Genomic DNA, 55,961 nt, shown 5'->3' with positions numbered 1-55,961 from the left:
CGTGGCGGCGCGCCACCCCAAGGAGCCGCGGCGCCAGATCGTCGCCGCCTGCACCTGCTATTACCGCTTCGCCGCCGACCATCCGGCCTATGCCCACCTGATGTTCGGCACCGACCGCGCGCTGTGGGACAAGGCCGAGCCGCTGCCGTCGCTGGAGCGCACGCGCGCGATCCTGCTGCGCATCGTCCATGCCTGCCAGCTGTCCGGCGACGTGCCGCGGGGGATCGACGAAAAGAAGCTGCTGGGCCTGTTATGGGCCCACGTCCACGGCTTCACGCTGCTGGCGGCCAACCGGGTGCTGACCGAGCACGAGACCGGCGCGCCGGAGGCCTTCATCGAGGCCGGGGTCAGGGTGATCCTGGCGGGGCTGGGGGAGCTGGGCGCCGGCCCGTCCTGACGCGGCCCCGTCACGCGCCGCCGGACGCGCGCGGGCGTTCGGCGGCGCACGCTTTCCCGGGCCGGCGCGGCGTTGCGCTCAGGCGAGCCGGAACGCGTACTTGTCCTCGATGACCGTGATCGGCCCCACCGGCAGCTTCGCCGGTTGCGGATCGCCCAGCTTGCCGAAGCGTACGCCGGCCGCGTGCACCTTGCGCAGGAAGTCCTGGACGAAGCCGATCGTGAACAGCTCGCCCGGGCAGCGGCGGTAGCCGAAGCCGAACGGCGCGTAGCCCGGCGTGTCCGGCACCGGATAGGTGACGCCGTCCACGGTGGCATACACGGCGCCGTAGGCGCTGTTCTCGACCTGGCCGTCGCGGCCGTCGCGCAGCGGGCGCGCCGTCTTCGCGAACGGGCAGCCGCCCAGGCCCGCGCGGCGCGCGGCGTCTTCGTCGTGCTGGGACGTCAGCGGCGCATCCAGGTAGCGGTCGGGGTTGAAGGCGTCCGGATCGCGCCAGTGCAGCGGGTTGCGGTTGGACGTCGGGTGCAGGGTCAGCACGCCGTTGTAGCCCTGGCCGCTGATGCTCTGGCGCGCGTTCGACACCGAATAGCTGCCGCCGTTGGGCGAGATGACGCGAAACAGTTCCATCGCGAAGCGGTCGAGCGGCGTGAACGGCGCGCCGTCGCGGCGGTCGGGGTCGCGCATCGTGCGCGCGAACCAGTCCTTGACGGCGGCGTCGCCATCGTCGTCGGACAGCTTGGCCACGATGTTGAACAGGGTATTGCCCCACTGGCTGAAGGCGAGGAAGTTGTGGAAGCACTCGAACACGATGTCCTTGCGCCGGAAGTTCTCCTGCAGTTCGCCGTTGCGGATCCAGCTGTACACGATGGTCTTGTCGTGGCCCGGCGTGCGGCCCTGGAGGATGTCCTCGACGCGCGCGTCGACCCAGTCGCGCAGGAAGGGACGCAGCTTGCGCACGGTCATGTAGCTGCGGTAGACCAGGTCGTTGGTCGGGAACCAGAAGCCGATCACGGTGTTGAAGGCCTTGCCGATCTCGCGGATCTCGTCCGGGATGTCCTTGCCGGAGACGCCCAGGTGCAGGTCCCAGTACAGGTCGAAATAGCTGGCGTAGTAGGCCTGCATCAGCGGCTTGCCCGCGTGCGCGGGCGCGAACAGCTTGTCCATGAAGGCGGCGAACTTGGGCTGGTAGTGCGTCGGATACAGGTCGGGCGTGAACGCCGAGTAGTAGATGCGCTTGCGTTCGTTGTCGGGGCCGCGATTCTCGTAGCCCTGCAGGAACACCGACAGGCCTTCCTCTTCCATGTTCGGCGTCCAGTTTTCGTACAGCATCCCGAAGATGTGGGGCGGGATCGCCTTTTCCTTGCTCAGCTCGACATCGATCAGCGGCAGCAGCGGCTTCTCGCCGGTGATGATCGAGCCGGCCATGAAGGGTTTGACCGCGTGTTCGACGTAGTCGGGGTCGAAATAGGGCGGCAGGAAATTGATGGCATGCTCGTCGGTCCTGGGTACAAACATGGTCGTACGCTCCTCGTGAAGTGACAGGAAGGGGTGGAGGCGCCGCGCCGGGCGTCCTGGCGGACGGCGACGCGGCGGCTGTTACAAGAGTAACAGCGAGCGTTACAAGCGTAAATTGAGTGAGGGTATCGTGCGCTGCCTCGCGTCAGCACCGCATATGCATGCGGAAACATGTATTCCCCGCGTTACTGCATGAAACAATTTCGAAGCGTGCTCATGCATTGCTGGCGTTAGCATCGCTGCATGAACTTTACATTCTCGTCACCACAGCATGGGGTGTGCACCGTGAAGCTCTGGGCCACGGGGCGCTACGGCTTTTCGCTGCCCAAGCGCGTCGACATCGCGACGCCCGGCGGTTCCCTCCACACCTACCTGTATTTCAACCGCAAGGTGCAGTTGAAGGCGGAGCTGGCCAATCGCGCCATCGTGCGCATCGCCGTGGCGCGCTTCCTGGGCGGCACCGACGACGGCATCGTCGAGATCGACGCGGACATGGCCGCCTGGGACGGCGCATTGACGCCGACGCGCACGAACGCGCCGCGCGCCCCGCTGCGGGTGCGGCCGGGCAGGTCGCATGGCAGGATCAAGCCGGCGCTCGGCGTGGGCGAACTGGACTGCGAGCCGGCCTGAGTCGCGCCACGCCGGGCGCGCCTCAATCCTGGCGCGCCAGCGCCGCCACGATGCGGTCGGCCACGCGCCGCAGTTGCGCGATGTCGGCCGGCTGCGCCGCGTGCGGCGCGAGCGCCTCGCCCGCGCGCCGCGGCACCACGTGGAAGTGCACGTGCGGCACGGTCTGGCCGGCCGCGCTGCCGTTGAACTGGGCGACCATGACGCCCGGCGCGTCGAAGGCGTTCCTGACGGCGATCGCGATGCGGCGCACGGTGCGGATGCAGGCGGCGGCGCCGTCGTCGGACAGTTCCATCAGCTCGACCGCCGCCTCCTTCGGGATGACCAGCACGTGCCCCTCGGCCTGCGGCATGATGTCCATGATGGCGATGGTGTGCGCGTCCTCGTGCACGCGGATGGAGGGCAGTTCGTCGCGCAGGATCCTGGCGAAGGCGTTCTGGGTATCGTAGCTCATGGTGTCGGCGGGTCGTGGTGGATCGGGTGGAATTCAGGGTGTACTATTTCCATTTTGCCAGCGATGAAAAAAAGCTGCCGGCGTTGTCACACGGCGTGCCGCGGCACCGTCTGATGGACATGGATACCGATAATTCGCCCACCGCGGCCCCCACCGCCGACCCCACCGCCATCTTCCAGCGCCTGCGCCCGCGCCTGTTCGGCATCGCCTACCGCATGCTCGGCATCCGCGCCGACGCCGAGGACATCGTGCAGGAGGCCTGGCTGCGCTGGCACCACGGCGGCAGCGCCGATGCGCGCACGCCCGAGGCCTGGCTCGTCACCGTCGTCACGCGCCTGTCGATCGACCGCCTGCGCGGCGCCATCGCCGAGCGCGAACGCTACGTCGGGTCCTGGTTGCCCGAGCCGCTGGTGGAGGAAGCGGCCGCGTCGCCGGAGAGCGCGCTGGAAGCGGCCGGCGACCTCTCGACCGCGTTCCTGCTGATGCTGGAGCGGCTGGCGCCCGAGGAGCGCGCGGTGTTCCTGCTGCACCAGGTGTTCGAATTCGACTACGCCGAAGTGGCGGCGATGGTGGGCAAGACCGAAGCGGCCTGCCGCAAGATGCTGCAGCGCGCGCGCGAGCGGGTACGGGCCGAGCGCCCGCGCTTCGCGGTCGACCGCGAGGCGCACCTGGAACTGCTGGGGCGCTTCGTGCGCGCGTCCCGTTCGGGCGACCCGGCCCAGGTGCAGGCGCTGCTGGCGCCGGAGGCCACCTTCACCGGCGACGGCGGCGGGAAGGTCACCACCGTCGTGCGCGTGGTGCGCGGGGCCGACCGGGTGGCGCGCCTGGTCGCCGGCATCCAGCGCAAGTGGGGAAGCCAGGTGCGCTACGACATCGTCCAGGTCAACGGCGAGCCGGGCCTGCTGACCTGGCGCGACGGCGTGCCCGACATGATCACCACCTTCCTCGTCGAGGACGGCCGCATCGCCGCCCTGTACGCCGTGCGCAATCCGGACAAGCTGGGCTCGCTGCGCGCACGCGCGGCGCCGGGCTGACCGGCGTCGCCGGGCCCGCTGAAGGCGCCAGTGCGGCGCAGCGCTGCGCCAGCAGCGCGTGCAGCTGGCGCACGGCCGGCGAGAACTGGCGCCGGTGCGGGCACACCATCTGCAGGGGCGCCGGCTCGCCCGGCTGCTCCGGCAGCAGCACGCGCAGGCGCCCGGCGCGCACGTCGGCCCCCACGTCCAGCCAGGAGCGGTAGGCGATGCCTTCGCCGGCCAGCGCCCAGCGCCGCACCACGTCGGCGTCGTCGCAGGCCAGCGCGCCCTTGACGTGCACGATGCGGCGCGCGCGGCCCAGCGGGAACACCCATTTGTCGTAGACGCGGCCCTGCAACTGCCACAGCAGGCAGGCGTGGTGCTGCAGCTCGTCCAGCGAGCGCGGCGTGCCGCACCGCGCCAGGTAGTCGGGCGCGGCGACCAGCACGCGACGGTTGTGCGGCGCCAGCGGCAGCGCGACGAAGCTGGCGTCCGGCGCCTGGCCGTAGCGCAGCGCGATGTCGACCGGGTCGCGGAACACGTCGGTCACGTTGTCGGACAGCTGCAGGCGCACTTCCAGGCGCGGGTGGTGGCGGCGGAATTCGGCCAGCCAGGGCAGCAGCAGGTTGCGCCCGAAGTCCGACGGCGCCGCCAGCAGCAGGGTGCCGGACAGTTCAGCGTCGTCGCGCCGCAGCGTCTCGCGCCCGGCGTGCAGCAGCTCGATCACTTCGCGCGCGTACGGCAGGTAGCGCTCGCCCTCGTCGGTCAGGCGCAGGCTGCGCGTGGAGCGTGCGAACAGGCGCAGCTCCAGGTCGCGCTCCAGCCGCAGGATGGCGGCGCTGACCTGGCCGGGCAGCAGGTCGGCCTCGCGCGCCGCCTTCGAAAAGCTGCCGCAGGCGGCCGTGCGCACGAACAGCGCGAGATCCTCGAAGCGGACCATTTTCACTCCGCGAGTGAAAGTGCTATCCGATTACCCCGGTTTTTCCAGAGGTCGACTCTTTCTATCATTGACACATCCTCCCAGCAATAAGGCGCACGGCGACAAGCCGGCAGTCTACCGCAGGGACCATGCATTGACAGAACAACCTGTCTCAACCGACATGACATCGATGGAGTCCGCCATGAAACGACTGATGATTTCCACCCTGGTAGCGGGCGCCGCGTTCGCGCTCGCCGGCACCGGCGCGGCCGCCACCGCCACCCCCGCGCCGGCCTCGGCAACCGCGCCCGCGCCCGGGCTCGCCGCCATCGAGCGCGTGGCCGAGTTCGACGGCGCCATGCCCACCGGCGTCACCGTCAGCGAGGATGGCCGCATCTTCGTCAACTTCCCGCGCTGGGGCGACGACGTGCGCTACAGCGTCGCCGAGGTCCGCGACGGCAGGACCGTGCCGTATCCGGACGCCGCCTTCAACCGCGAGCACGCCGATCCGGCCAGGGGCCTGATCAGCGTCCAGAGCGTCGTCGCGGACGGGCGCGGCCGGCTGTGGATCCTCGACACCGCGGCGCCCGGCTTCGCGGCGCCGAAGGCCGGCGGCGCCAAGCTGGTGGCGGTCGACCTGAAGACCGACAAGGTGGTCAAGACCGTCGTGTTCCCGCCCGAGGTGATCCTGCCCACGACCTACGTGAACGACATGCGTTTCGATTTTCGCGTCGGCGCCGCGGGCGTGGCCTACGTGACCGATTCCTCGCTCACCGGGCCGGGCGCCATCATCGTGATCGATCTCGCCACCGGCAAGGCCAGCCGCCGGCTGTCGGGCCACCCGAGCACCGCGCCCGACCCGGCGTTCGCCGCGCGCGTCGACGACAAGGCGCTGGCCGGCACCGGCGCGGACGGCAAGCCGCAGCCGTTCACGGTGGCCTCGGACGGCATCGCGCTGTCGCCGGACGGCGAGACGCTGTACTTCTGCGCGCTGTCCAGCCGCGCGCTGTATGCGGTGCCGACGCGCCTGCTGCGCGACCCCGGCGCCAGCGACGCCGACGTCGCGCGGGCGGTGCGCTACCTGGGCGAGAAGGGCGCCTCGGACGGCCTCGAGGCCGATGCGGCCGGCAACGTGTACGGCGGCGACTACGAGCACGACGCCATCCGCCGGCTGGCGCCGGACGGCGGCTGGAGCACCATCGCCCAGGGGCCGGACCTGTCCTGGCCGGACACGCTGTCGGTCGGTCCCGACGGTTACCTGTACGTGATGGCGAACCAGCTGCACCGCCAGGCCGGCTTCAACGGCGGCGTCGACGCGCGCCGCAAGCCGTACCGCCTGCTGCGCGTGAAGATCGGTACGGCGCCCGCCTACGCCGGCCAGTGAACCGACCCGGGAGGACACCATGGACATCAACCAGGCGGCCCGCCGCCGCCATGCCGTCAAGGCGTTCGATCCGGCGCGCCGCATCCCCGCCGGCATCGTCGAGCGCCTGCGCGAACTGCTGCGCCTCGCACCGTCGTCGGTGAACGCGCAGCCCTGGCACTTCGTCGTCGCCGCGACGCCGCAGGCGCGCGAGCGCATTGCCCGCGCCGCCGACGCCGGCCACCCGTACAACGCGCCGAAGATCCGCGACGCCTCCCACGTGATCGTGCTGGCCACGCGCACGGCGGCCGATCCCGCCCACCTGGACGCGGTACTCGAGCAGGAACGGCGCGACGGGCGCTTCGTCAACGCGGCGGCGCAGGCGGCGCAGCAGGCGGCGCGCGCGGCGTTCACCGACCTGCACCGCCTCGAACGCCAGGACCTGCAGCACTGGTACGAGAAGCAGACCTACTTGGCGCTGGGCACGCTGCTGCTGGGCGCGGCCGTCCTGGACGTGGGCGCGACGCCGATGGAGGGATTCGACGCGGCGCTGCTGGACCGCGCGCTGGGGCTGCGCGAAAAGGGCTTCCGCAGCACGGTGGTGGTGGCGCTGGGCTACGGCGCGGCGGACGACGTCAATGCGCGGCTGCCGAAGTCGCGGCTGGAGGCCGCGGCCGTGTTCACCGACCTCTGACCGGCCGCGCGTCAGGCCCCGAACGATCCGGCCAGCGCCAGCAGCGCCAGCGCAGCCGCCGTCCAGCCGAGCCGCGCCACGGCGCGCGCGGCATAGGCCAGCGCCAGCGCCAGCGTGAGCGCCGCCGCCGTCAGCATGCCGGCCCAGGCCACCCAGCCCTGGGCGGCGCCGCGCAGCGCGATGCAGGCCAGCAGGGAGGCCAGCAGGCCCACTGTGCCGGCGTGGCGCAGGCGCCGGCGCGCGGACGGCGCCGGTCCGGTGCCGCGGCCGTGCAGTTGTTCCCAGTGGCGGTCCATCGCCAGGCCCAGCGCCGCCAGGCCGGCCAGCGCGGCGCCCAGCGCCACCAGCGCCAGGCAGGTCGCGTGCAGGCCGCTCATGCGGCGTGCTCCGCCAGGCGCGGCGCGGCCGCGGTACGGGCGCCCAGGCGCAGCGACGCCAGCAGCAGCGCGGCCCCGAGCAGCAGGCCGACCAGGTCGAAGCCGGCGACCGCCCACAGGCCGTGCGCGATGCTGGTGGCCAGGCCGGCGCCGCCGGTGGCGGCGTTCAGCACCGGCAGCAGGGCGAACAGCGCCCCGCCGATGGCCAGCTGCAGGCGCCACATCCAGCGCCGCGGGAATGCCAGGGCCGCCAGCGCGGCGATGCCCCAGGCCGCGAAGAACCAGGCGATCTCCAGGTCCGGGCGGCCGGCGCCGCCGACCGGCAGCAGGCGGTTGGCCCAGAAGAACACCGGCATCGCCAGCAGCAGGCCGGCGATGCCGCCCAGGTTCAGGCCGTCCACCAGGCGCAGGCCGACGCCGACGGTACCGTCCTTGCGCGCCTTCAGGTGCCTGGGCCGCTCCTTGACGGCCCACATCAGCAGGCCCGTGGCGACCATCGCGCAGCCGGCCAGCCCGGACAGGAAGAACAGCGCGCGCAGCAGCGGATCGGCGAAGCGGCCGACGTGCAGGCCGTACATCACGCCGCGCGTGCGCACGGCGCCGCCATCGTGCGCGGGCGCGGCGGTCATCCTGCCGGTCACGCCGTCGAAGGTCACGTTGGGCAGGTTCTGCGTCATGTCGCGCCCTTCCTGCAGCACCATGTTGACGGTGGCGTTGGCGTGGCCCGCATTGGTCACCGTGATGCGACCGACGGGCGCGCCGTTCCAGGCGCGGCTGGCCTGCGCCACCATCGGTCCGAGCGGCGCCAGCGCGGCCGGCGCGGGCGCCGGCCTGGCGCCGCCGGCCGGGCCGCCGTTCAGGTCGGCGTAGAAGGCGTCCGGCTTGCCGGGGTAGACCGCCTGCACGCCGGACGGCAGGTACATGAACATCAGCGTCACCAGCCCCGTGTACGTGATCATCAGGTGGTAGGGCAGGGCCAGCACGGCGCTGGCGTTGTGGGCGTCGAGCCAGGAGCGCTGGCCCCTGCCCGGGCGGAAGGTGAAGATGTCCTTGAAGATGCGCTTGTGCGTGACGATGCCCGAGAGGATCGCCACCAGCATGCACATCGCGCACGCGCCGACGATCCAGCGCCCCCACAGGGCCGACATGTAGTGCAGGTCGAAATGCAGGCGGAAGAAGAAGTCGCCGCCGCGGGTGGCGCGCGCCTTGCCCAGTTCCCGCCCGGTCGACGGGTCCAGCGTCACGCTGGCGAATGCGCGCCGCTTCGGACGCGCGGCCGGGTCGGCGCCGGCGGGCGGCGCCGGGATCCAGCTGGCCTCCAGCGCGGGGTTGCGGCTGGTGGGCATGGTGATGAACCAGCGGCGGCTGGCGCCGGCCTTGTCCTGCAGCGTCTTCTGGGCCAGGTCGATGGCGACGGCCTGCGCGGTGGCGGACGGCGCCGCCGCGTGCAGCTCGGGCTTCATCCACAGCGTGATCTCGTCGCGGAAATAGCTGGCCGTGCCGGCCGCGAACACCATGAACAGCACCCAGCCCACCAGCAGGCCGGACCAGGTGTGCAGCCACGCCATCGACTGGCGCAAGCCTTCCTTCATGCCTGTCCTCCCAGCGCGCGCAGCACGAGGATCGCGAGCTGGAACAGCGCGCAGGCCCCGCCCAGGCCGAGCCAGGCGCGCGTCGGCGTCGCCGCGGCGAACACCCACATCACGGCGCACGGATAGACGGCCAGCCCGACCAGGGTGGCGGCGACGACGTTGTCGACCGGGTCCATCGGCAGGCCGAGCGCCAGGGCGCGCACGGCCAGCCACGACAGCAGGTAGCCGCCGCCGATGGCCGCCCCGGCGCGCGATGCCACGGCCGCGCGGTAGCCCGGCGTGGGTCCGGAGGCGGGAAGGGGACGCGCGGCTGGCGCGCCGCCGGGAGAGAGTGAACGCATGGGTCCTCGGTGGATGGCCGGCGCGGCGGACGCGCACGGCGTGGATACGCGGCGACAGTGAGACGCCGCATTAACAAGAATGAGAATGATTCGCATTATCGCATGGCGTTCCGCCTTTTGGAAGTGGGTGGGCGCGGCAGGGGAGATCATGGACAAACGGCAACCTTGCCGCTATTATTGAGAACTATTCTCATTTGCCAATGATTCTCATTCCGGCAAGTCCTTTCCACCGTTCGATGAGGTTTGTATGATGTTCCGCCCGCACGCCGAGGCCACGCCTTCCCAGTTCCTTCCCTTCCCGCTGCGCCGCACGGCGCAGGCGGCAATGCTGTGCGCGATGCTGTGCGCGGCGCTGGTCGCGCCGCACGCGGCCCGGGCGGGCGAGGCGGCGCCGGGGCCGGACGACGCGGACGCCATCCCGGTGCACACCGTCACCATCACGGGCACGCACCAGGCCGAGCAGGGCTTCGCGGCCAGGAAGGCATCGGTGTTCAAGGGCATCGACGACATCCGCGACGTGCCGCAACCGGTCACCGTGCTGACCCGCGCCTTCCTCGACGACCGCGTGCTGCCCGACCTGCAGGACGTGCTGCGCAACACCCCGGGGGTCACGGTCGACTACACCGACAGCGAGCGCGTCACGTATTTCTCGCGCGGCTACCAGATCGATGCGCTGCAGGTCGACGGCATGACGATCAACCAGGCCGGCTCGATGTTCGCCCAGCCCGACACCGCAGTGCTCGACCACGTGGAGATCCTGCGCGGCGCCTCCGGCATGCTGCGCGGCGCGGGCAACCCGTCCGCGGCCGTCAACCTGGTGCGCAAGCGTCCGACCGGCACGCTGCAGGCGCAGGCTGCCGCCACCCTCGGCAGCTGGGACCGCCGCCGCATCGAGGCCGACGTCTCGGGTCCGCTGAATGCGTCCGGGTCGCTGCGCGGCCGGGTCGTCGCCGTCAAGGACAAGCGCGACTTCTTCCAGGACGTGCGCAAGGAAGACCGCGAAGTGCTGTACGCGGTGCTGGAAGCCGACCTGGCGCCGGCCACGTTGCTGACGGCCAGTCTGCAGCACACCGACCTGGACGCCACCGGGGCCTGGGGCAATCTGCCGTCGGCGCTCGACGGCGGCCCCCTGCACCTGCCGCGTTCGACCTACCTGGGCGCCGCCTGGAACCGCTGGAACCGCTACAACGACCAGGCCATGCTGGCGCTGGAGCACGGCTTCGCCAACGGCTGGAAGCTCAAGGCCAGCGCCGCGTACACCGGCCTGAAGATGAAGCCGTGGGGCTTCCTGCAGTCCTACTTCACGCGCCCGGCCGGCGCCACCAACCCATACCTGTTCAACGTCAGCACCTCGGCCTACACGGGCGACACCAGCAACCAGCGCGTCCTGTCGTTCACCGCCGACGGCCCGTTCCAGGCCTTCGGCCGCAGGCACACGCTGGTGGTCGGCGCCGAACGCCAGGACGTCGACACCATCGGCACCAGCGGTTACTTCAACCTGGGGCCGATGACCAACGTCGACATCCGCACCTGGAACCCGTACGCGGTGGCGCGGCCGGCCATTGCCCCGGGCACCGCCTACGCCGCCAACGGCAACAAGACCAGCCAGGAGGGCGTGTACGCGACCACGCGCCTGTCGCTCACCGATCCGCTGGCCGTGCTGCTGGGCACGCGCCTGAGCTGGTGGGACTACGACGTGCCGGCCGCGCCGTCCGGCAACTACAGGATCGCGCGCCAGACCACCCCGTATGCCGGCATCACCTACGCCGTTAACCGCAACGTCAGCGCCTACGCCAGCTACACCGAGATCTTCACGCCGCAGAACTTCAAGGACCGCAGCGGCGCCATCCTCGCGCCGGTCACCGGCAAGGACGTCGAGGCCGGCCTGAAGGGCGAGTTCTACGGCGGCCGTGTGACCGCCACCCTGGGCCTGTTCCGCATCGATAACGAGGGCAAGGCCGCCCAGGACACCGCGGCCGGCACCCCGTGCCTGCCGTGGTACCCGACCGGTTACTGCTACATCGACGGCGGCAGGCAGCGCAGCGAAGGCTGGGAGCTGGAAGTCAACGGCGAGGTGCTGCCGGGCCTGCAACTGACGGGCGGCTACACCCATACCCGCACCAGTTACCTGGCCGACAGCACGGCGTCGAACGTCGGCCAGCCGCTGCGCAGCATCGATCCGAAGCACCTGCTGCGCGTGTTCGCGACCTGGCGCCCGACCGGCGGCGCGCTCGACGGCTGGACCGTCGGCGGCGGCGTGCAGGCGCAGAGCGAGACCTACGTGCGCTCGGGCGCCGTCAGCGCCACCCAGGGCAGCTACGCGGTGTGGAACGCGATGGTCGGCTACCGCTTCGGCCCGACCTGGGCGCTGCAGGCGAACGTCAACAACGTGTTCGACAAGGTCTACTACGCGAAGTACGCGCCGACCGGCATCGGCAACTACTACGGCGATCCGCGCAACGTGCTGGTGACGCTGCGCGCGAACTTCTGAGTGTCCTGGCCGGCGCGGCCCGCGCCGCGGGCGGACGGCCGCGGCGTCAGGCGGGCGCGCCGTCCTGCCCGGCCGGCGTCGTCGACAGGGCCACGATCGCGGCGCCGGCGGCGACGATCAGCGCATCCTCGACCAGGCCGCTGCGCGTCTGGCCGATGCGCGCCATCGCGCGCTTGCGGCCGGCCAGCGTCAGGTAGGCCAGCGGCACGGCGGTGGCGACGGCGACCGCCGCGCCCTCGCGCTCGCGGCCGTGGGGCGCCAGCGCGGCGCCGGCGATCCCGGCGCTCATCACGCGCGCCAGCAGGCCGAGGAACACGGTGCGGTCGGGCGCGGACTTCATCTTGTCGCCGAACAATTCGCCGACGCCCATCGCCATCGCGCCGTACTTGAAGGCCGGGCGGTCCAGCAGGAACAGCTGGCCCGGCGTGTGGCGGTCGGCCAGGCGGGCGGTGGCCAGCGTGGCCATCGGCGTCATCGAACGGGCGCTGGCGACGGCGCCGATCAGGACGGAGGAAAGCAGGTTGCGGATACTCATGTGGACTCCTTGGTCGGTGAAATCGTTGCCGGGCGCCGTCCGTCAGCGCGCCTTGCGGTCGTCCGGCGCATCGTCCAGCGCATAGGCCAGCACGTGGTCGCCGCTGCGCGTGCCCAGGCCGCCGTGGCCGCCGGCGGCGATGACGACGTACTGCTTGCCGTCGACCGCGTACGACATCGGCGTGGCCTGGCCGCCGGCCGGCAGGCGCGCCTGCCACAGCAGGTCGCCGGTGCGCTCGTCGTAGGCGCGCAGGTAGTCGTCGGCGGTGGCGCCCATGAAGACCAGGCCGCCCTTGGTGACGATGTTCCCGCCGATGTTAAAGATCCCGGTCTTCAGGGGCAGGTTGACGTGGGTGCCGAACGGTCCCGTGTCGCGCGTGGTGCCGACCGGATGCTGCCAGACGATGGCGCGCGACTTGAGGTCGATCGCCGTCAGCGTGCCCCACGGCGGCGCGTTGCAGGGCACGCCCAGCGGGTTGAGCCATGGGTGCACGCTGCCGATGTAGGGCGTGCCGTATTGCGGCGCGTACGGCGCCGACGTCAGCGGCTGGTCGCCCTGGCCGTTCCAGGGCGGGATCACGCCCTGCCGTTCGGGTTGCTCGCGCGGGATCAGCTGGACCACGAACGGGATGTAGTTGGCGTTGGCGAACACCACCTTGCGGTTCGGGTCGACCGAGGCGCCCATCCAGTCGATGACGCCGTCGAACGCCGGGTAGACGATGGTCTTCTTCAGGCCCGGCGGCGTGAACTGGCCGCGGTAATTGAAGGACTTGAACTGGATGCGGCAGATCAGCTGGTCGAACGGCGTGGCGCCCCACAGCCGGCTTTCCTGCAGGTCGGCCGGCGTCAGCGACGGCAGGCCGGTCGAGAAGGGCTGGGTCCTGCTGACGAAGTCGCCCGGCGCCGCGCCCTGCGGCACCGGCTTTTCCTCGACCCTGGCCAGCGGCGTGCCGGTGCGCCGGTCGAGCATGAAGAATTCGCCGCGCTTGGTGGTCTGGACCAGCGCCGGCACCAGTTGGCCGGGCCGCGCCGGATCGGGCACGTCGACCAGCGACGGGCCGATCGGCAGGTCCATGTCCCACAGGTCGTGGTGCGTGGTCTGGAAGTGCCAGCGCTCCGCGCCGGTCGCGATGTCGAGGGCCACGATGGCGCTCGAGTAGGTTTCGTCGAACGGCCGGCGGTGGCCGCCGAAGTAGTCCGGCGTGGCATTCCCCAGCGGCAGGTAGACCAGGCCCAGGTCGGGGTCGGCCGTGTACACGCCCCAGGCGTTCGGGGTGCCGCGCGTCAGCACGTCGTTCGCGCCCGGCTTCCAGTGGTGCGGGGTGTGGCCGACGTCCCAGGCCCAGGCGAGTTCGCCGGTCAGCGGGTCGAAGCCGCGCACGGCGCCCGACCGCTCGTGCTCGGCCTGGTTGTCCCAGACCCAGCCGCCGAGGATCAGGCGGTCGTGCAGCACCAGCGGCGGCGACGTCACGAAGTGGAAGCCCTTCTGCACGTGGCCCAGGTACTTGGCCAGCGAGATGAAGCCGTGCTCGCCGAAGTCCTCGCAGGGCTTGCCGGTGTCCGCGTTCAGCGCCATCACCCGCGCGTCCAGCACGGGGGCGATGATGCGCGCCGGGCAGCCGGTGCGGGTGCCGGGCGGCGCCTGGTAGTAGGCGACGCCGCGGCAGGCCAGGTAGACGTCGGCGTCGGTGTCGGCGTGCGGGTCGAACGTCCATTTCTTCCTGCCGGTCCTGGCGTCGAACGCCACCACCCAGCTGTGGCCGGTGCACACGTAGAGGGTGTCGCCGATCTTGGTGGGCGTGTCCTCGAAGTTGAATTCGTGGCCGGCGTCGGTGCCGCCGACGTCCTCGCCCTTGCGCATGGTGTCGCCGGTGCGGGCCTGCCACGCCAGCTTCAGGTGCCCTACATTGTCCGGCGTGATCTGGCCCAGCGGCGAAAAGCGGTCGCCCCGGGCGCTGCGGCCGTAGAACTGCCAGTCGGCGTCCGGGACCGAGCGGTCGTGGGCGTCGGCCAGGTGGTCGGCGGGCGGCAGCTGGCCGGCGATGCCGGGCGCATGGAACAGCGACGCGGCGCCGGCGGCCACGGCCAGCAGCACCGAGGCCAGCAGGGGCAGCTGGGCGCGGCCGTAGCGCCCCGCGCCGCCGCTACCCTCGGCATTGCCCAGGCGCGGCGCCACCCAGGGCAGCAGCAGGTAGATGCCCACCAGCGTGGGGCCCAGCAGGCGCGGCTCCAGTTCCCAGCCGCGCAGGCCGACTTCGGCCAGGGCCCAGGCCACGGTGCCGGCCAGCACCAGCGCGTACAGGTGCAGCGCCCAGCGCCGGCTGGCGTACAGGCCGGCGCCGGTCAGCACGACGCCGATGCCGGCGACGAGGTAGTACCAGGAACCGCCGAGGATGGCGAGATAGAGGCCGCCGCCGGCCAGGAACAGGCCGGCGAGCACGAACAACCCTCCCGTGATGCGCGGCTTGCGCCGCGCGGGTGAGGCGGACAGATCGGACATGGTGACGCTCCAGGGGCAAGTTGGCCCGTCGACGGGACGAACGGCCGGCCGCTGGCGGCCGGCAACGGATTCGAACGATTGTTGGCAAACTAATTGTTCGAAAGCTAAGGGTTTTATAGCACGACTCGGTTCGCGCGCGGCACACGGTTCGGTTCGGCCCCCTGCGCCGGCGCCGTCGCGGTGCAGGCGCCGCGCGGTGCTGGTGCATGCCCGCGCCCCGGTGGCGCATGCCGCGCATTCACAAAAATATGCATGGGAAATTGGAAACGATTCATGTATCTTGTGGCCTCCACAGGCCGGCCGATGCCGGCCGTCCATCCGGTCCGGAGGCTTCCGGCCATTATTTCGCAAGGAATCGATGACGATGAACGAGTTGGTCGCGACGCTGAACGGCTGGATCTGGAGTCCGGCGCTGATTGCCCTGTGCCTCGGCGTGGGCTTGTATTTCTCGGTGCGTTCGCGCTTCCTGCAGGTCAGGCACGTGCGCGAGATGACGCGCCTGATGATGGAAGGGAAGAGTTCGGACCAGGGCGTGTCCTCGTTCCAGGCGCTGGCGATGACCCTCGCCGGACGCGTAGGAACCGGCAACATCGCCGGCGTGGCGACCGCGATCACCTTCGGCGGACCCGGCTCGGTGTTCTGGATGTGGGCGGTCGCCTTCCTGGGCGCCAGTTCGGCCTTCGTCGAATCGACGCTGGGCCAGGTCTACAAGGAGCAGATCGGCAAGGAGTACCGCGGCGGGCCGGCGTTCTACATCGAGAAGGGCCTGGGCATGAAGTGGTATGCCTGGACCTTCGCCATCGCGACCATCGTCGCGACCGGCGTGCTGCTGCCCGGCGTGCAGGCCAACTCGATCGCCGAGAGCCTGCGCACGGCGACCGGCATCGACCCCAACGTCACCGCGGCGCTGCTGGCCATCGCGCTCGGCTTCATCATCTTCGGCGGCGTCAAGCGCATCGCCCATTTCGCCGAGATCGTCGTGCCTTTCATGGCGCTGGCCTACATCATCGTCGCCTGCGTGATCGTGTTCATGCACATCCACCGGCTGCCCGGCGTGCTGGCGCTGATCTTTTCCTCGGCCTTCGGCGCCGACGCGGCCTTCGGCGCCATCCTCGGCATGGCGATCCAGTGGGGCGTCAAGCGCGGCGTGTATTCCAACGAGGCGGGCCAGGGCACCGGTCCGCACGCATCGTCGGCGGCCGAGGTGAGCCATCCGGCCAAGCAGGGCCTGGTCCAGGGCTTCTCGGTCTACATCGATACCCTGTTCGTGTGCTCGGCGACGGCGTTCATGCTCCTGATCACCGGCCAGTACAACGTCGAGCGCGCCGACGGCTCGCCGATCTACACGGGCGTGCACGGCGTAGCCGCCGGGCCGGGCTATGTCCAAACCGCGCTGGAGAACGTGATGCCCGGGTTCGGCGCGCTGTTCGTGGCGCTGGCGCTGCTGTTCTTCGCCTTCACGACCATCGTGGCCTACTATTACATCGCCGAGACGAATATCGCCTACATCAACCGCGCCGCGCACCGGCCGTGGATGAGCCTCGTGCTCAAGCTGTGCATGATGGGCGCGACGGTGTACGGGGCGATCAAGACGGCGGACCTGGCCTGGGCGCTGGGCGACATCGGCGTCGGCCTGATGGCCTGGCTGAACATCGTCGCCATCGTCCTGCTGCACAAGGTGGCCTTCGCCTGCCTGCGCGACTACGAGGCGCAGAAGCGGGCCGGCAAGGATCCGGAATTCGACCCGGCGGCGCTGGGCATCGCCAACGCCCACTACTGGGAGCGGCGCGCGGCGGCCAGGTCGGCGGCGGCGGACGCGGCGGCGGCGGCGGCGGTCGATGCACCCTGACGGGGTCGTGCCCATGCAGCGGACATGACGCTGTCATCTTGGCGCCGTATCCTGTTGCGCCAGGACGATTGGCAGGCGGCCTGGCGTGTGATCGATCTACAGCATCCGATACGGAAATATTTTCTGCGAAGCAGTAAAAATCTGTATTCTTGTGCAAGTTGACTAAACAAGCCCGGAAACACCTGACATGGACATTGGCGAGACATGAAGAGCGACACACCGTTGTATAAAAATCATGTACTGATGCTGTCGCAGAGTTTCTTCATCAAGGACAACCGGGCGGAACTCCAGCTGCACGCGCACAAGTACGACTTCGACATCCGCTTCTTCCACGAAGGCCGGGCCTTCGTGGACGCGGTGGAGGCCGACCGCGGCAACAGCCTGTTCGTGATCGACCTGGACGCGCTGCACAATATGCAGGCGGACCTGGGCGACGGGCGCCGCCTGATGATGCTGGGCGAGCTGCTGCAGAGCCTGCCGGCCGACCACGACTACATCTACCTGCAGAGCGCGCGCCAGGGCGGCAGGTTCCTGCTGCAGCAGCGCCTGGTGGACTGCCACTGCCTGGCCTATGCCGAGAAGCCGATCGCCAACGACGTGCTGGTCGACAAGCTGTTCAACCTGTTCGTGCAAAAGAAGCGCGGCGACCTGGTGCGCGCCGTGCTGCTCGGGGCGCCGCCGGCGTGGGACGAGCAGGCGCTGCGCGACAGCCGCGTCGACGTGATGCACCACGCGGACGCGCTGACCCTGCATCTGCTGGTCAAGGAGCAGCAGCCGGACGTGGTCCTGATCACGGATACCGAATACGCCCGCACCGAAGGCCTGGTGCCGGTGCTCAAGAAGAACATGGAAGCCGACCCGGTGCGCGAGATCATCCTGCTGCAGGGCGGCTGCGACGACGGGGCGCTGGCGGTGCGCGCGCTCGACAGCGGCTTCGACGCCATCCTGTCCGGGCAGGACGGCGGACTGCTGGCGGCGCAGCTGGTCAAGCGCGCCGACAAGATCCGCATCAACCGCGACCTGATCGGCAAGGACCGCGCCACCGGCCTGCTCAACAAGGTGGGGCTGCAGAAGAAGACCCAGGCGCTGATCAAGCAGGCCGCGCGCGAAGGCGGTCCGCTGGCCTACGGCGTGATCGACATCGACAAGTTCAAGACCATCAACGACACCTGGGGCCACAGCTTCGGCGACATCGTCATCAAGCGCCTGTCGCTGGTGCTGCAGGCGCACCTGGGCGAGGGCGACCTGCTGAGCCGCTTCGGCGGCGAGGAATTCGTGCTGGTGCTGCGCGACTGCACCCCGGAAGAGGGCTGGCGCCGCATCGACGCCCTGCGCCAGGCCTTCGGCGCCATCCCGTTCGAGGTGCGCCCGGGCGACGTGCGCCATTTCTCGTTCAGCGCCGGCGTCGCCTCCTACCCGGAACAGAAGAGCGAGAACGAGCTGTTCCTGCGCGCCGACGCCATGCTGTACAAGGCCAAGCAGGAAGGGCGCAACCAGGTGTGCGCGGGGGCCGTGGTGCAGCGCCGGGTGGCCGGCTGAGACGCGCGACCCGGCGCACCGGCCGGCGCCGGCATCACGGCATCACGGCGTCACCGAGGGCGCCCGCTTCAGGCAGCGCAGCGTGAACGTCGAGCGCGTGTGCTTCACGCCCGGCAGCTTGTACAGCTTCTGGCGCAGGAAGCGCTCGTACCCCTCCGTGCCGGACACGGCGACCTTGATCAGGTAATCGTATTCCCCCGACAGCAGGTAGGCTTCCATCACTTCCGGCAGCTCGGCCAGCGCGTCCGAGAACGCTTTGAAGATCTCGTCGTCGTGGCGGTCGACGGTGACCTCGATGATCACCGTGTCCGGCATGCCCAGCGCGCGCTGGTCCAGCAGCGCCGCGTAGCCGCTGATGTAGCCCGCTTCCTCGAGCGTGCGCACGCGGTGCCAGCAGGGCGTGGGCGACAGGTGCACGGTTTCCGCCAGGCGCTGGTTGCTGATGCGCCCGTCGCGGCCCAGCACGCGCAGGATGTGGCGGTCGATCTCGTCCAGCTGTCCGTCTTTCATGTCAACACTTCCATCTTCGCTTGTTTGAGGTCATGGAGAATCCTTTCGCATTTTAGCCGAACAGAAGAGATTCCTTCAAAAAATGGCCCGGATTTCACTATCGAAGAAAAGCATATTCTGCGCTGCATCATTTAAGATCGTGCTGCGCCGACCAGGCGCGTCCATGCCGGCACCGCCTTTCCCAAACCGGGACGGCCGGGGTCCGGGATTGCCGCATTCGTGAAGGAGATCTCGTGTCGCAAGCAGTTTCTCAGGCAGGCGCAGGCTACCGGGGCAGCGCCCTCGGCGCCGAGCTGCCGCTGATGATGGTCACGCCGGCGCTGTTCGCCGCCAACCTCGTGGTCGCCCGCTGGGCCCAGGGTGCCGACGTGCCGCCGGTGTTCCTCGCCTTCGGGCGCTGGGCGCTGGCCTTCCTGATCCTGCTGCCGACCGTCGGCCCGCGCCTGTGGGCGCTGCGCGCCACCCTGAAGGCCAACTGGCAACGCATCCTGATGCTCGCCGGCCTGGGCATGGGCGTGGCCGTGGCCCCGCAATACGTGGGCGCGCGCCATACCGGCGCCGCCAACGTGGCGATCATCTTCGCCGCCTGCCCGGCGCTGGTCACCATGATCGAGACGCTGGTGTGGAAGGCCCCGCTGTCGCGGCGCCAGGCCGGCGGCATGTTCCTGGCGATCCTGGGCGTGCTGGTCGTGCTGTCCAAGGGCGACGTCACCGCGCTGGGCCAGCTGCAGTTCGGCGCCGGCGACCTGTGGGTCGTGCTGGCCGCCGTGGGCTGGGCGCTGTACACCGTCTTCAACAAGCGCCTGCCGCTGCCGCCGCTGCCCAGCACCGTCAAGCTGGCCGCGATGATCCTGGGCGGCGCGCTGGTGCTGGCCCCGTTCGCCGCGCTCGAAGCCGCGCACGGCGCCGTGCCGGACTTCGGCGACGGCCGCGTCTACGTGGCGCTGGCCTTCCTGGCCGTGGTGCCGAGCCTGGGCGCCTACTTCTGCTTCGACCGCCTGGTGTCGCTGGCCGGCCCGGCGCGCGCCAGCATGGCGCTGTACCTGATCCCGCTGTACGCCACGCTGGCCGCCTGGCCGCTGCTGAAGGAAGCGCCGCACCTGTACCACGTGGCCGGCTTCGGCGTGATCCTGGCCGGCGTGCTGCTGTCGAGCATGCGCCGGCGCTGAGCGCGCGGCACGGCGGCCAACAGCAACGGGCACCCGCGGGTGCCCGTTGTCGTTGCCGCTGCAACCTGGCGGCCCATCAGTGAAACATATCAGCGCACGATGGCGGCGGCCTCCGGGTCGGTCGACATCGAGTAGGGGGCGCTCGATGCCTGCGTGCCGCGCGTGCGGTTCGGCCGGGCCGACATGCGGAAGTCGATGCGCGCGCCGTCCATCAGCTCGGCGTGACCCAGCCAGTTGCGCTCGACGGCCTTGCCGTCCACCCGCAGGCGCTCGACGTAGCGCCGGGCGTCGCTGCTGCCCGGGGCGCGGATCGTCACCGTGCGGCCGTTCTCGAGGTGCAGGCGCGCCCGCGGGAACAGCGGGGCGCCCAGCGCGTACTGGGTCGACGCCGGCGTGACCGGGTAGAAGCCCAGCGCCGAGAACACGTACCAGGCCGAGGTCTGGCCATTGTCCTCGTCGCCGCAGTAGCCGTCCGGGGTGGCGCGGTACAGGCGGTTCATCACCTCGCGCGTCCAGTACTGGGTCTTCCACGGCGCGCCGGCGTAGTCGTACAGGTAGATCATGTGCTGGATCGGCTGGTTGCCGTGCGCGTACTGGCCCATGCCGGCGATCTGCATCTCGCGGATCTCGTGGATCACGGCCTTGTAGTAGCTCTCGTCGAACACCGGCGGCAGCGTGAACACGGCATCGAGCTTCTGCACGAATCGCTCGCGCCCGCCCATCAGCCGCACCAGGCCCTCGACGTCGTGGAACACCGACCACGTGTAGTGCCAGCTGTTGCCCTCGGTGAAGGCGTCGCCCCACTTGAACGGGTTGAACGGCGACTGGAAGCTGCCGTCCTTGTTCTTCCCGCGCATCAGGCCCGTCTCCGGATCGAACAGCTTGCGGTAGTTGAGGGCGCGGCGCGCGAACACGTCGGTCTCTTCCTTGGGCTTGCCGAGCGCCTTGCCGAGCTGCCAGATGGCGAAATCGTCGTAGGCGTATTCCAGCGTGCGGGCGGCGCTCTCGTTGATGCCGACGTCGTAGGGCACGTAGCCCAGCGTGTTGTAGTGCTCGACGCCCGCGCGGCCCACGGCCTCGATCGGACCGGCGTTGTTGGCGCCGTGGACCAGCGCCTGCCACAGCGTCTCGATGTCGGCGCTCTTCACGCCCTTCAGGTAGGCCTCGGACACCACCGACGCCGAGTTATTCCCGATCATGACGTTGGCGTAGCCGGGGCTGGACCACTCGGGCAGCCAGCCGCCTTCGCGGAAATCGTTGGCCAGGCCTTCCTGCATCTCGCGGTTGATCGCCGGGTACACCAGGTTCAGGAACGGGTACAGGGCGCGGAAGGTGTCCCAGAACCCGGTGCCGGCGAACATGCGGCCCGGCAGGGTCTTGCCGTTGTACGGGCTCCAGTGCACCGGCTGGCCGACGGCGTCCAGTTCGTACAGCTTGTTCGGGAACTGCACCATGCGGTACAGGCTCGAATAGAAGGTGCGCATCTGGTCGACGCTGCCGCCGGACACCTCCACCTTGCCGAGCACCTCGTTCCAGCGCCTGGCCGCCTTGGCGCGGGTGGCGTCGAAGTCGTCGCTGCCGATCTCGCGCGCCAGGTTCAGCTCCGCCTGTTCCAGGCTGATGAACGAGGACGCGACGCGCATGCGCACCTGCTCGCCCGCCTGCGTGGCGAAGCCGACGATGGCGCCGGCATGGTTCGCCTGCAGCTCGGCCAGCGCCGGGTCGGCCAGCTTGTCGCCGTCCCACAGCGCGCTCGAGGCGAACGGCTTGTCGAACTCGATCACGAACCAGTTGCGGAAGTTCGGCAGCGGCCCGCGCGCGTAGCGGGTCGAGTAGCCGACGATCCGGCGCTGGCCGGGCAGCACCTTCACGTACGAGCCCTTGTCGAAGGCGTCGATCACGACCCAGGCCTGGTCCGTCTTCGGGAAGGTGAAGCGGAACTGGGCCGCGCGTTCGGTCGGCGCGATCTCGGTCGTGACGTCGCTGTCGGCCAGGTACACCTTGTAGTAGTCCGGCCGCGACACTTCCGCCTTGTGCGAGAACCAGCTGGCGCGCGCGTCCTGGGTGAAGCGCCGCTCCCCGGTCACGGGCATGACGGCGAACTGGCCGTAGTCGTTCATCCACGGCGAGGGCTGGTGCGTCTGCTTGAAGCCGCGGATCTTGTCGGCGTCGTAGGTATAGGTCCAGCCGTTGCCCATCTTGCCCGTCTGCGGCGTCCAGTAGTTCATGCCCCACGGGACGCCGATGGCCGGGTAGGTGTTGCCGTTCGAGAGTTCCGGCTTGCTGGCCGTGCCCATCAGCGGATTGACGTAGTCGAGCGGCGCGGGCCGCCCGGCGGCGCCGGCGCCGGCCGCCGCCAGCGCCAGCGGCAGGGCCAGAGTCAGGAAGAGGGCGCGCATCAGTACGCCGTCTGCGTGTACGGACGGGCGGCGCGGTCGCGGCCCCAGTCCTTGTTCGGCGTGGCCTGCATGCGGAACACCAGTTCGCCGCCGGCCGTGATGTCCTCGTGGCGCAGGAACGAGCGCGCCAGCGGCTTGCCGTTGAGCGTGACGGCGCCGACGTAGCCGTTGGCGTCCGACAGGTTCTCCGCGCGCACCGTGAAGCGCTTGCCGTTCGGGAGGTTCAGCGTGGCGCGCTCGACGAACGGCCGGCCGATCACGTACTCGTTGCTGCCCGGCGCCACCGGATAGAAGCCCAGCGCGGTGAAGGCCAGCCAGGCCGAGGTCTGGCCCAGGTCGTCGTTGCCGGCCAGGCCGTCCGGCGCGTCCTTGTACTGGCTGTCCACGATCTGCTTCAGGCGGCCCTGGGTCTTCCACGGCGCGCCGGCATAGTTGTACAGGTAGGCGACGTGGTGCGACGGCTCGTTGCCGTGGGCGTAGTGGCCGATCAGGCCCGAGATGTCTTCCATGTGGGCATACACGTTCTCGTCCACCTTGGCGTCGAACACCTGGTCGATCTTGTTCTGCAGGCCGGCGTCGCCGCCCAGCATCTTCACCAGGCCGGCATTATCGTGCGGCATGTACCAGGAATACTGCCAGGCGCTGCCTTCCGTGTAGTCGCTGCCGAAGTTCGACTGCACCGGGTTGAACGGGGTGCGGAACTCGCCGCTGGACTTCCTGGCGCGCACGAAGCCGGTCTTCGGATCGAACACGTTGCGCCAGTTCTGGGCGCGCTTGTAGTACTTGTCGGCGACGTCCTTGCGGCCCATCTTCTCGGCCATGCGCGCGATGGTCCAGTCGTCGAACGCGTATTCCACCGTCTTCGAGGCGGCTTCCGGTTCGAGGTCGATCGGCACGTAGCCCAGTTTCATGTAGTGCTTCAGGCCGCCGTAAGGGCCGTATTCGGCGCTGGCCGTCATCGCGCGTAGCGCCTCGTCGGCGTCGAAGCCCTTCAGGCCCTTCATGTAGGCGTCGGCGATCACCGGCACCGCGTGGTAGCCGATCATGCACCAGGTCTCCAGGCCGGCGAACTGCCACACCGGCAGGATGCCGTAGGGGCTGGCCTGCTGGGAGGCGATCAGCGAGCGCACGAAGTCGACGTTGCGCTGCTCGGGCTGGATCAGCGTCAGCAGCGGGTGCAGGGCGCGGTAGGTGTCCCACAGCGAGAACGTCGAGTGGAAGCGGAAGCCGTCCGCCTGGTGCACCTGGTTGTCCGGGCCGCGGTACTGGCCGTTGCGGTCCATGAACAGGCTCGGGGCCAGCATCGCGTGGTACAGGCTGGTCGTGACCATGCGCTTCATCGGCTGCGGCGCCTCGATCTCGACGGCGGACAGCGCCTGTTCCCAGGCGTCGTGGGCCTTGCCGCGCTCGGCGTCGAAGTCCCAGCCCGGCATCTCGTCCAGGTTGGCGATCGCATTGTCCTCGCTGACCGGCGAGATCGCGACCTTGACCATCAGCGTATGGTCGGCCGGCTGGCCGAAGTCGAACGTGCCCTCGAGCGCCTTGCCCTCGACCAGGACCTTCTCGGCCGGGGTCTTGCCCGGCGCCGCGAAGCCGCGGTACTCGACGCCTTCCTCGCGGTTGAGCAGCTGGTGGCCGGCGATCGGACGCGAGAAGCGGATCGCGAAGTACAACTGGCGGCCCGGCGCCCAGCCGCGCGTCTCGCGCATGCCGGTCACGAGGTCGTTGCCGCGCAGGCGCAGGCGCGACCACAGGTTCTTGGACGCGTAGTCGTAGATGCTCTGGCGCAGGTCCAGCACCACCTTGGCGTCCGCACCCGGCTTGAAGCGGTAGCGGTGCAGGCCGACGCGTTCGCTGGCGGTGAGTTCGACGTCGACGTCGTTGTCCAGCAGTTTCACCGCGTAGTAGCCCGGCTCCGCCTTCTCGTCCTTGTGCGAGAAGCGCGAGCGGTAGCCGCTGAACGGCCGTTCGGGATAGCCCGGATCGAGCTTGAGCTCGGACGCGGTCGGCATCAGGAGGATGTCGCCCAGGTCCGAGTGGCCGGCGCCGGAAAAGTGGGTGTGCGAGAAGCCGAGGATCGAATCGTCCTCGTAGCGGTAGCCGGCGGCCCAGGGATAGCTCTGCTTGAAGTGGCGCACCTGGGTGTCGGGGCTGAGCTGCACCATGCCGAACGGGCGCGTGGCGCCGGGGAAGGTGTGGCCGTCGCCGCCGGTGCCGACGAAGACGTTGACGTCGGCGGTGCGCGGCGCCGGCGCCGTGGCGGGCGCCTGCGCCAGGGCGGCGCCGTCGCACAAGAGCGCCGCGGCGAGGGCGGCGGCGGTGAAGCTGAAACGGGAACTGAAACGAACGCGCATGCGGTCTCCTGCTGGTGTTGGCGTAACAAGCTTGAAACATAACGCGAATTTTTCATGCCCGGCAATATAAATGCATCGGCACGCCCGTGTTTAGCGTGCCGGCTAAACATCCGGGGGCGCGCGGGCACTGGGCGGCGCGCCCCGCATCGTGCATAATCCGGTCCCGATGCGAGAACCAGACGACCCGACGATGCCCCTGCTGCGCCCGATGCGCGCGGACGACCTGGACGCCGTGCTGGCGGTGCAGGCGCAGTGCTATCCGCCCGCCATGCAGGAAGCGGGCGCGGTGGTGCTGGCGCGCCTGCGCGCGGCGCCGGCGACGACGCTGGTGGCATGCGACGCCGCCGGCGTGTGCGGCTATCTGTTCGCCTATCCGTCGGTGTACGGCAAGGTCACGCCGCTCGGCGCCCCGTTCGACGTCGCGCCGGTGCCGGACACGCTGTACCTGCACGACCTGGCCGTGGCCCCGCGCGCGCTGGGCAGCGGGCTCGCGCGCCGGCTGGTGCGCCGGATGCTGGCGCCGGGCACGGCGGGGGCGCTGGCGCGCGCCGCGCTGGTGTCGGTGCAGGATTCGCGCGCGTTCTGGGAAGCCATGGGCTTCGCCGCCGACCGGGACGGCCCGGCCGACCCGGCCAGCCGGGCCGCGCTGGCCGGCTATCCGGACGGGGCGCTGTACATGACGCGCTTGCCATAGTCGTTGCACTTCTGGTCACAACCGTGAGCGCCTTGGCAAGGCGCGCAAATTCTTCGTGTCCAGAGGGGTGGAAAGGGGCCGAGCGTGGCGTTTTTACGACCAAAAATCCATGGTTTGCGGTAATATTGACGTGCGGAAACTATACTTACCTCGCATTCCTGACTGGCATATGGCACACCTTCCCATCACGGCGCGGCGCGCGCGCGGCTTCACGCTGATCGAAATCCTGGTCGTCGTCGCCATCGTCGGCATCCTCGCCGCGATCGCGGTCCCGTCGTATCGCGACTACGTGGTGCGTGCGCGCCTGACCGAGGCGTTCAGCGGCCTGGGCGGCGTGCAGACGGCGGCCGAGGAGTACTGGGCCAACAAGCACACCTATACCGGCATGGACGCCGCCGGCCAGAACCGCATTCCCGCCACCACCGCGAACTTTTCCTATGCGCTGACCAGCGCCGGCGATGCCGCCTACCTGGTGACCGCGACCGGGCGCGGCCCGATGGACGGCTTCGCCTACACCATCGACCAGAACGGCACCCGCGCCACGACCGCCGCGCCGGCCGGCTGGGGCACCAGCACGAGCTGCTGGATCGACCGCAAGGGCGGCACGTGCGTGCAGTGAGGCATGGCGTGGGCGGAGTGGCGCGGCCGGCGCGCCGGGCCGGCTTCACGCTGGTGGAGGCGGCCGTGGTGGTCGCCATCCTGGGCATCCTGCTGGCGATGGGCATGCCGTCGATGTCGAACTGGCTGCTGGCCCGCCGGGCCGCCGCGGCCGCCGTGTTCTACCAGGACGGCATGGTGATGGCGCGCAACCAGGCGATCGCCCACAACAGCGCCAGCCGCCTGGTGCTGACCGAGAACGCCAACGGCCAGATGGACTGGCGCGTCGACATCTGCCTGCCCAACCTGGCCACGCCCTGCGACGACGACCACGGCACCTGGTCGACCGTGGACAGCGCGGTGGCCGGCTTCAAGTCGGTCGGGCGCAGCGCCCAGGCCATGCCGGGCGAGGCCGACATGGCCCAGAGCCTCGCGCCGTCCGGCGCCACCGACGTCTATTTCACGCCGCTCGGCTGGGTCGACCAGCGCGTCGCGCCGCGCCTGGCGAGCATCGTGATCGCGCCCGCGGCCAGGCGCCAGGGGGCGTTCCGGCGCCAGGCCGTGGTGCTGACGCTGGGCGGCATCGCCGCCGTCTGCGATCCGGACGCGGCGGACCACACGGCACGCAAGTGCCCGCCCGCCGCATGATCGCGCGCCGCCAGCGGGGCATGGCCCTGATCGAGGCGCTGGTCGCGGCGGTACTGCTGGCCATCGGCCTGATCGGCGTGATCGGCCTGCAGGCGCGCTCGCAGGGCGCGCTGGCCGACGCCGGCATGCGCGCCGAGGCCGTGATCGCCGCCAACCGCCTGCTCGGCACGATGGCGGTCGACCAGGCCAACCTGGCCAGCTACGCGCTGGCCGCCACCGGCACACCGAGCGCGCGCCTGCAGCCATGGGTCGACGAGACCCGCGCGCACATTCCCGGCGCCGGCATGCTGGTGACGGTCGGCGCGGCCGCGGACGGGCGCACGCGGGTGGCGGTGACCATCTCGTGGGCGCGCAAGAGTGGCACGGCGGCCAATGCCCACAGCGTCGTCGCCTACCTGGCGCCGGCGGCTTCGTCATGACGCGCGCGCCTCGTCCCGCGCGCCGGGCGCGCGGCTTTTCCCTCGTCGAGCTGATGGTCAGCGTGGTCGTCGGCCTGCTGGCGCTGCTGTTCGCGCTGCGCCTGTTCACCGGCGCGGAAGCGGGCCGCCAGTCGGCACTGGGCGGCTCGGACGCGATGCAGAACGGGATGGTGGCGCTGTTCGCGCTGGGCGGGGACGCCGAACAGGCCGGCTTCGGCCTGAACGATCCGATCGTGGCGGGCTGCAATACCGTGTTCAGCGACACCCAGGGCTACACGCTGGCGCCCGCCACGCGCGGCGCCGCCACCATCCACCCGCTGGCGCCGGTGGTGATCGAGTCGAACGGCGCGAACCCGGACCGCGTGTCCTTCTATGCCGGCAGCTCGGTGGGCGGCACCGGCATGCTGCGCGTGGTCGCCTCCTACGCCAACGGCACCTCGCTGACCGTCGACCGCCCCCCGCTGTGGTTCGACGCCGGCACCGTGATCGTGGTCGCGCCCGACCAGGCCGGCGGCACCTGCGCGCTGGCCCAGGTGTCGGGGACGAACGGGACGACCATCCAGTTCGCCGGCGGCGGGGGGCGGCGCTACAACAGCGGGGCGCTGGGTCCAAGCTTCACCGCGAACGCCGCGCGCGTGTTCAACCTGGGGCCGGCCGACACGCTCGCCTTGCGCACCTGGTCGGTGTCGGACGGCTACCTGCAGCTGCGCTCCACCGGCGCCACCGGCTCGGCCAGCGCCGCGGCGGTGTCGGAAGGCGTCGTCTCGATCAAGGCGCAGTACGGCTTCGACACCCGCGCCGGCGCGGCGTTCCGCCCGGAATATGGCATGCAGGTCGGGCGCTGGTCGTCGACGATGGTCGACGCCGACGGCTCCGGCGTCAGCGGCGACGCGGCCGACTGGCAGCGCATCGCCGCCGTGCGCCTGGCCGTGGTGGCGCGCAGCAAGGCCGTCGAGAACCCCGCGGCCGGCGCCGCCTGCACGGCCACGACCGCCAGGCCGGTCGTGTTCGCGGGCCAGGTGCCGGCGGGCGTGGACGCGGCGCCGGTCACCCTCGACGTGGCCGTCGCCGGCGACCCGGTCAACTGGCAGTGCTACCGCTACCGGACCTTCGAGACCGTCGTCATGCTGCGCAACGCCAGCTGGAGGCCGCAATGACGCGCGCCGTCCCGCACGGCCGCCGCGCGCGCGGCATCGCGCTGCCGGTGGTGCTGGTGATCCTGGCGCTGATGCTGGTCGGCGCGGTCTACCTGCTCAAGGCGGTGCACTCGACCGGCCTCACGACCGGCAACCTGGCCTATGACGCGACGCTGAGCCGCCAGGCCGACCTGGGCCTGCACAGCGCCTTCCAGTGGCTCGACACGACGGCGGCGACGAGCAAGGCGACGCTCGACAACGACAGCGCCGCCAACGGCTACGTCGCGCGCCTGACCACGACGGACCTGCGCAGCGGCGATTTCTGGGCCGGCAGCAAGACCATCACGGACAGCGACGGCACGCGGGTGGAATACGTGATCCACCGCATGTGCAACAAGAGCGGGGCCTACAACGACCCGGTCGTCAACAACCAGTGCATGCAGACCGCGCCGAACACGGCGGCCCTCGGCAACGCGCTGCCGATCGGCGCCAGCGGCGCGGTCGACGCCGCCCAGTACGCCGGCTCGCCGCGCCTGCACTACGTGGTGACGGCGCGCATCGCCGGCGCGCGCGGCGCCAGCGTCACCAACCAGATGATCGTCCTGATCGGGGCATGAGAACACATCCATGAAAAGATCCATCGGCTTCTTCCGCCCGCCGGCCGCGCTGGCGGCCGCTCTGGCCGCTCTGGCCGCCGTGCTGGCGGCCGCGGCGCCGGCCGCGGCGGCGCCCACCGGCATCTCGCAGCTGCCGCTGCTGAACCTGAACGGCACCGGCAACGTCAAGCCCAACCTGATGCTGCTGTACGATAATTCCGGTTCGATGGCCTACATGGCGACCCCGGACTACGTCGGCGACAACACCACGTGCCGCGGCGGCTCCTCGATGTCGAGCGCCAGCACCATGGCGTGCTCGGTCGGCCACCCGCCGTTCAACAGCGCCGACTTCAACAAGCAGTACTACAACCCGGCGGTGCGCTACACGCCGCCGGTGCGCGCGGACGGCACGTCCTACGACGCGATGACGACGTGGACGGCCGTGAAGACCGATGCCTTCGGGGTCAACAGGGTCGACCTCGAGAACAAGTCGCGCACCAGCACCAACCTCACCAACAGCGTGCCCGACCTGCGCTGGTGCGATTCCAACGGCAACAACTGCGTCTACAACGCGGCCACCTATACCTACCCGACCGATGCGCGCAAGCGCGCCGACATCTACTACACCAATCCGTACTACTACACGATCAACGTGTCGGAGTACTGCACCAACGCCAACCTCACCGACTGCAAGACCGTGGCCGTGGGCGCCGTCGCGCCGTCGGGCTACCCGGTGCCGGCCAAGGTCCGCTGGTGCAACAGCCGCGACCTGAGCAACTGCCGCGCCAAGTACGGCGACGCCGACTACAAGTACCCGCGCTTCGGCAATCCGAACGCCGGCACGGTGGCCGCCTACGGCACGATCACGATCCAGCAGTCGTCGGTGAGTTCCTCGCTGGCGATCAACAGCGTCACCGTGGCCGAGCCGGGCGGCAACGTCGTCATCACCAACGGCACGGTCACGGCCTCGAACGGCACGAATACCGGCAGCAAGATGACGTCGGCCGCGGTGGCGCTGGCCGCGTCGATCATCAACAAGACCGGGCTGACGAACCAGTACCTGGCCTGCGTCAAAACCGCCTCCAGCGGCGTGCCGGCCTGCTCGACCTACGGCATCACGCTGGGCGGCGACAACGTCGTGGCCGTGGTCCCGGTCGAGTGCGCGACCGGCACCAGCGGCAAGACGATCGGCAACTGCGCCGTCCTCGGCGACGCCAGCCGCAGCGGCTGGGCGCTGAGCGTGAGCGTGCCGACCGGGTCCAACAAGGGCATCCCGACCGCGACGGCCCCGCTGGGCAGCGGCGCGTCGGTATTCGTGCGCACCGACATCGTCCCGAGCGTGACCAGCTATCCGAAGGGCGAGGCGCGCACCGACTGCGCCGGCAGCAGCTGCACCTATGCCGAGGAGATGACCAACTTCGCCAACTGGTACACCTACTACAAGTCGCGCAACCAGATGATGAAGACGGCGGTGGGACAGGCCTTCCAGTCGCTGAACTCGAACTACAACGTCGGCCTGGTCTCGCTGGAACTGGCGGCGGCCACGCGCGACACGGACGCGCAGAACGCCATCAACGCGGCCGGCGACATCATCCGCCCGCGCGAATTCTCGGGCGCCAACCGCAGCGACTGGTACGACACGCTGTACGGCATGAACGGCAACAAGTCGACGCCGGTGCGCCTGGCGCTCGACGCGATCGGCAATATGTACGCCAACAAGGGCCGCTTCGCCATGCCGGCCGGCCAGGAGGTCGTGCAGTATCCCTGCCAGCAGAACTTCACCTTCATCACCACCGACGGCTACTGGAACGGCGGCTACCCGGCCGTGCCCAACAACGACAACGTCGAGAACCCGGAGCGCTTCTGCACGCGCGCCAAGGGATGCGTCGACACCCGCACGCAGTCCGCGCCGTCGCTGGCCGACGTCGCGCTGTACTGGTACAACGGCGGCTCGGCGGACGGCACGTCCTCGCTGCGCCCGGGCCTGGAGGACTGGACGGCCGAGGGCCTGGTGCTGGGCAACAGCGACGACAACAAGCGCCTGCACATGAACACCTACGCGCTGGGCCTGGGCGTGGACGGCATCATGACCTACGAGAAGGACTACGACACGGCGCCCGACCCCAAGCTCGACTTCTACAAGCTGATCACGGGGGTGGCCAGCGGCTGCCCGTGGAACAACAACCGCGCGTACGTGTGGCCGGACCCGAGCACCGGCGACACCGACGGCGGCGCCGCCTACCAGTCGCGCGTGGACGACCTGTGGCACGCGGCGATCAACGGCCGCGGCAAGTACTTCAGCGCGTCCGACCCGACCGACGTCGTCCAGGGCCTGGGCAAGGCGCTGTCGGCGATCCAGACCCGCACCGGCGCCGCGTCGGCGGCGGCCACCTCGACGCCGAACATCACGACGCTCGACAACGACGTGTTTTCCTCGACCTTCACGACCGTGAAGTGGTACGGCGAACTGTCGGACCGGAAGATCTCGGCGTCCGACGGCACGGTCGCCAAGGACGCCGTATGGACCACCACCAGGACGCTGGGGCAGAAGGTGGCGGCCAGTGCCGACACCCGCAACATCCTGATGCTCGACACGGTCAACGGCGGCCTGAAGGCGTTCCGCTACGCCGGCATGACGGCCACCGAGAAATCCTGGTTCGACAACAAGTGCGGCGAACTGTCCCAATGCCCGACGCTGTCCGAGGCGAACCGGGCGATCGTCAACGCCGGCGCCAACATCGTCAACTGGGCGCGCGGCTGGCAGCAGTATGCCGACGACAACGTGCTGCGCGCGTATTCGCGCGTGGCGCCCGACCCCAGCCAGCCCGACACGACCTACCTGGTGGTGCTGGGCGACGTCGCCTCGTCCAAGCCGGCCTACCTGCGCGATCCGCGCAAGGCCTACACGCTGGCCGGCTACGACGACTACAAGTCGGCCCAGGCCGGGCGCGCGGCGACGGTCTTCGTCGGCGCCAACGACGGCATGCTGCACGCCTTCGACGCGGCCAACGGCAACGAGCTGTGGGCCTACGTCCCGCGGGTCACCATGAAGAAGCTGTACCGCCAGGCCAGCACCACCTACGGCACCAACCACCAGTACACGGTCGACGGCGCGCCCGAGGTGGCCGACGTGCAGATCGGCGGGCGCTGGCGCTCGGTGCTGGTGGCGGGCCTGAACGCGGGCGGGCGCGGCTACTTCGCGCTGGACGTGACGGATCCGGCCAACCCGGCCGCGCTGTGGGAGCTGTGCGCCGACGCCACCGTCTGCACGGGCAACAACTACGACGCCGACATCGGCCTGAGCTTCGGCAATCCGCAGTTCGGCACCTGGACCGACGCCGGCGGCACCACGCGCTGGGTCGTGTTCCTGACCTCCGGCTACAACAACGTCCCCGGCGTCGAAGGCGGCGCCGGCGGGGACGGGCGCGGCTGGCTGTACGTGGTCGACGTGGCCAGCGGGCGCGTGCTGAGCAAGACCAGCACCGGCGCCGGCAGCACCGGCACGCCCTCGGGCTTCGCGCGCATCACGGCGACCAGCGTCAACCCGCAGTCCGACCCGCAGGTGACCTATGTCTACGGCGGCGACAACCTGGGCAAGATGTGGCGTTTCGACTTCACCGCGCGCGGCAACCCGACCGTGCTGCAGATGGGCGACGCCGGCGCCGGCCAGCCGGTCACGGCCCGCCCCGAGATCACGCTGTGCCAGGTCGATTCCACGAACGCGCAGGGCGTGGTGACGTCCGGCGTGGCGCGCGTCGTCGCCTTCGGCACCGGACGCCTGCTGGACGTGCCCGACATCACCGACACGACGACCCAGACCACCTACGTGCTGAAGGATTCCGGCACCGGCATCGCGGCCGCCGACTGGCGTACCGACGCGGCGATGACGCGGATCGCGCTGACCAAGACCAGCAGCGCCGCCGGCGACACCTACGGCTCGACCAGCACGGCCGCCGACCTCTCGACCAAGGCCGGCTGGTACGTGGACTTCGACCAGAACCGCGGCGAGCGCGTCAACCTGGACCCGAAGGTCATCGCCGGCACGCTCGACGTGGTGACCAACATCCCGTCGACGTCGTCGGCGTGCACGGTGGGCGGCAAGAGCAACCTGTACCTGCTGGACGTCTGCAGCGGCACCCTGATCGCCGGCGCGACGCTGTCGGCGGCATCGGCGGCCGTGGGTTCCACCGTCGTCCAGCTGCCGGGCGGCACCTTCGTGCAGATCTCGACGCTGGCCAGCGGCGAGCTGAAGACCACGCAGTTCCCGCCGTCGAAGGCGAGCGCGGCGCGCAAGACGGGCTGGCGGCGGGTGCGCGACTGAGCGTGGCCGCGCTCCCGGCCTGCGTGCCGTGGCCGCGCGCTAGGGCTGCGCGCCGGGTCCGCGCGCGACCGCGCTGACGGTCTGGGTCGCGACGGTCCCGTCTTCGCGCGTCAGCCGCAGGCGCACCGGCAGCCAGTCCTGGTCCGGGGCCAGCCACACGTCCAGGCGCGGCTGGCCCGGCGGCGCGACCTGCGCCAGGCGCCATGCCGGCAGCGGGCCCAGGCCGGTGTCGAGCGTCTCGACGCCGACCACCTGGAACACCACGAGCGTCGCCGTGCGCGCATCCGCCACCGGCAGCACGATCGTTCCTTGCAGCTGGTCCGCCGACGCCAGCCCCATGCCGGCCAGCTGGACCAGCAGCGAGGCGCGGTCCTGGATGCCCGGCATGGCCTGGGCGTCGGCGCCGCCCGCGTCGAAGCGCACGCGGCCGGCATCGTGCCCGAAGGTCGTGCGCAGCGCGCCGGCAGCGCCACCATCGGCACCACCTTTTGCGTCACCTTCCGCGCCACTTTCCGCGCCACCCTCGGTCGCGCGCTCCGGCAGCAGGCCGGTATCGCCGCGCGCGCCCTCGCTGGCCAGCCGTCCGAGCACGCCGTCGGTGCGCAGCAGGTAATGCTGGCCGTCGGTCTGCCAGTCGAGGTGGGCGGCGCCGGCGTCGACGGGCGCGGCGCCGGGACGCTGCACGGTCTGCCGGTAGGCCAGCGCGGCCGACGCCGGCAGGCGCACGCGGTAGCGGCCGGGCGGCGCCGGCGTGGGCAGGGACGTCGGCGGCGCCGCGGCGGCCGGTTGCGCCGGGCCGCCGGGGCTGCCGGGGGCCGGGTCCGGCGCCGGAGCGGTGGGAGCCGTCGGGGCGGCAGGGCTGGCAGTGCTGGGGGGAAGCGCGGATGGCGCCGGCCGCGCCCGGGACGGCGCGCGTGCGGCCGCGCGCGCGGAGGCGGGGCCGGGTGCGGGCATCGGCGCGGCCGCCGGCGTGGGCGCGGGCGCCGATGCGGGGCCGGCCGGCGGCGCCAGGCGCAGCACCAGCCGCTCCGCCGGCGCGACGGCGGCCAGCGTGCCGGCGCCCTGGCGGGCGATCAGTTCGAGCAGTGCGAGGTGGAGCGCGGCGGAGCCGGCGCACAGCGCCAGCAGCCGGCGGTGCCGGGACGGGACGGCAATCTTCATGGCGCTAGTGTAGCGCTTGCGGGCATCCGGCGGGTGGCCGCAGCCGCGGAACGGCACCCGCGGCGATGCGGACGCCGCCCGGCGCGCGGCGCGGCCATAATCGGGTCATCATCGTTCCAGGAGCCAACATGACCCGCAGTACGCAGCCCCGCGCCATGGCGCGCAAGCAGCCCGTCCCGCTCGACCAGGTGCGGCGCTACCTCGAACCCGGCCCCGTCGTGCTGGTGAGCTCGGCCTGGCAGGACGAGCGCGACATCATGGTGATGGGCTGGCATACCGTGATCGAATTCGCGCCGTCGCTGGTCGGCTGCGTGATCTCGTCGGCCAACCACAGTTTCGGCCTGGTCCGTGCCAGCGGCGAATGCGTGATCAACCTGCCGACCACGGCGTTGACGGAGCAGGTGCTGGGCGTGGGGTCGACCACCGGCGCCGACATCGACAAGTTCGATGCCTTCGGGCTGACGCCGCAGGCCAGCGAGATCGTCGGCGCGCCGTCGATCCGCGAATGCCACGCCCAGTTCGAATGCCGGCTGCACGACGACAGCCTGGTCGACAAGTACGACTTCTTCATCTGGGAAGTGGTGGCGGCGCGCGCGGCCGCCACGCCGCGCCATCCCGAGACGCTGCACTACAAGGGCGACGGCACCTTCATGGTGTCGGGCAAGGTGATCCACCGGCGCCGGCAGGGCTTGAAGTAGCGGCGGCGCACCGCCGGCGTCAGCCGCGCATGGCCGCCTCGATCGCGGCGATGTCGATCTTGCGCATCGTCATCATCGCATCGAAGGCGCGCCGGGCGACGGCCGGGTCGGGGTCGGCGATCGCCGCGCCCAGCACGCGCGGCGTGATCTGCCAGGAAATGCCCCAGCGGTCCTTGCACCAGCCGCAGGCGCTCTCCTGGCCGCCGTTGCCGACGATGGCGTTCCACAGGCGGTCGGTCTCGTCCTGGTCGTCGGTGGCGACCTGGAACGAGAACGCCTCGGTGTGGTGGAATGCGGGGCCGCCGTTCAGGCCGAGGCAGGGGATGCCCAGCACGGTGAATTCGACGGTCAGGATGTCGCCTTGCTTACCCGAAGGAAAATCACCGGGTGCGCGCACGATGGCGCCGACGGCGCTGTCGGGAAAGGTGGCGGCGTAGAACCGGGCGGCGTCCAGCGCGGCGCCGTCGAACCAGAGGCAGATCGTGTTCTTTGCGGACATGCTCGTCTCCTGGGTGGGTGCGTGCCGCCCAGCATACGCGAAACGGGGCCGTCCGCGACGCCCGCGTGTCCTGTCGGCGTCACGTGGTGTCGCTCGTTGGCGTGCTAGTGCACGTGGCGCCGGTGCGCCGCCACGTGCAGGGTGGCGCGCGCCGCCCTGCCGTGCACCCGCATGGCCGACGGGTGCGGCGCCGTGGCCGCGGCCAGGTCGGCGGTGAGGCGGTGCAGCGCCATCACGTCGCGCAGCGCGGCCAGCACCTGGCGCCCGAGCGCGCAGTCGCCATGGTCGACCTGCGCCATGGTGCGGTGCAGGGCCGTGAGGATCACGGCGTTTTCCGCGATGTGTTCGCGCAGGCGTTCGTGGCCGAGGCTTTCCAGCATGTGTTCCTCGTGGCGAAAGCCAGCCTCGACGGCGGCGACGATGCCCGTGAAGGCGCGCGGGAACTGGGCGTCCGCCGCGGCGGCGACCTGGTCGAGGCGGCGGCACAGCGCCTTGCGCGCGTGGCGGATCGCCGCGCAGATCGCATGCGGGTTCGTGGATTGCAGGTGGCGCTGGGTCATGATGATGGTCCTCAAGCGAGTCGATGTTTGCAGTTTCCCCGGACAGCAACGTCTAGTACTTGATGCACGTCAAAACGCCGCCAATCGACGAGGCCGACGCGACGGTGCGCAGCATGGTGTCCCTCTCGTTGGACGCGGATCCGGATCCGTGGTTCGCCACGCCGGCTGCCGCCCGGCGCGGCGGCCGTCAGCGCAGGACCAGCACCGGGATCGCGCTGTGCGTCAGCACTTTCTGGGTTTCGCTGCCGAGCAGGCGCGCGAGCGCGCTGCGTTCGCCGTGGGCGGCCATCACGATCAGGTCGCAGGCGTGGTCGCGCGCCGCGTCGATGATGGCTTCCCAGGGGGCGTCCTTGCGGCTGAGCACGGTCGCGCTGGGAATGCCTTCCTCGCCGGCGCGGCGCGTCACGTAGGCGAGCGCGTCGTGGGCGAGCTGGAGGCGCTCGCGGCGCCAGTTGCCCTGCGCCGGGTCGCCGGCCATGGCGCCGTCCGGATCGAGGATCAGCGGCGCGCAGGCGTGCAGGCCGATGATGCGCCCGCCGCCGAGCCGCGCCAGCTGCAGCGCCGTCTCCAGCGCGCGGGCGCCGCGTTCGGTGCCGTCGGTGGGCACCAGGATGCGTTTATACATGGAAGGCTCCGAAGGAGACGCCGGCGCTGCGCAGCGCGCCGTGGATGGCATAGTGGCGCGGACCGGGGCGCGGCGCGTGGCGCTGGCGCGAGATCAGCGCGAGGTCGACCGTGAAGCGGTGCAGCGGCAGCACCCGGGCCAGCAGTCCCAGCGCGCAGCGGCCCGTGCCGACGTCGCCGTCCGCCACCGCGGACTCGGCCTGGCGCAGCACCGCCAGCGTGCGCGCGTTGCCCTCGCGGTGCATGCCGGCGGCGCTGAAGCCGAGCGCGTCCATGACGCTCTGCTCGTGGCGGAAGCGCAGCTCGGCGCTGGCGAGCAGGCGCCGGTAGGCGGCGCCGAAGCGCTCGTCCGGCGCGTCGGCGGCGCGGCGCAATTGTTCGGCCAGCTGGCGGCGGGAATGGGCGACCGCGGCGCGGATGCGGCGGGCGGGACTGGCATGGTTCAGGTGTTGCTTCATCGTCTTGCGGGTGGTCGTGTTACGGGAATGAGAAGGCGTCAACGGCGCGGGGCGGCCGGCTGCGGACTGGGGCGCAGCACCATCACCGGCACCGGCGCGGCGGACAGCACGTCCTGGGTGACGCTGCCGGCGAGCAGGCGCGACAGGCCGCGCCGGCCGTGCGAGCCCATGAAGATCAGGTCGCAGCCATGGCGTTCGGCCTGCTCCAGGATCGCGTCGCCGATCGCGTAGGCGATCGTGGCGACCGGCACGCAGTCGACGCCGGCGGCCTTCGCCGCTTCCGCCACGCGGGCGGCGTTGCGCGCGGCCCAGGCCTGCAGCGCGGCGTTCTCGGTGGCGGGGTCGATCGCCATGGCGCCCTCGATGGCGGCCGCCGGCGGGTAGGGCTGGCCGATGCACAGCGCCACGACGGTGCTGCCGTGGGCGCGGGCGAATTCGATGGCGGCGCGTTCGGCCTGCGCGGAGATGTCCGAACCGTCGGTCGGGACGAGGATGCGTGCGTACATGGGCGAGGGTTTCCTTTCTGATTCAGCGGTGGACCAGCACCGGGACGGTGCCGTGGACGAGGACCTTCTGGGTTTCGCTGCCGAGCAGCAGGCCGGCCAGGCCGCGGCGGCCGTGCGACGCCATCACGACCAGGTCGCAGCCGAGGCGCGCGGCCGTTTCCAGGATGGCTTCCCAGGGTTCGGCGGACACCACGTGTTCGACGCGCCAGGGCACCCCGGCGTCGCGCGCCGCCCGTTCCACGTCCGCCAGCGTCCTGCCCGCGCGTTCGGCGCTGCTGGCGGCGTAGCGCTCGGGCGTGTCCTCGAGCATGTCGACGTCGGTGCTGAAGACGCGGAACGGTGGCGTGACCGTGAGGCCGACGACCTCGGCGCCGAGGTCGCGGGCGAAGGCGACGCCCGCCTCGATGGCGCGACCGGAGGCCGCGGAGCCGTCGGTCGGCAACAGAATGCGCTTGTACATTGCGGCCCTCCTGGCAGCCCGGTGATGACGGGGCTAGGATGGCGAAAACGCCAGCCGCATTCCTTGATGTGAATCAAAAAGGCAATAGAAGATTGCCTTTAAGAAATATTTCAGGCAAAGCGGAAGCTGCCCTCGGCGACGGGCCGTCCCGCCGTCCCCACGCTGAACTGGCGCGCGCCGAGGTCGGCGCCCAGCACCAGCTCGCTGCCCAGCGCGGCCGGCGCCTTGAAGCGGCCGTCCAGCGCCACCACGCGCTGGCCGCTGGCCTGCTCCAGTTCGGCGCAGGCGCGCGCCAACGTGTGCATGCCGTGGATGATCGGCCGGCGCATGCCCATCAGGCGCGCCGACCAGGACCACAGGTGGATCGGGTTCCAGTCGCCGGACACGCGCGCATAGTCGCGTCCGCTCTTGCGCCCCAGCTGCCAGCGCGCCAGCACCGGCAGGCCGGCCTGTGCGCCGCGCTGCTGCCGGCGCGGCCCGCGCTGGCCGCGCACCAGCAGGTAGGTGCTGCGGCAGTGGAATACCTCGGCAGCGTCCTGGCTGGCGGTGGTTTCCAGGTCGGCGCACACGGCGCCGTGGTCGGTGGGCGGATGGATGTGGACGGTGGTCGCCAGCAGCAGCGGCGCGTCGCGCCGGGCGTTGCCGGTCACCTGGATGGCATTGGCCGTGTGCACGGTGCCGGGCAGGCGGAACGGGAAGGCGTCGTCGAGCATGGTGGCGACCTGCGCGCGCTGGGCCAGCAGGTACCAGTAGGTCAGCGGGATGCCTTCGTCGCGAAAGCCGAGCGCCTGGCGGTAGCGGCGCAGCTGGTTCGCGTCGAGTTGCTCGAGCAGGTAGTGGGTGCGCGGGGTGCGCTGGCCGTGGGTGCGGCGCGGGCGCTTGAACAGGGCGCGCAGCATCGTGGCGCCGTTGAGGGCGGGGAGGGGAAGCGGACTGTCCGTGGTCATGGGCGCGGGTCGGGTCTCTCGGTGCAAAACCCCATTGTGCCTGAAAGTTCATGTTGCTTTGCAACACTTCTGAATGTGGACTATACTCGATACCCGTGCAATTTGGCATAAAGAATCATTGCTTTATACGAGGATGGAATGAAGAAGCAGGTGTGGTTGCTGGTCGCGCTGTCGGCCGCGGGCGTGGCGTCGGCCCAGGAAACGGTGCGCATCGGGCATGCCGCCGCGATCACCGGTCCGGTGGCGCACTTCGGCAAGGATAGCGAGAACGGCGCGCGCATGGCGGTCGACGCCCTGAACGCGCGCGGCGCGACGGTCGGCGGCAGGAAGGTCACATGGGTGCTGGTGCCGGAAGACGACGGCGGCGATCCCAAGCAGGCGACGGCGGTGGCGCAGAAGCTGGCCGACGCGCGCGTCAATGCGGTGGTGGGCCACGAGACCTCGGGCACCACGATCCCGGCGTCGAAGATCTACTACGACGCGGGCATCCCGCAGATCTCGGCCTCGGCCACCAATCCGAAGTACACGCAGCAGGGGTTCAATACGACGTTCCGCGTGGTGGCCAACGACATCCAGCTGGGCCGCGGCCTGGCGCGCTACGCGGCCAGGACCATGGGCGCCAAGCGCGTCGCCGTGGTCGACGACCGCACCGCCTACGGCCAGGGCCTGGTCACGGAATTCGCCAACGGCCTGCGCCAGCAGGGCGTGAACGTGGTCGCGCGCGAGTTCACCAACGACAAGGCGACCGACTTCGCGGCGATCCTGACCCGCATCCGCGCCAGCAACCCGGACCTCGTGTTCTTCGGCGGCATGAACGCCGTGGCCGGCCCGATGCTGCGCCAGATGAAACAGCTCGGCATCAACGCGAAGATGATGGGCGGCGACGGCATCTGTTCGGACGAGATGCACAAGCTGTCCGGCGGCACGATGGCCGACGGCCAGGTGGTGTGCGCCGAGGCGGGCGGCGTGGAGGCCGCCGGCAAGGCCGGCATGGACCGCTTCCGCGCCGACTACCGCAAGCGCTTCGGCATCGACGTGCAGATCATCGCGCCGTATTCCTACGACGCCGTGATGGCGCTCGCCGCCGCGATGGACAAGGCCGGCTCGGCCGCGCCGGCGAAGTACCTGCCCGAACTGGCGAAGATCCAGTACAAGGGCGTGACCGGGAACATCGCGTTCGACCAGCGCGGCGACATCCGCGACGGCGTGCTGACCCTGTACACCTTCAAGGGCGGGCACCGTACCGCGATCGCGGTCACCAAGTGATCCGGCGGCCGGCGCCGCCGGCCGCGCCCTCCGGCGCCCCTCAGCGCCCTCCGGCGCCCCTTAGCGCGCGACGGCGTCCGGCGCGGCCGGCACCGACCCGCGCCCGGGCGCCAGCATGATGTCGTCGAGCAGCGCGCGCGCCGCCTTCAGTACCTGTTCGGAAACCTGGGGATTGCCCTTGGCGGTGCCGCGCGAGATCGCGATGCTGCCGATCATCGTGGCGACCACGACCATCGCACGGGCCAGCGCGTCGCCGTCCGGCGCGCCGCCGGGGCCGGCGCCATCCTTCGCGTTCTGGGCGATCTGGCGCTCGAACGCGCGCACCATCACCATGTAGCCTTCGGAGAAGCGGGTGCTGATCGCCTTGTCCTGGCGGCCGATCTCGCTGGCGGACGCCGCCATCGGGCAGCGGCCCGCGTAGTCGTCGCGCGCCTGCGCGGACAGGTAGCCGTCGAGGTAGGCGCCCAGGTCGGGCATGCCGTCGACGGTGCTGGAATACATGCGCAGGGCGGTCTGGTCGAAGCCGTACGACAGCGCCTCCAGCGCGAGTTCTTCCTTGGACTTGAAGTGGGCATACAGCGCGCCGTGCGTGAGGCCGGCTTCCTTGCTGATCTCCGCCACGCCGACGCCATCGATGCCGTGCTCGCGGAACAGCTTGCTCGCTGCACGTACCAGGGCGGCGCGATTTTCGGCCGCCTTTTCTTTGCTGATTCTCATGGCTTCGCCTGTCGGTAATTGGATGGCCGCATCGGGGTGGGGGAGACGGCCGTTATGATTGTGAGCGGTAGTATATCCGGTAGTGATTAGCACGCACGTAGCGAAATTATTGACACGACGCCGTGCGCGTCCGTCGCCGTCCGTGATGCTCGCCGCCAATTTTGGATTATACCCATCATGTCGGCGCGTGGCCCGGGGGGCGCCAGCGGGGAGGGGGCGCACGCCTGGCGGGCGCCCGCCGGCGCCGGACCTGCTATGCTGGCACCGGGGCGCCGCCCCGCCGGACCCCGCGCCGTTCACGCCGCTTCACGCCGCTTTCCAGGAGATCGACCCCATGCCGCCGACCGCTCCGCCGCCGACCGACCTGCGCCCGGACGCGCCGTTCTTCGTCGTCCTCAATGCCGGCTCGGGCCATGCCGAGACCGAGTTGCGCTGCTCGACCATCCGCGACGTCCTGCACGGCGCCGGCCGCGCCTGCGAGCTGGAAGTCGTGCACGACGCCGCCCGGCTCGAGGAGACGGCGCGGCGCATGGCGTCCCTGGCCGTCGCCCAGGGCGGGGTGCTGGTGGCCGCCGGCGGCGACGGCACGCTGAACACGGTGGCCCATGCCGCCGTGCAGGGCGGCTGCCCGTTCGGGGTGCTGCCGCAGGGGACGTTCAATTATTTCGGGCGCACCCACGGCATCCCCGAGGACCTGGCCGAGGCCGTGCATGCGCTGCTCGGCGCGCGCGTGCAGCCGGTGCAGGTAGGGATGGTCAACGAGCGCATCTTCCTAGTCAACGCCAGCGTGGGCCTGTATCCGCGCCTGCTGGAGGAGCGCGAGCACGACAAGCGCCAGTACGGGCGCTCGCGGGTGGTCGCGATCCTGTCGGCGCTGAAGACGGCGCTGCGCGGCCACCGCAACCTGCGCATCACGCTGGAGCTCGACGGCCGCACGCGGCGGCTGCGCACGCCGACGCTGTTCGTCGGGAACAACCGCCTGCAGATGGAACAGGTGGGCATGCGGCCGCTCGAGCTTGCGCTGGAGGCGGGGCAACTGGCGGCGATCGCGCCGCGCCCGGTGGGCAGGCTGCGCATGCTGGCGCTGCTGCTGCGCGGCGCGCTCGGGCGCCTGGGCGAGACGGACGACGTGGTGGCGTTCGCGTTCCGGACCATGACGGTGCGGGCGCCGCTGCTGTCGCGGCAGCGCGGCATGAAGGTCGCGACCGACGGCGAGGTCGACCGGCTCGCGCTGCCGCTGCGCTTTCGCGTGATCGACGACCGCCTGCACCTGCTGGTGCCGGACGCGGCGGCACGGCCGGAAGCCGGGCGCGCGGCGGCGGCGCGGGTGGCGTAGCGGCTGCCGTAGCGGGTGCCGTAGCGGCCGGCGCCGCCGCTCAGCCGGCCCGGTCCGCCGCGCCGTCCTGGCGCAGCAGCGCCTCCAGCTGCGCCAGCGGCATCGGCCGCGCCATCAGGTAGCCCTGCGCCTCGTCGCAAGCGGCGGCGCGCAGGAAGTCCAGCACCTCGACCGTCTCGACGCCCTCGGCCACCACCGCCATGCGCAGCGCGTGCGCCATGTCCACGAACGCCTTGACGAAGTCGAAGGCGCTGATGCGGCCGTCGTCCTGCAGCACGAAGGAGCGGTCCAGCTTGAGCACGTCGATCGGGAAGCGGCGCAGGTAGGCCAGCGAGGAATAGCCGGTGCCGAAGTCGTCGACGGCCAGCTTGACCCCCAGGCCCTGCAGTTCGGCCAGCATCGCCGCCGTGCGGTCCATGTCCTCGATCAGGGCGCTCTCGGTCAGTTCCAGTTCCAGGCAATGCGGCGCCAGCCCGCTGGCGGCGAGCTGGTCGCGCACGTCGCCGACGAAGCCCGGCAGCGCGAGCTGGCGCGCCGACACGTTGACGGACACCCGGATCGGCCGGCCGTGGCGCTCGACCAGGCGCCGGGTCTGGCGGCAGGCCTCGCCCAGCACCCAGCGCCCGATGTCGACGATCATGCCGGTCTCCTCGGCGATCCCGATGAATTCGCCCGGGCCGATGCACCCCAGGTCGGGATGGTTCCAGCGCACCAGCGCCTCCATCCCGACGATGGCCATGGTGCGCAGGTCGACGCGCGGCTGGTAGTGCAGCACGAATTCGGCGCGCGCCAGCGCTGGCCGCAGCGCCAGTTCGAGCGCCATGCGCGCCCGGGTCGCGAGCGTCATGCCCGGTTCGAACAGGCAGTAGCGGTTGCGGCCGGCGCCCTTGGCGCGGTACATCGCGGTGTCGGCCGCCTGGAACAGGCCTTCGCGGGTGGCGGCATCCTGCGGGTAGACGGCGATGCCGATCGACGCGCCGATGATCACGTCCTGGTCGCCCACGCGCACCGGCGCGGCCAGCGCATCGAGCAGGCGCGCGGCGATCGCCGCGACGGCGTCGGCGGCGCCGCCGCCGGCCGACGGCGGCAGGCCGGGCGCCGCCACCACGAATTCGTCGCCGCCCAGGCGCGCGATGACGTCGTGCGGGCGCAGCGCCGCGCGCAGGCGCGCCGCCACCGCGCACAGCAGGGCGTCGCCCAGGTCGTGGCCGAACGCGTCGTTGACTTCCTTGAAGCGGTCGAGGTCCAGGAACAGCACGGCCACGCGGCCGTCCGCCGGGCAGGCGTCGAGCATGCGCTGGACCCGCTCGTGCAGCAGCGCGCGGTTGGGCAGGCCGGTCAGCGTGTCGTGCGTGGCCAGTTCGCGCAGGCGGCTCTCGGCGTGCTTGCGCGCGGTGATGTCGGTCATCAGGCCGGTGACGCAGGCGAGCCGTCCCTCTGGGTCGCGCTGCACGCTGCCGTTGAACAGCACGTGCACGGGGGCGCCGCCGGCATGGAGCAGCGTGGCCTCGACGCCGCGCAGGGTGGCCGTGCCGGCCGCGTCGGCGTCGGCGCCTTCCCACGGCGCGCACACGAAGAGATCGGCCACCGCGCTGCCGACGAGTTCCTCGCGCGTGCGTCCGCACAGGCGCCGCAGCGACGGGTTGACGTCGAGGATCGCGCCGTCCGCGCCGGCGCGCACATAGCCCGACGGCGTCATCTCGATCACCTCGCGGAAGCGCCGCTCGCTGTCGCGCAGCTGGCGCTCGGCCTCCTCGCGCGCGGTCAGGTCGCGCACGATGGCCTGGAAGCAGGCCGGGCCGCCGTCCTCGAAGCGCGACACGTGCACTTCGGCCGGGAACGCGCTGCCGTCGCGGCGCCGCAGGCGCGTGCGCAGCAGACGGGTGGCGCCGCGGCGCAGGTCGCGCAGCAACTGCCCGTCGTACGCGAAGCCCCCGTCGATCGCGGCCACCGGCATGCCGATGAATTCCGCCTGCGCGTAGCCGAAGTGGGCGCAGGCGCGGTCGTTGACGGCGACCACGCGCAGCTCGGCGTCGGCGATCACGATGCTGTCGCCGGCCTGCTGGAACAGGCTGCGGTAGCGCTGCTCGCTGCGGCGCACGGCTTCGGCGGCCAGGCGCTGCCGGGTGATGTCGTGGAAGTACACGGACAGCCCGTCCGGACCCGGATACGCGCGCACCTCCACCCAGCGCCGCGACGGCGCCCACCATGCCTCGGTGGCGGCCGGACGGCTCCCGGCCATGGCGTCGCGGTAGAACTGCAGCAGTGGCGTGCCCTCCAGGGCGGGCACGAGTGCCAGCAGCGGCCTGCCGAGGCTGGGCGCGATCTCCAGGCCGACGAATTCGGCGGCCTTGCGGTTGGCATAGGTGACGCGCCAGTCGCGGTCGAGGGCGAAGAAGGCGTCGCCGATGCTGTCCAGGATCGCGTCCATGCGCGAGCGCGACGTGGCCAGCTCGTCGAGCGCGCGGCGGTGTTCGGTGATGTCGCGCGCCGTCGCGTACATGACGCCGCCGTCGGCCGACCAGCGCGCCGAGATCGACAGCAGGACCGCGCCGCCGTCGCGCCGCAGGCAGCGCAGCGCGTGGTCGCGGCACGGCGCGCCGGCGCGGCTGGCGGCGAGCAGGCCGGGGAGCGCGGCGCGGTCGTCGGGGTGCACGAAGTCGTGCGCGGCCCGGCCGGCCAGCTCGTGCGGCGCATGGCCGAGGAGTTCGCGCGCGGCCGCGTTGACGCGCAGGATCCGGCCGGACGGGTCGAGCGCGACCATCAGGTCGAACGCGTGGTCGATGTGGTCGCCAAGGTCGCCATGGCCGACGTGGCCGACGTGGCCGACGTGCTCCTCGTGGCGCGGCGGCGTGGGGGCAGTCGTGCCTGCCGGGGTGCTGTTTGGCGTGATCGTGTGAGGGTCCTGCGCGTTCATCATCCTGTTCCAGTCGGGGCCGGGAATGCGGCTGCGCGGGTCCTCGGCGGGCGGCGCGATTATAACAATTCTCCAGGGCAACTATTCAACGAAGATGTATAAATGCAACATTCCTGGTATGGCCTTGCCTGGGCCGCCGGCCTGTGCTTGGTGCCGGCGCCGGCGCGGCCGCCGTGGCACGCGGTCCCGGCCGGCCGGCGTGGCGGCCGCGCGCGGTTTCCCTTGTCGGTTGCCGCCGGAACGTGGATGATGGGGGCGGCCACGGCACGCGTGCCGCGCGGTGCGGCATTGACAAGATTGCCAATCCGTGGCGCAATCGCGGGTCCGGCCGCGAGGCAGCCGCTAACCGAAACGAGGACGATGAACCGAGCAACGGCAGGGAAGATGAGGGGGACGGGCAGGACCACGCTGGAAGAGGTGGCCGCCCACGCCGGCGTATCGACGATGACGGCGTCGCGCGCGTTGAGCCAGCCGCGGCTGGTGTCGGATGCGACCCGGGCCAAGGTGGAGCTGGCGGTGGCCGAACTGGGCTACGTGCCCAACCGGGCGGCGCGCGCGCTGGCGTCGGCGCAGTCGCGCGTCATCGTCGCGCTGGTGCCGTCCCTGTCGAACGTCGTGTTCACGGCCGTGCTGGACGGCATCCAGGATGCGCTGGCCGCGGGCGACTACCAGCTCCTGATCGGCAATACGCGCTATTCGGACGCCGAAGAAGAGAAGCTGCTGCGCACCTACCTGCAGTCGAATCCGGACGGCATCCTGCTGTCCTCCCTGAGCCACAGCCCCGAAGTGGCGCGCATGCTGGCCGCCTCGCGCGTGCCGGCCGTCTCGATGATGGACCTGGCGGACGAGGCCGACGTCGACCGGATGTCGGTCGGCTTTTCCCAGCTCGACGCCGGCGGCGCGCTCACCCGCCACCTGCTGGGGCGCGGCTACCGGCGCATCGCCTTCATCGGCGCCCAGCTGGACGAGCGCACCTTGCGCCGCGCCGACGGCTACCGCCAGGCGATGCGCGCGGCCGGCCTGGCCGACCCGCGCCTGGAGATCATGACGCCGGAACCGTCGACGATCGCGCTGGGCGCCGAACTGATGCGCCAGGCGCTGGAGACGCTGCCCGACTGCGACGCCGTGTTCTGCTGCAACGACGACCTTGCGCACGGCGCCATCTATTACTGCCAGCGCCATGCGGTGCGCGTGCCGCAGGACGTGGCGATCGCCGGCTTCAACGACCTGCCGGCATCGGCCTGGATGGTGCCGTCGCTGACGACGGTCGACACGCCGCGCTACCGCATCGGCTACGAGGCGGCCACGCTGCTGCTGGACGTGGTGGGCGGGCGCGTGCCGCGCGCCACGCGGGTCGACCTGGGCTTCACGCTGCGCGAGCGCGAGAGCGCGTGAGCGGACCATCGGCGATCCACCTGGGGGCTTTACTTTTTCGTTGGAAACGTTACACTCATACCATTGATTGTTAGCGCTACCAGCCGCGTGTGCGCGCCGGGCGCTGGCGCTGTCAATGTCTCCTCTTCGGGCCGGGCACGTGGGTGCATCGGCCTTTTTTTTGGTCGTCGCGCACCGTCAGGCCTGCACGCTCCACGCCACGAGCCTTGCCACCAGCGGGCGCACGGCCAGGATGCAGACGAACGCGGCCGGCATGGCGATGCGGTATGCATTCATCACATTTGCCAGGTAATCGCCGTGCATGCCAAACTCGGCGTAGGTGATCACGAGGCACATCAGGAAGGACATGATCGGCGCCATGTATAGCGCGAATACATAGGGCGCGAGCGATTTGGGCAACCTGCGGGCGGTGGGTGGGGCGTGGTGCGTCGGCATGGGCGAAGTCCTCGGTGCGGGTAAAGGAAGGAATGCGCAGGCTACCAGTGGCCGATGTGCGTTGCCAGTGGGGCGGGACTTGATGCATCATGAAGCCAATCTTACGAATCGACCCAGCCATGCCATGAACATCGTCGGCGCCATCAGCAGCTTCGTGCACGTCGTCGAAGCCGGCTCCATCGCGGCGGCGGCGCGTTCGCTCGGAATCAGCCCGGCGGCGGTCAGCCAGAACGTCGCGCGCCTGGAGGCGCACCTGGCGACGCGCCTGCTCACGCGGACCACGCGGCGCCTGGCGCTGACCGAGGCCGGCACGCGCTATTACGAGCGGGTCCGGCACATCCCGCGCGAACTGGACCTCGCGCGCCAGGCAGTGGCACCGGGAATGGACCTGCAGGACAGCCTGCGCATCGCGACCACCCCGGCCTTCGGGCGCCATGTGCTGGCGCCGCTGCTGCCGGCGTTCAAGGCGCGCTACCCGGGACTGCGCATCGAAGTCATCGGCGCGGACCGCCGCGTCGACCACGTCCAGGAACGGATCGACGTCAGCATCCGCATCCAGGCGCAGCTGGCCGACGGCCTGGTGGCCCGCGAGATCGCCGCGCGTCCCTTCATGATCTGCGCCGCGCCGGCCTATCTGGAGCGCGCCGGCACGCCGGCGACGCCGGAACAGTTGCGCCACCATGCCTGCCTCGTCCTGCGCTACCCGACCGACGGCCGGTTCCTGCCCTGGGGCTTCGTGCGCGACGGCGAGCGCTTCGACGCTCCCGTCAACGCGGACTTCATCAGCGACGACGTCGACGTGCTGGCCCAGCTGGCGGTGCATGGCGCCGGGGTCGCCCGGCTCGCGAGCTTCGTCGCCGCGCCGCTCATCGCGCAGGGGCGGCTGGTGGCGCTGTTCGACGGCGGCGGCGCAGCGGGGCCGCAGACCGTGCCGGAGCCGATGCGCATCTACGCCTGCGTGACCGACCGCGCGGCGCTCACGCCCAAGGTGCGCGCCTTCATCGATTACCTGGGCGCGCAGCTGGGTCAAGTCGGTCCGCACGGGGAGTGACGACGGGGTGACGGTGCAGCCCCGTTTTTTCGCAGCAAACCCTCCACGATTCCTGATCTGTCTCCGTATAAAGTCAAGCTACAATTTGCTTGTCGTCAACATCTTGCGTGACGGCCCGGCAGGTGTGCCGGCGAACTCGACTGGAAAGGACATCGTCATGCATCGCGCGCCATGGAAGGCCATCGCTATCGTCATCCTCCTCCTGCTGATGTGGGCGCTGGCGCCGTTCGCGGCCGTGCCGGCCGGCTACCGCGGCGTGATGACCACGTTCGGCAGCCCCAGCGACCGGATACTGAGCGAGGGGCTGCACTTGCGGATCCCGATCGCGCAGAAGCTCAACCTGGTCAACGTGTCGATCCAGAAGGGCGAGGGGGAGGGCGACGCCGCCTCGCGCGACCTGCAGACCGTGCATACGCGCGTGGCGCTGAACTACCACGTCAGGCCGGACGGCGCCGTGACGGTATTCCGCGACCTGGGCAACGAACCGGGGCCGCGCATCATCATCCCGGCCGTGCAGGAAGCCGTGAAGGCCGTCACCGCGCGCTTCACCGCCGAGGAACTGGTAGCCAAGCGCACCGACGTGCGCGACCAGATCGTGGCGCAGCTGCGCGAGCGCCTGGCCCGGCACGGCATCGTGGTCGACGAGTTCTCCATCGTGAACTTCAATTTCTCGAAGTCGTTCAACGACGCGATCGAGGCCAAGACCACGGCCGAGCAGCTCAAGCTGAAGGCGGAACGCGACCTGCAGCGCATCGAGGTCGAGGCGCGCCAGCGCGTGGCGCAGGCCCGCGCCGAGGCGGAATCGCTGGCCATCCAGCGCCAGCAGGTGACGCCGGAACTGATCCGCCTGCGCGAGATGGAAAACCAGCGCATGGCCATCGAGAAGTGGGACGGCAAGCTGCCCAACGTGGCGGGTGGGGCGGTGCCGTTCATTAACGTGAAGTAGGCGTCGAGAGGGCCTTTCCCGTCCGAGGGGCTCGTGGTAGGGATGGTAGAATCGGCGCCTCCCTAAAGAGATCTTTTGAGTTACCGGAACCGAGCATGATCGAAAAAATCCTCATACAGAACTTCAAGTCACTGGCCGATGTGATGCTGGATTTTACGAAATTCACCTGCTTCGTCGGTATGAACGGCGCCGGAAAGTCCTCGATATTGCAGGCTCTGGATTTCGTTTCGCAGCAAATGCGCGGGGATATCTCGGGATGGCTCGAGCAGCGCGCTTGGGATAGCAAGGATCTTGGCCACAAGGGCGGCGCGGCGGCGCGCAGGTCCACCATGACGACGATGCAAGTGCATTACCGGCTTCGTGATGGACGGCAGGTTTTCTGGGTCGGTTTCTTTCATCGCGCCAGCCTGCAAATGGTGACGGAAAGCGCTGAGTTGCGTGGAGCGACGCAGGAGTTGTTACTGCGCACGGTTAGCGGGATCTATTATCTAAATGGCGCGAGCCATGAATCCACATTCAATTACCAGGGATCGATCCTCTCGCAACTGAAGGACGACCGGTTGCCCGCGCCGCTGCTCGAATTCCGCAATGCCATCGCAAACATCCAGTCACTGGAGCTGCTCTCGCCGGCGCTCCTGCGCAAGCGCTCGCGCGCGCAGGACAAGCACATCGGCGTCGGTGGCGAGAAACTGGCCGGTTTCCTGGATACGATTAAGGGCGACACCAAGGAAAAGCTGGTAGTGCTGCTGAAGACATTCTATCCTTCACTCGTCGATTTCCGGATCGCGACGGCAAAAGGCGGCTGGAAACGCCTGATCGTATCCGAGGAGCGCGCGCTGCCCGGCGAGCAAGGAATGGTGCATGTCGAAACGGGTGCGATGCATGTGAACGACGGCCTGCTGCGTATCCTCGCCATATTGGCGCAGATCGAAGCGAAGGATTTCGAGGTGTTGTTGCTCGATGAAGTCGAGGACGGTATCAATCCCGAAATCATGGAGCGGCTGGTGGACGTACTCGTGTCGGCGCGGGTGCAGGTCATCGTCACCACGCACAGTCCGATGGTGCTGAATTACCTGGAAGACGATATCGCCAGAGCGTCGGTACGGTTCGTCTACAAGAGCCCGGACGGCCAGACCCGCGTCCGTCCCTTCTTTGCGATACCGCGGATGGCGCAGAAGCTGCAGTTCATGGGACCCGGCGAGGCGTTCGTCGACACCGATCTCGTGATGCTTGCGGACGAATGCATCGAGATGGACGAACGCGAGGCGCAGTCCCGATGATCGTCTTGCTCAGCGGTGAAGGATCGTCCGACCTTGGCCAATGCAGCAATGCGCAGGGTGAGTGCCGCAGTCCGGAATTCGTCCACGGCCCCATGACGCTGCTGGTCGATCGTGTCGTCGGCGACAGATTGCAATATTCGCTGCTGGACGTTCCCGGATCCTACGTCTACCTTGCCGAGAAGCGCCTGCAGGAACGCGAGGAAGCGCGCCGGCAGGAGCGCAACAGGGTGTCTTTTGTCGGGAAGAAGCGTGGCCAGGAAACCGGCAATTTCTACATCAACGCCTGGATGCTCGGCGAAGAGGCGATCCGGTTGCGACAGAACACCGGTGACGATGTGATCGCCATCCTGTTCCGCGACTGCGACGGTACACGGTCGGCCGTGAAAGGCATATGGGACCAGAAGATGGCGGCGATCGCCGGAGGATTCGCGCGTTCCGGCCTTGGCGAGCTTGGCGTGCCGATGGTACCGAAACCCAAGTCAGAAGCATGGATGCTGTGCGCGGCGCGCCCGGTGCCCTATGTGAATTGCAGCGCACTCGAAGACCGCTCGGGCAATGACAATTCGCCCAGGAACCTGAAGGACGAATTGTCGGAGGCCCTGGGCGGAGGCTCGACGCGCCAGGACCAGGTGGATTGGCTGGAAGCGCACGGATTCGACCAGGCGGCCGTCGCCGCGCAGATGTCGAGTTTTGGGGCGTTCAAGGGGCGCCTCGAAGCCGCGCTCGCCATTGTGATGGGCGGGCATCGCTGCGACTGACGCCTGTTTAGGGCACCGTCACTTCCACCCGATAGCTGCGCCCCGCCGCGACGCCGCCGATCCGGTTCCCGTCCAGCAGTACGGCGTCGCAGCGCACCTGCACGCGCTCCACGGCGCCGCGCGTGACGGTGACGTCGAAGCGCGCCCCGCGGAAATCGCGCTGGATGCGCATGCCCGGCCAGTGCGCCGGCAGTTGCGGATCCACGCGCAGGCCGTCGGCGTCGCCGCGCAAGCCGCACAGGCCCTCGATGATGCTGCGGTAGACCCAGGACACGGTGCCGGTGTTGAACAGCTGGCTCGAGCGCCCGGCCGTGCGCGGGTATTCCTTGTAGGCGCCGCGGTAGTAGTTAGGAATGAACACCGGCAGCTGGCCGCGCCGCAGGTAGTCGTCCATGTCGGGGCCGGGGATCATCCGGCGCAGCGCGTCCCAGGCGCGCTCGGTCTCGCCGATCGTGTACAGGCTGTAGATGTAGAACACCGAGGCGTGGTTGTAGACGGCCCCGTTCTCGGCCGACCCCGGATGCTTCTGCGTCACGCGGCCGACGTCCTCGCGCATGGCGCTGTACGGCGGCGCGAACATCTGCACGCCGTAGGGCGTGGCCAGTTGGGCGTCGACCTCGGCCAGCATGCGCGCGCGCTGCGCCGCGTCGGGCGCGCCGCTCAGGAAGGCCCAGCTCTGCGGGTTCAGGTAGATGCGGCCCTCGGCGTCGGCCTTCACGCCGAACACCACGTCGTCGTCGGTGATGCCGCGCGCGTACCAGTCGCCGTCCCACAGGTGGCGGTTGGCGGCGTCGTTCATCGCCTGCGCGCCGGCGCGGTAGTGCGCGCCGGCGGCCGCGTCGGCGCGCGCCGCGCACACGTCGGCCCACAGGTGCAGCGCATAGGCGGCGGCCACGGTCAGCCAGCCGGACACGCCGCGCCCCTTCCAGCCCACCATGTTCATCGGATCGCACCAGTCGCCCTGCTCGATGTAGGACAGGCCGCGCGCGTCGCGCCGGTGCAGCAGCCAGTCCATCGCGCGCGAGATGCGCTCGAAGGCGCTCAGCACGGCGCCGTCGCGGCCCGTCACCGGCGCGTCGAGGATGGCCATGTCGCCGGTCTCGTCCAGGTAGGCGCGCAGGCACACCGGCAGCCAGACGCAGTGGTCGGTGTGCGGCACCTGGTTGATGTACTTCAGCTCCGCGCCCTCGAACAGCAGGATCCCGTCCGGCATGGCGCCGTTTTCCTCCTGCTGCGACAGCGCGTGCAGGAAGGCCGCGCGCGCCACCTGGGGCTTGACGAAGGCCATGCCCATATTGTCCTGCAGGTAGTTGCGGGTCTGCGGATCGGTGCTCAGGCGGTTCACGTCGCCGTGGTAGAACACCTGGCGCGCCAGCCATTCGTTGACGAAGTTGTCGAAGGCGGCGTCGGGCGTCTCGATGCGCAGGCAGCCGGCGCCTTCCCGCATGTAGGCGGCGTAGTCGCGCGCGGCGGCCGCGAAGCCTTCCTCGTGCAGGTAGCGCGCGCGCATGGCGGCGATCTCGGCGTCGTCGCGCGCGGGGCCGAACAGGAAGCGGCGCACGGCCGTGGCGCCGGGGTCGAGCGCCAGGCGGTACTGGACGCAGGCGACCGGCGTCTCGTAGCGGGCGTCGCCGCCGGCCAGCCGGTCTGCGCGCAGGGCGCTCGGCGCATGCAGGCCGCCTTCGCCCTCGAACGCGGCCTGGCAGGCTTCCCAGGCGTCCGGCGCCTGCTCGCACAGCAGGTAGGTCTTGTCCTTGAAATCCTTGTTCTTGAAGTAGTCCTGCAGCTTCTGGTAGGGCGTCACGCTGGAAGCGACGATGCCCTGCAGGTCCGGTCGGTACTCGGCCGACTGGTTCATCCACGACATGTAGCCGACGGTGAAGTAGGGATAGACGGACAGGCGGCGCGCCCGGCCCGACAGGTTCTCGACCTCCAGCGTCCACAGCTCGGCGACGTCGTCGGTCGGCAGCGCCAGGCGCAGGCGGATGCGCACGCCGAGCGCTTCCACGGTCCAGGCCAGGTCGGTGCGGCCCACCGAGAAGGCGAAGCGGTCCGGCGCGGCGCGCACCGGCTCGTGCGGCGCCGAGAAGACCTCGCCGGTGTCCTCGTCCTTGACGTAGACGAAGCGGCCCGGGTGGTGCGCATAGTATGCCTGTTCCGGCTGCATGAAGGTCCTGGCTTCCAGGTTCGGCGCGTGCGAGTACTTGGCCGGTTCCGGCTGCATGAACTGGGCGGTGGCGTAGCCGCGGCAGGTTAGCTGGATCATCATGCGGCGGTTCCACAGGAAGCCGCCGGCCTGGGGCATGGCGGTGGGGCTGGACAGTTCGTAGCGGGCGCCGTCGTCGGTCGGTTGGAGCATGGTGGTTTCCTTCAGTCTTTCCGTTCTTGTTCCGGGGTGGTGCGGTTGTCGCGCGCGGCCAGGTCGGCGCCGATGCGCGCCAGCTTGGCGGCGTCCAGGTCGTAGCGGCACATCACGAGCGCCGCGGCGGCGGCGAACGCCGCCGGGATCAGGGACATCAGCCACAGGATGCCGCCGCTGGAGGCTTCGTCCTGGACCGCGTTCGGCACGTAGCCCAGCGCGGCGAAGATGGTGCCGATGGTGGCGACGGCCAGCGCCGTGCCCAGCTTCTGCGCGAAGGTGGCGGCGGCGAAGGTCATGGCGGTGGCGCGCCGCCCCGTCTTCCAGGCGTTGTAGTCGGCGGCGTCGGCCAGCATGGCGAAGGTCAGCGGCGACTTCGGGCCGAGCGCGAAGCCCAGGCAGCCCTGCAGCACGAACAGCAGCCAGATCTGGGTCGGCGGCACGAAGTAGAAGGCGGCCGACAGGACCGCCGTGATCGACATCAGGCCGATCATCAGCGGTTTCTTGTCGAAGCGCCGGGTCAGCAGCGGCGTGGCGGCGGCGCCGGCGGCGGCCGCGATCATGTAGGTCGGCACGAAGCTGGCCATCAGCTCCGGGCGGCCGACCACGTACTTGAAATAGTAGGCCGCGCTGGCGGTGCGCAGGGTGATCGTCACCATCACCACCAGCGCCAGGAAGAACAGCACCATCCACGGCCGGCTGGCGGCCAGGTCGCGCACGTCGCGCCAGACGTTGCTGCGCTGGGCCGGGGGCGGCGCCACGCGTTCGCGCGTGCCCAGGAAGGCGAACCCGAACAGCACGGTGGCGGCCACGCTCCAGGCCAGCATCGTCAGCTGCCAGCCACGCACCTCGTCGCCGGCGCCGATGGTCTTGACCAGCAGCGGCGTGGCGGCCGTCACCAGCGTGCTGCCGGCGAACGCGAACACGAAGCGCAGGCCGTTGAGCGTCGCGCGTTCCTGCGGGTCGGCCGACATCACGCCCGACAGCGCGTTGTACGGGATGTTCACGCAGGTGTAGCAGGCCATCATCAGGAAGTAGGTGCCGTAGGCCCAGGCCAGGCGGCCGTCGCCGTCCAGGCCGGGCGTCGTGTAGGTCAGCACGGCGGCGCCGGCCAGCGGCACGCTCATCCAGACCAGCCAGGGCCGGAACTTGCCGTAGCGGCTGCGCGTGCGGTCGGCGCAGGCGCCGATCAGCGGATCGGTGAAGGCGTTCAGCAGCTTCACCGCCGACATCATGCCGGCCGCGGCGGCGGGCTGCAGCCCGAACACGTCGGTGTAGAAGATCAGCAGGAACGTGGCGACGTTGGTCCAGTACAGGTTGAAACCCATGTCGGCGGCGCCGTAGGCGAAGCGCTCGCGCCAGCCCAGCCGGGCGGCGCTGGCGGCGCCTGCGGGCGGGGCAGCCTGCGAAGGTGCGGGTGCGGCGGGTGCGCGCGCGGCGGCGCGGGCCTGGTCTTGCGGCATGTCGTCTCCTGTCGTGGGTGTCGGCGAGGCTCTGCGGCCGTCTCTGATAGCGCTAACACCCGCTCGAGTATGCGCCAGACTTGCGCTTGCGTCAACTGCGGCCGCTGCCCGGGCCGCCCGCCGGACGCGACCCGGCCGGAAGGAGGATGCCGCGCGCCCGCGCAATCCGGTAGCATGGCCGGCACACGACGACGGCAGCGCCGTCCCCATCCACACCGCACAAGGAGAAGCGCATGGCAAAGGTACTGGTCCTCTATTATTCCACCTATGGTCACGTCGAGCAGATGGCGAACGCCGTCGCCGAAGGCGCGCGCGGCGCCGGGGCGACGGTCACGGTCAAGCGGGTGCCGGAGACGGTGCCCGAGGACGTCGCGCAGAAAGGCCACTTCAAGCTCGACCAGCAAGCGGCCGTCGCCACCGTCGACGAACTGCCCGACTACGACGCCATCGTGATCGGCGCGCCGACGCGCTACGGCCGCATGCCGTCGCAGATGGCGGCCTTCCTCGACCAGACCGGCGGCCTGTGGGCGCGCGGGGCGCTGAACGGCAAGGTCGGCGCCGCGTTCACGTCGACGGCCACCCAGCACGGCGGCCAGGAAGCGACGCTGCTCTCGATCATCGCCAACCTGCTGCACTTCGGGATGGTGGTGGTCGGCCTGCCGTACAGCTTCGCCGGCCAGATGACGCTCGACGAAATCGCCGGCGGCAGTCCCTACGGCGCCACCACCATCGCCGGCGGCCAGGGCCAGCGCCAGCCGAGCGCCATCGACCTGGACGGCGCGCGCCACCAGGGCGCGCTCGTCGCGCAGACGGCCGCCAAGCTGTTCGGCTGATCCGGCCCGCGGCGCGGCGCCCGGCCGGGGCGGGCGCCTTTTTATAGGCGCTGTTCGCGTTAATTGCGTCTCCTGTCCAGCCGCTTGCCGAACTGGACCGCTGCCCGGAGCAGCAGCGCCGGCGTCGTCAGCCGTTTGTCGTCCAGCACCCGCTGCCAGCCCGAGTAGTCGATCAGGTAGCGGCTGGCCACGCCGCGAAAGCGCAGCAGCCAGGTCTTGAAGCGGCTGTGCCAGCCGTTCACGT

At 70.3% G+C, this 55,961-nt stretch carries 49 protein-coding genes and 1 pseudogene (1 of these 50 running past the window's edge); 25 read left to right on the top strand and 25 right to left on the bottom strand.

Going from position 1 to position 55,961, the window contains the following annotated elements:
• Positions 1-397, top strand: partial view of a TetR/AcrR family transcriptional regulator gene (locus QZ749_RS24285; protein WP_296952724.1) — the 3' portion only. Its footprint begins 284 nt before the window's first position; the window shows 397 of its 681 coding nt (coding positions 285-681); the start codon falls outside the window, past its left edge; the stop codon is at positions 395-397.
• 78 nt (positions 398-475) lie between these two features.
• On the opposite strand, the gene QZ749_RS24280 is transcribed toward QZ749_RS24285, so the two are convergent.
• Positions 476-1,912, bottom strand: coding sequence for a hypothetical protein (locus QZ749_RS24280; protein ID WP_296952721.1), 1,437 nt, complete (start codon positions 1,910-1,912; stop codon positions 476-478).
• Positions 1,913-2,197: 285 nt separating this feature from the next.
• Between QZ749_RS24280 and QZ749_RS24275 the strand changes: the two genes are divergently transcribed.
• A complete protein-coding gene (locus QZ749_RS24275) occupies positions 2,198-2,542 on the top strand; it encodes a hypothetical protein (protein ID WP_296952719.1) in 345 nt (114 codons plus the stop codon).
• A 22-nt stretch (positions 2,543-2,564) separates the two neighbouring features.
• On the opposite strand, the gene QZ749_RS24270 is transcribed toward QZ749_RS24275, so the two are convergent.
• The gene (locus QZ749_RS24270; protein ID WP_296952717.1) at positions 2,565-2,993 is read right to left on the bottom strand and encodes an HIT family protein; all 429 of its coding nucleotides are present in this window, start codon (positions 2,991-2,993) and stop codon (positions 2,565-2,567) included.
• 113 nt (positions 2,994-3,106) lie between these two features.
• Here QZ749_RS24270 and sigJ point away from each other — a divergent pair, with 113 nt between their 5' ends.
• Positions 3,107-4,027: an RNA polymerase sigma factor SigJ gene (gene sigJ / locus QZ749_RS24265; RefSeq protein ID WP_373896855.1), complete on the top strand. Its 921-nt coding sequence runs from the start codon at positions 3,107-3,109 to the stop codon at positions 4,025-4,027.
• Here the strand turns inward: sigJ and QZ749_RS24260 are convergent.
• Entirely contained in the window at positions 3,927-4,946 is a 1,020-nt protein-coding gene (locus QZ749_RS24260) for a LysR family transcriptional regulator (protein WP_296952710.1), read from the bottom strand. The genes sigJ and QZ749_RS24260 overlap by 101 nt on opposite strands.
• Positions 4,947-5,127: 181 nt before the next feature.
• On the opposite strand from QZ749_RS24260, the gene QZ749_RS24255 reads away from it, so the two are divergent.
• Both QZ749_RS24255 and nfsB read left to right on the top strand, forming a co-directional pair.
• Complete coding sequence (locus QZ749_RS24255; protein ID WP_296952707.1) at positions 5,128-6,309, top strand: L-dopachrome tautomerase-related protein; 1,182 nt, start codon at positions 5,128-5,130, stop codon at positions 6,307-6,309.
• A gap of 19 nt (positions 6,310-6,328) precedes the next feature.
• The gene (nfsB, locus tag QZ749_RS24250) at positions 6,329-6,982 is read left to right on the top strand and encodes an oxygen-insensitive NAD(P)H nitroreductase (RefSeq protein ID WP_296952703.1); all 654 of its coding nucleotides are present in this window, start codon (positions 6,329-6,331) and stop codon (positions 6,980-6,982) included.
• 11 nt (positions 6,983-6,993) lie between these two features.
• Here the strand turns inward: nfsB and QZ749_RS24245 are convergent, their stop codons facing one another.
• The 3 genes from QZ749_RS24245 to QZ749_RS24235 are packed head-to-tail and all read right to left on the bottom strand — an operon-like array spanning position 6,994 to position 9,292.
• Positions 6,994-7,359 (bottom strand): DUF3325 domain-containing protein, encoded by a 366-nt coding sequence (locus QZ749_RS24245; RefSeq protein WP_296952702.1) that lies wholly within the window; start codon positions 7,357-7,359, stop codon positions 6,994-6,996.
• A complete protein-coding gene (locus tag QZ749_RS24240) occupies positions 7,356-8,951 on the bottom strand; it encodes a PepSY domain-containing protein (RefSeq protein WP_296952697.1) in 1,596 nt (531 codons plus the stop codon). The genes QZ749_RS24245 and QZ749_RS24240 overlap by 4 nt, the downstream gene beginning before the upstream one ends.
• Positions 8,948-9,292 carry a DUF3649 domain-containing protein gene (locus tag QZ749_RS24235; protein WP_296952695.1) on the bottom strand — a complete coding sequence of 115 codons (345 nt, stop codon included), beginning with the start codon at positions 9,290-9,292 and terminating at the stop codon, positions 8,948-8,950. The genes QZ749_RS24240 and QZ749_RS24235 overlap by 4 nt, the downstream gene beginning before the upstream one ends.
• A 247-nt stretch (positions 9,293-9,539) precedes the next feature.
• On the opposite strand from QZ749_RS24235, the gene QZ749_RS24230 reads away from it, so the two are divergent.
• Complete coding sequence (locus tag QZ749_RS24230; protein ID WP_296952692.1) at positions 9,540-11,783, top strand: TonB-dependent siderophore receptor; 2,244 nt, start codon at positions 9,540-9,542, stop codon at positions 11,781-11,783.
• A gap of 46 nt (positions 11,784-11,829) precedes the next feature.
• Here the strand turns inward: QZ749_RS24230 and QZ749_RS24225 are convergent, their stop codons facing one another.
• Together QZ749_RS24225 and QZ749_RS24220 are read right to left on the bottom strand one after the other, a co-directional pair.
• Positions 11,830-12,318 carry a hypothetical protein gene (locus QZ749_RS24225; protein ID WP_296952690.1) on the bottom strand — a complete coding sequence of 163 codons (489 nt, stop codon included), beginning with the start codon at positions 12,316-12,318 and terminating at the stop codon, positions 11,830-11,832.
• 42 nt (positions 12,319-12,360) lie between these two features.
• Entirely contained in the window at positions 12,361-14,817 is a 2,457-nt protein-coding gene (locus QZ749_RS24220; RefSeq protein WP_296952686.1) for a membrane-bound PQQ-dependent dehydrogenase, glucose/quinate/shikimate family, read from the bottom strand.
• A gap of 364 nt (positions 14,818-15,181) precedes the next feature.
• Between QZ749_RS24220 and QZ749_RS24215 the strand changes: the two genes are divergently transcribed.
• Both QZ749_RS24215 and QZ749_RS24210 read left to right on the top strand, forming a co-directional pair.
• Entirely contained in the window at positions 15,182-16,666 is a 1,485-nt protein-coding gene (locus QZ749_RS24215; RefSeq protein WP_296952682.1) for a sodium:alanine symporter family protein, read from the top strand.
• 204 nt (positions 16,667-16,870) lie between these two features.
• Entirely contained in the window at positions 16,871-18,205 is a 1,335-nt protein-coding gene (locus tag QZ749_RS24210) for a diguanylate cyclase (protein ID WP_296952679.1), read from the top strand.
• A 42-nt stretch (positions 18,206-18,247) separates the two neighbouring features.
• Here the strand turns inward: QZ749_RS24210 and QZ749_RS24205 are convergent, their stop codons facing one another.
• Positions 18,248-18,715: an Lrp/AsnC family transcriptional regulator gene (locus QZ749_RS24205; RefSeq protein WP_296952676.1), complete on the bottom strand. Its 468-nt coding sequence runs from the start codon at positions 18,713-18,715 to the stop codon at positions 18,248-18,250.
• 233 nt (positions 18,716-18,948) lie between these two features.
• Between QZ749_RS24205 and QZ749_RS24200 the strand changes: the two genes are divergently transcribed.
• The gene (locus tag QZ749_RS24200) at positions 18,949-19,884 is read left to right on the top strand and encodes a DMT family transporter (protein ID WP_296952670.1); all 936 of its coding nucleotides are present in this window, start codon (positions 18,949-18,951) and stop codon (positions 19,882-19,884) included.
• A gap of 89 nt (positions 19,885-19,973) precedes the next feature.
• Here the strand turns inward: QZ749_RS24200 and QZ749_RS24195 are convergent, their stop codons facing one another.
• Together QZ749_RS24195 and QZ749_RS24190 are read right to left on the bottom strand one after the other, a co-directional pair.
• Positions 19,974-22,283 (bottom strand): GH92 family glycosyl hydrolase, encoded by a 2,310-nt coding sequence (locus QZ749_RS24195; RefSeq protein ID WP_296952665.1) that lies wholly within the window; start codon positions 22,281-22,283, stop codon positions 19,974-19,976.
• Entirely contained in the window at positions 22,283-24,637 is a 2,355-nt protein-coding gene (locus QZ749_RS24190) for a GH92 family glycosyl hydrolase (protein ID WP_296952662.1), read from the bottom strand. Before QZ749_RS24190 ends, QZ749_RS24195 begins: the two co-directional genes overlap by 1 nt.
• Positions 24,638-24,827: 190 nt before the next feature.
• On the opposite strand from QZ749_RS24190, the gene QZ749_RS24185 reads away from it, so the two are divergent.
• The 7 genes from QZ749_RS24185 (at position 24,828) to QZ749_RS24155 (ending at position 33,048) form a co-directional block, all read left to right on the top strand.
• On the top strand, positions 24,828-25,331 hold the full coding sequence (locus QZ749_RS24185) for a GNAT family N-acetyltransferase (RefSeq protein ID WP_296952659.1): 504 nt from the start codon (positions 24,828-24,830) through the stop codon (positions 25,329-25,331).
• Between the two features lie 169 nt (positions 25,332-25,500).
• On the top strand, positions 25,501-25,950 hold the full coding sequence (locus QZ749_RS24180) for a type IV pilin protein (RefSeq protein WP_296952656.1): 450 nt from the start codon (positions 25,501-25,503) through the stop codon (positions 25,948-25,950).
• Positions 25,938-26,576 carry a Tfp pilus assembly protein FimT/FimU gene (locus tag QZ749_RS24175; protein WP_296952654.1) on the top strand — a complete coding sequence of 213 codons (639 nt, stop codon included), beginning with the start codon at positions 25,938-25,940 and terminating at the stop codon, positions 26,574-26,576. The genes QZ749_RS24180 and QZ749_RS24175 overlap by 13 nt, the downstream gene beginning before the upstream one ends.
• Positions 26,573-26,995, top strand: coding sequence for a prepilin-type N-terminal cleavage/methylation domain-containing protein (locus QZ749_RS24170; protein WP_296952652.1), 423 nt, complete (start codon positions 26,573-26,575; stop codon positions 26,993-26,995). Before QZ749_RS24175 ends, QZ749_RS24170 begins: the two co-directional genes overlap by 4 nt.
• Positions 26,992-28,152: a PilW family protein gene (locus QZ749_RS24165; protein WP_296952650.1), complete on the top strand. Its 1,161-nt coding sequence runs from the start codon at positions 26,992-26,994 to the stop codon at positions 28,150-28,152. The genes QZ749_RS24170 and QZ749_RS24165 overlap by 4 nt, the downstream gene beginning before the upstream one ends.
• Positions 28,149-28,748, top strand: coding sequence for a hypothetical protein (locus tag QZ749_RS24160; protein WP_296952647.1), 600 nt, complete (start codon positions 28,149-28,151; stop codon positions 28,746-28,748). The genes QZ749_RS24165 and QZ749_RS24160 overlap by 4 nt, the downstream gene beginning before the upstream one ends.
• A gap of 10 nt (positions 28,749-28,758) precedes the next feature.
• A complete protein-coding gene (locus QZ749_RS24155; RefSeq protein WP_296952644.1) occupies positions 28,759-33,048 on the top strand; it encodes a pilus assembly protein in 4,290 nt (1,429 codons plus the stop codon).
• 39 nt (positions 33,049-33,087) lie between these two features.
• On the opposite strand, the gene QZ749_RS24150 is transcribed toward QZ749_RS24155, so the two are convergent.
• Positions 33,088-34,209, bottom strand: coding sequence for a DUF3108 domain-containing protein (locus QZ749_RS24150; protein WP_296952642.1), 1,122 nt, complete (start codon positions 34,207-34,209; stop codon positions 33,088-33,090).
• 155 nt (positions 34,210-34,364) lie between these two features.
• Between QZ749_RS24150 and QZ749_RS24145 the strand changes: the two genes are divergently transcribed.
• A complete protein-coding gene (locus QZ749_RS24145) occupies positions 34,365-34,907 on the top strand; it encodes a flavin reductase family protein (protein ID WP_296953116.1) in 543 nt (180 codons plus the stop codon).
• 19 nt (positions 34,908-34,926) lie between these two features.
• On the opposite strand, the gene QZ749_RS24140 is transcribed toward QZ749_RS24145, so the two are convergent.
• The 7 genes from QZ749_RS24140 to QZ749_RS24110 all read right to left on the bottom strand — a co-directional run bounded on the left by QZ749_RS24140 (position 34,927) and on the right by QZ749_RS24110 (position 38,961).
• Positions 34,927-35,406 (bottom strand): VOC family protein, encoded by a 480-nt coding sequence (locus QZ749_RS24140; protein ID WP_296952639.1) that lies wholly within the window; start codon positions 35,404-35,406, stop codon positions 34,927-34,929.
• Positions 35,407-35,510: 104 nt separating this feature from the next.
• The gene (locus tag QZ749_RS24135) at positions 35,511-35,966 is read right to left on the bottom strand and encodes a hypothetical protein (protein WP_296952636.1); all 456 of its coding nucleotides are present in this window, start codon (positions 35,964-35,966) and stop codon (positions 35,511-35,513) included.
• 187 nt (positions 35,967-36,153) lie between these two features.
• The gene (locus tag QZ749_RS24130) at positions 36,154-36,591 is read right to left on the bottom strand and encodes a universal stress protein (RefSeq protein WP_296952631.1); all 438 of its coding nucleotides are present in this window, start codon (positions 36,589-36,591) and stop codon (positions 36,154-36,156) included.
• A complete protein-coding gene (locus QZ749_RS24125) occupies positions 36,584-37,048 on the bottom strand; it encodes a hypothetical protein (protein ID WP_296952627.1) in 465 nt (154 codons plus the stop codon). Before QZ749_RS24125 ends, QZ749_RS24130 begins: the two co-directional genes overlap by 8 nt.
• A 38-nt stretch (positions 37,049-37,086) precedes the next feature.
• Complete coding sequence (locus QZ749_RS24120) at positions 37,087-37,554, bottom strand: universal stress protein (RefSeq protein ID WP_296952623.1); 468 nt, start codon at positions 37,552-37,554, stop codon at positions 37,087-37,089.
• 22 nt (positions 37,555-37,576) lie between these two features.
• Entirely contained in the window at positions 37,577-38,014 is a 438-nt protein-coding gene (locus tag QZ749_RS24115) for a universal stress protein (RefSeq protein ID WP_296952620.1), read from the bottom strand.
• 110 nt (positions 38,015-38,124) lie between these two features.
• Positions 38,125-38,961, bottom strand: a complete 837-nt coding sequence (locus QZ749_RS24110; protein WP_296952616.1) for a MaoC/PaaZ C-terminal domain-containing protein — start codon at positions 38,959-38,961, stop codon at positions 38,125-38,127.
• Between the two features lie 138 nt (positions 38,962-39,099).
• On the opposite strand from QZ749_RS24110, the gene QZ749_RS24105 reads away from it, so the two are divergent.
• Positions 39,100-40,227: a branched-chain amino acid ABC transporter substrate-binding protein gene (locus tag QZ749_RS24105; RefSeq protein WP_296952612.1), complete on the top strand. Its 1,128-nt coding sequence runs from the start codon at positions 39,100-39,102 to the stop codon at positions 40,225-40,227.
• 60 nt (positions 40,228-40,287) lie between these two features.
• Here QZ749_RS24105 and QZ749_RS24100 read toward each other — a convergent pair whose 3' ends face one another.
• Positions 40,288-40,944, bottom strand: coding sequence for a TetR/AcrR family transcriptional regulator (locus QZ749_RS24100; RefSeq protein ID WP_296952606.1), 657 nt, complete (start codon positions 40,942-40,944; stop codon positions 40,288-40,290).
• Positions 40,945-41,278: 334 nt separating this feature from the next.
• Here QZ749_RS24100 and QZ749_RS24095 point away from each other — a divergent pair, with 334 nt between their 5' ends.
• Entirely contained in the window at positions 41,279-42,280 is a 1,002-nt protein-coding gene (locus tag QZ749_RS24095; protein WP_296952603.1) for a diacylglycerol kinase family protein, read from the top strand.
• Positions 42,281-42,320: 40 nt separating this feature from the next.
• Here the strand turns inward: QZ749_RS24095 and QZ749_RS24090 are convergent, their stop codons facing one another.
• Entirely contained in the window at positions 42,321-45,200 is a 2,880-nt protein-coding gene (locus tag QZ749_RS24090) for an EAL domain-containing protein (protein WP_296952599.1), read from the bottom strand.
• Between the two features lie 357 nt (positions 45,201-45,557).
• On the opposite strand from QZ749_RS24090, the gene QZ749_RS24085 reads away from it, so the two are divergent.
• On the top strand, positions 45,558-46,592 hold the full coding sequence (locus QZ749_RS24085; protein WP_296952597.1) for a LacI family DNA-binding transcriptional regulator: 1,035 nt from the start codon (positions 45,558-45,560) through the stop codon (positions 46,590-46,592).
• Between the two features lie 177 nt (positions 46,593-46,769).
• On the opposite strand, the gene QZ749_RS24080 is transcribed toward QZ749_RS24085, so the two are convergent.
• Complete coding sequence (locus QZ749_RS24080) at positions 46,770-47,027, bottom strand: DUF2798 domain-containing protein (protein WP_296952595.1); 258 nt, start codon at positions 47,025-47,027, stop codon at positions 46,770-46,772.
• Between the two features lie 124 nt (positions 47,028-47,151).
• Between QZ749_RS24080 and QZ749_RS24075 the strand changes: the two genes are divergently transcribed.
• From QZ749_RS24075 to QZ749_RS24060, 4 genes are all read left to right on the top strand, one after another.
• Entirely contained in the window at positions 47,152-48,078 is a 927-nt protein-coding gene (locus QZ749_RS24075; protein ID WP_296952593.1) for a LysR family transcriptional regulator, read from the top strand.
• A 157-nt stretch (positions 48,079-48,235) separates the two neighbouring features.
• Entirely contained in the window at positions 48,236-49,024 is a 789-nt protein-coding gene (locus QZ749_RS24070; protein ID WP_296952590.1) for a prohibitin family protein, read from the top strand.
• Between the two features lie 95 nt (positions 49,025-49,119).
• Positions 49,120-50,304: an AAA family ATPase gene (locus QZ749_RS24065; protein ID WP_296952587.1), complete on the top strand. Its 1,185-nt coding sequence runs from the start codon at positions 49,120-49,122 to the stop codon at positions 50,302-50,304.
• Positions 50,301-51,062, top strand: a complete 762-nt coding sequence (locus tag QZ749_RS24060; RefSeq protein WP_296952586.1) for a hypothetical protein — start codon at positions 50,301-50,303, stop codon at positions 51,060-51,062. The genes QZ749_RS24065 and QZ749_RS24060 overlap by 4 nt, the downstream gene beginning before the upstream one ends.
• A 7-nt stretch (positions 51,063-51,069) precedes the next feature.
• Here QZ749_RS24060 and QZ749_RS24055 read toward each other — a convergent pair whose 3' ends face one another.
• Positions 51,070-53,421, bottom strand: coding sequence for a GH36-type glycosyl hydrolase domain-containing protein (locus QZ749_RS24055; protein ID WP_296952584.1), 2,352 nt, complete (start codon positions 53,419-53,421; stop codon positions 51,070-51,072).
• An 11-nt stretch (positions 53,422-53,432) separates the two neighbouring features.
• Positions 53,433-54,884: an MFS transporter gene (locus QZ749_RS24050; protein ID WP_296952580.1), complete on the bottom strand. Its 1,452-nt coding sequence runs from the start codon at positions 54,882-54,884 to the stop codon at positions 53,433-53,435.
• Positions 54,885-55,117: 233 nt separating this feature from the next.
• Here QZ749_RS24050 and wrbA point away from each other — a divergent pair, with 233 nt between their 5' ends.
• On the top strand, positions 55,118-55,717 hold the full coding sequence (wrbA, locus tag QZ749_RS24045; protein WP_296952577.1) for an NAD(P)H:quinone oxidoreductase: 600 nt from the start codon (positions 55,118-55,120) through the stop codon (positions 55,715-55,717).
• Between the two features lie 59 nt (positions 55,718-55,776).
• On the opposite strand, the pseudogene QZ749_RS24040 reads toward wrbA, so the two are convergent.
• Positions 55,777-55,961, bottom strand: a pseudogene (locus QZ749_RS24040) (hypothetical protein); the annotation flags it as partial.

This window comes from uncultured Massilia sp. (assembly GCF_913773735.1).
Lineage (GTDB): Bacteria > Pseudomonadota > Gammaproteobacteria > Burkholderiales > Burkholderiaceae_D > Telluria.
Note: the sequence above shows the minus strand (reverse complement) of the source record. Positions and strands in the feature narration are given on the sequence as shown.

Bases quoted from the DNA above. Each gene is read 5' to 3' on its own strand.
- QZ749_RS24280 (WP_296952721.1), bottom strand. From the start codon at position 1,912: ATGTTTGTACCCAGGACCGACGAGCATGCCATCAATTTCCTGCCGCCC.
- QZ749_RS24135 (WP_296952636.1), bottom strand. From the start codon at position 35,966: ATGACCCAGCGCCACCTGCAATCCACGAACCCGCATGCGATCTGCGCG.
- QZ749_RS24100 (WP_296952606.1), bottom strand. From the start codon at position 40,944: ATGAGAATCAGCAAAGAAAAGGCGGCCGAAAATCGCGCCGCCCTGGTA.
- QZ749_RS24210 (WP_296952679.1), top strand. From the start codon at position 16,871: ATGAAGAGCGACACACCGTTGTATAAAAATCATGTACTGATGCTGTCG.
- QZ749_RS24190 (WP_296952662.1), bottom strand. From the start codon at position 24,637: ATGCGCGTTCGTTTCAGTTCCCGTTTCAGCTTCACCGCCGCCGCCCTC.
- wrbA (WP_296952577.1), top strand. From the start codon at position 55,118: ATGGCAAAGGTACTGGTCCTCTATTATTCCACCTATGGTCACGTCGAG.
- QZ749_RS24120 (WP_296952623.1), bottom strand. From the start codon at position 37,554: ATGTACGCACGCATCCTCGTCCCGACCGACGGTTCGGACATCTCCGCG.
- QZ749_RS24230 (WP_296952692.1), top strand. From the start codon at position 9,540: ATGATGTTCCGCCCGCACGCCGAGGCCACGCCTTCCCAGTTCCTTCCC.
- QZ749_RS24155 (WP_296952644.1), top strand. From the start codon at position 28,759: ATGAAAAGATCCATCGGCTTCTTCCGCCCGCCGGCCGCGCTGGCGGCC.
- QZ749_RS24180 (WP_296952656.1), top strand. From the start codon at position 25,501: ATGGCACACCTTCCCATCACGGCGCGGCGCGCGCGCGGCTTCACGCTG.
- QZ749_RS24170 (WP_296952652.1), top strand. From the start codon at position 26,573: ATGATCGCGCGCCGCCAGCGGGGCATGGCCCTGATCGAGGCGCTGGTC.
- QZ749_RS24085 (WP_296952597.1), top strand. From the start codon at position 45,558: ATGAACCGAGCAACGGCAGGGAAGATGAGGGGGACGGGCAGGACCACG.
- QZ749_RS24235 (WP_296952695.1), bottom strand. From the start codon at position 9,292: ATGCGTTCACTCTCTCCCGGCGGCGCGCCAGCCGCGCGTCCCCTTCCC.
- QZ749_RS24080 (WP_296952595.1), bottom strand. From the start codon at position 47,027: ATGCCGACGCACCACGCCCCACCCACCGCCCGCAGGTTGCCCAAATCG.
- QZ749_RS24050 (WP_296952580.1), bottom strand. From the start codon at position 54,884: ATGCCGCAAGACCAGGCCCGCGCCGCCGCGCGCGCACCCGCCGCACCC.
- QZ749_RS24240 (WP_296952697.1), bottom strand. From the start codon at position 8,951: ATGAAGGAAGGCTTGCGCCAGTCGATGGCGTGGCTGCACACCTGGTCC.
- QZ749_RS24115 (WP_296952620.1), bottom strand. From the start codon at position 38,014: ATGTACAAGCGCATTCTGTTGCCGACCGACGGCTCCGCGGCCTCCGGT.
- QZ749_RS24150 (WP_296952642.1), bottom strand. From the start codon at position 34,209: ATGAAGATTGCCGTCCCGTCCCGGCACCGCCGGCTGCTGGCGCTGTGC.
- QZ749_RS24205 (WP_296952676.1), bottom strand. From the start codon at position 18,715: ATGAAAGACGGACAGCTGGACGAGATCGACCGCCACATCCTGCGCGTG.
- QZ749_RS24095 (WP_296952603.1), top strand. From the start codon at position 41,279: ATGCCGCCGACCGCTCCGCCGCCGACCGACCTGCGCCCGGACGCGCCG.
- QZ749_RS24125 (WP_296952627.1), bottom strand. From the start codon at position 37,048: ATGAAGCAACACCTGAACCATGCCAGTCCCGCCCGCCGCATCCGCGCC.
- QZ749_RS24255 (WP_296952707.1), top strand. From the start codon at position 5,128: ATGAAACGACTGATGATTTCCACCCTGGTAGCGGGCGCCGCGTTCGCG.
- QZ749_RS24260 (WP_296952710.1), bottom strand. From the start codon at position 4,946: ATGGTCCGCTTCGAGGATCTCGCGCTGTTCGTGCGCACGGCCGCCTGC.
- QZ749_RS24130 (WP_296952631.1), bottom strand. From the start codon at position 36,591: ATGTATAAACGCATCCTGGTGCCCACCGACGGCACCGAACGCGGCGCC.
- QZ749_RS24060 (WP_296952586.1), top strand. From the start codon at position 50,301: ATGATCGTCTTGCTCAGCGGTGAAGGATCGTCCGACCTTGGCCAATGC.
- QZ749_RS24195 (WP_296952665.1), bottom strand. From the start codon at position 22,283: ATGCGCGCCCTCTTCCTGACTCTGGCCCTGCCGCTGGCGCTGGCGGCG.
- nfsB (WP_296952703.1), top strand. From the start codon at position 6,329: ATGGACATCAACCAGGCGGCCCGCCGCCGCCATGCCGTCAAGGCGTTC.
- QZ749_RS24140 (WP_296952639.1), bottom strand. From the start codon at position 35,406: ATGTCCGCAAAGAACACGATCTGCCTCTGGTTCGACGGCGCCGCGCTG.
- QZ749_RS24225 (WP_296952690.1), bottom strand. From the start codon at position 12,318: ATGAGTATCCGCAACCTGCTTTCCTCCGTCCTGATCGGCGCCGTCGCC.
- QZ749_RS24090 (WP_296952599.1), bottom strand. From the start codon at position 45,200: ATGATGAACGCGCAGGACCCTCACACGATCACGCCAAACAGCACCCCG.
- QZ749_RS24110 (WP_296952616.1), bottom strand. From the start codon at position 38,961: ATGACCACGGACAGTCCGCTTCCCCTCCCCGCCCTCAACGGCGCCACG.
- QZ749_RS24220 (WP_296952686.1), bottom strand. From the start codon at position 14,817: ATGTCCGATCTGTCCGCCTCACCCGCGCGGCGCAAGCCGCGCATCACG.
- QZ749_RS24270 (WP_296952717.1), bottom strand. From the start codon at position 2,993: ATGAGCTACGATACCCAGAACGCCTTCGCCAGGATCCTGCGCGACGAA.
- QZ749_RS24165 (WP_296952650.1), top strand. From the start codon at position 26,992: ATGACGCGCGCGCCTCGTCCCGCGCGCCGGGCGCGCGGCTTTTCCCTC.
- QZ749_RS24105 (WP_296952612.1), top strand. From the start codon at position 39,100: ATGAAGAAGCAGGTGTGGTTGCTGGTCGCGCTGTCGGCCGCGGGCGTG.
- QZ749_RS24245 (WP_296952702.1), bottom strand. From the start codon at position 7,359: ATGAGCGGCCTGCACGCGACCTGCCTGGCGCTGGTGGCGCTGGGCGCC.
- QZ749_RS24215 (WP_296952682.1), top strand. From the start codon at position 15,182: ATGAACGAGTTGGTCGCGACGCTGAACGGCTGGATCTGGAGTCCGGCG.
- QZ749_RS24070 (WP_296952590.1), top strand. From the start codon at position 48,236: ATGCATCGCGCGCCATGGAAGGCCATCGCTATCGTCATCCTCCTCCTG.
- QZ749_RS24145 (WP_296953116.1), top strand. From the start codon at position 34,365: ATGGCGCGCAAGCAGCCCGTCCCGCTCGACCAGGTGCGGCGCTACCTC.
- sigJ (WP_373896855.1), top strand. From the start codon at position 3,107: ATGGACATGGATACCGATAATTCGCCCACCGCGGCCCCCACCGCCGAC.
- QZ749_RS24185 (WP_296952659.1), top strand. From the start codon at position 24,828: ATGCCCCTGCTGCGCCCGATGCGCGCGGACGACCTGGACGCCGTGCTG.
- QZ749_RS24055 (WP_296952584.1), bottom strand. From the start codon at position 53,421: ATGCTCCAACCGACCGACGACGGCGCCCGCTACGAACTGTCCAGCCCC.
- QZ749_RS24075 (WP_296952593.1), top strand. From the start codon at position 47,152: ATGAACATCGTCGGCGCCATCAGCAGCTTCGTGCACGTCGTCGAAGCC.
- QZ749_RS24065 (WP_296952587.1), top strand. From the start codon at position 49,120: ATGATCGAAAAAATCCTCATACAGAACTTCAAGTCACTGGCCGATGTG.
- QZ749_RS24160 (WP_296952647.1), top strand. From the start codon at position 28,149: ATGACGCGCGCCGTCCCGCACGGCCGCCGCGCGCGCGGCATCGCGCTG.